Source organism: Myxococcales bacterium, from assembly GCA_016706225.1.
GTDB lineage: Bacteria > Myxococcota_A > Polyangia > Polyangiales > Polyangiaceae > JADJKB01.
The window spans coordinates 1-57,671 of sequence record JADJKB010000006.1 but is presented as its reverse complement, the minus strand read 5'-3'; the positions used below and the strand labels follow the sequence as shown (position 1 = coordinate 57,671).

At 66.5% G+C, this 57,671-nt stretch carries 48 protein-coding genes and 3 pseudogenes (1 of these 51 running past the window's edge); 31 read left to right on the top strand and 20 right to left on the bottom strand.

The window, feature by feature from the left end; all coding sequences use genetic code 11:
• A protein-coding gene (locus IPI67_13570; GenBank protein ID MBK7581229.1) for a DMT family transporter crosses the window boundary here: on the top strand, window positions 1-773 show its 3' portion. 64 nt of this gene lie to the left of the window's left edge; only the last 773 of its 837 coding nucleotides appear in the window; its start codon lies beyond the left edge, outside the window; it ends in the stop codon at window positions 771-773.
• Between the two features lie 144 nt (window positions 774-917).
• Here IPI67_13570 and IPI67_13565 read toward each other — a convergent pair whose 3' ends face one another.
• Together IPI67_13565 and IPI67_13560 are read right to left on the bottom strand one after the other, a co-directional pair.
• Complete coding sequence (locus IPI67_13565) at window positions 918-2,363, bottom strand: hypothetical protein (protein ID MBK7581228.1); 1,446 nt, start codon at window positions 2,361-2,363, stop codon at window positions 918-920.
• Window positions 2,354-2,590, bottom strand: a complete 237-nt coding sequence (locus IPI67_13560; GenBank protein MBK7581227.1) for a hypothetical protein — start codon at window positions 2,588-2,590, stop codon at window positions 2,354-2,356. Before IPI67_13560 ends, IPI67_13565 begins: the two co-directional genes overlap by 10 nt.
• Before the next feature lie 375 nt (window positions 2,591-2,965).
• Here IPI67_13560 and IPI67_13555 point away from each other — a divergent pair, with 375 nt between their 5' ends.
• Together IPI67_13555 and IPI67_13550 are read left to right on the top strand one after the other, a co-directional pair.
• Window positions 2,966-3,478 (top strand): hypothetical protein, encoded by a 513-nt coding sequence (locus tag IPI67_13555; GenBank protein MBK7581226.1) that lies wholly within the window; start codon window positions 2,966-2,968, stop codon window positions 3,476-3,478.
• 107 nt (window positions 3,479-3,585) lie between these two features.
• Window positions 3,586-4,119, top strand: coding sequence for a hypothetical protein (locus IPI67_13550; protein MBK7581225.1), 534 nt, complete (start codon window positions 3,586-3,588; stop codon window positions 4,117-4,119).
• Window positions 4,120-4,134: 15 nt separating this feature from the next.
• Here IPI67_13550 and IPI67_13545 read toward each other — a convergent pair whose 3' ends face one another.
• The 3 genes from IPI67_13545 to IPI67_13535 form a co-directional block, all read right to left on the bottom strand.
• The gene (locus tag IPI67_13545; protein MBK7581224.1) at window positions 4,135-5,811 is read right to left on the bottom strand and encodes a B12-binding domain-containing radical SAM protein; all 1,677 of its coding nucleotides are present in this window, start codon (window positions 5,809-5,811) and stop codon (window positions 4,135-4,137) included.
• Window positions 5,812-5,897: 86 nt separating this feature from the next.
• Complete coding sequence (locus tag IPI67_13540; protein MBK7581223.1) at window positions 5,898-7,736, bottom strand: PQQ-binding-like beta-propeller repeat protein; 1,839 nt, start codon at window positions 7,734-7,736, stop codon at window positions 5,898-5,900.
• Window positions 7,736-8,602 carry a HEAT repeat domain-containing protein gene (locus IPI67_13535; GenBank protein MBK7581222.1) on the bottom strand — a complete coding sequence of 289 codons (867 nt, stop codon included), beginning with the start codon at window positions 8,600-8,602 and terminating at the stop codon, window positions 7,736-7,738. Before IPI67_13535 ends, IPI67_13540 begins: the two co-directional genes overlap by 1 nt.
• A 67-nt stretch (window positions 8,603-8,669) precedes the next feature.
• On the opposite strand from IPI67_13535, the gene IPI67_13530 reads away from it, so the two are divergent.
• Genes IPI67_13530 through IPI67_13520 form a run of 3 tightly spaced genes read left to right on the top strand, consistent with a single transcriptional unit; the run spans window position 8,670 to window position 10,983 of the window.
• Entirely contained in the window at window positions 8,670-9,338 is a 669-nt protein-coding gene (locus IPI67_13530; protein ID MBK7581221.1) for an NUDIX domain-containing protein, read from the top strand.
• A complete protein-coding gene (locus tag IPI67_13525; protein ID MBK7581220.1) occupies window positions 9,335-10,246 on the top strand; it encodes an NAD(+)/NADH kinase in 912 nt (303 codons plus the stop codon). The genes IPI67_13530 and IPI67_13525 overlap by 4 nt, the downstream gene beginning before the upstream one ends.
• Window positions 10,247-10,281: 35 nt before the next feature.
• Complete coding sequence (locus IPI67_13520; protein ID MBK7581219.1) at window positions 10,282-10,983, top strand: hypothetical protein; 702 nt, start codon at window positions 10,282-10,284, stop codon at window positions 10,981-10,983.
• A gap of 27 nt (window positions 10,984-11,010) precedes the next feature.
• Here the strand turns inward: IPI67_13520 and IPI67_13515 are convergent, their stop codons facing one another.
• From IPI67_13515 to IPI67_13500, 4 genes are all read right to left on the bottom strand, one after another.
• A complete protein-coding gene (locus tag IPI67_13515; protein ID MBK7581218.1) occupies window positions 11,011-12,141 on the bottom strand; it encodes an alpha/beta hydrolase in 1,131 nt (376 codons plus the stop codon).
• Between the two features lie 41 nt (window positions 12,142-12,182).
• Complete coding sequence (gene eno / locus IPI67_13510; GenBank protein MBK7581217.1) at window positions 12,183-13,457, bottom strand: phosphopyruvate hydratase; 1,275 nt, start codon at window positions 13,455-13,457, stop codon at window positions 12,183-12,185.
• Between the two features lie 64 nt (window positions 13,458-13,521).
• Complete coding sequence (locus IPI67_13505) at window positions 13,522-14,730, bottom strand: hypothetical protein (protein MBK7581216.1); 1,209 nt, start codon at window positions 14,728-14,730, stop codon at window positions 13,522-13,524.
• A gap of 5 nt (window positions 14,731-14,735) precedes the next feature.
• Entirely contained in the window at window positions 14,736-17,474 is a 2,739-nt protein-coding gene (locus IPI67_13500; GenBank protein ID MBK7581215.1) for a VWA domain-containing protein, read from the bottom strand.
• Window positions 17,475-17,843: 369 nt separating this feature from the next.
• Here IPI67_13500 and IPI67_13495 point away from each other — a divergent pair, with 369 nt between their 5' ends.
• Window positions 17,844-18,434: a Uma2 family endonuclease gene (locus IPI67_13495; protein MBK7581214.1), complete on the top strand. Its 591-nt coding sequence runs from the start codon at window positions 17,844-17,846 to the stop codon at window positions 18,432-18,434.
• Here IPI67_13495 and IPI67_13490 read toward each other — a convergent pair.
• The 3 genes from IPI67_13490 to IPI67_13480 form a co-directional block, all read right to left on the bottom strand.
• Entirely contained in the window at window positions 18,341-18,802 is a 462-nt protein-coding gene (locus IPI67_13490; protein ID MBK7581213.1) for a hypothetical protein, read from the bottom strand. The two genes, IPI67_13495 and IPI67_13490, sit on opposite strands and share 94 nt — an antisense overlap.
• Window positions 18,803-19,197: 395 nt before the next feature.
• Window positions 19,198-21,195 (bottom strand): GAF domain-containing protein, encoded by a 1,998-nt coding sequence (locus IPI67_13485; GenBank protein ID MBK7581212.1) that lies wholly within the window; start codon window positions 21,193-21,195, stop codon window positions 19,198-19,200.
• A 42-nt stretch (window positions 21,196-21,237) separates the two neighbouring features.
• On the bottom strand, window positions 21,238-22,347 hold the full coding sequence (locus tag IPI67_13480) for a PhoH family protein (protein ID MBK7581211.1): 1,110 nt from the start codon (window positions 22,345-22,347) through the stop codon (window positions 21,238-21,240).
• A gap of 71 nt (window positions 22,348-22,418) precedes the next feature.
• Between IPI67_13480 and IPI67_13475 the strand changes: the two genes are divergently transcribed.
• Window positions 22,419-23,312, top strand: coding sequence for a hypothetical protein (locus tag IPI67_13475; protein MBK7581210.1), 894 nt, complete (start codon window positions 22,419-22,421; stop codon window positions 23,310-23,312).
• Window positions 23,313-23,498: 186 nt separating this feature from the next.
• Here IPI67_13475 and IPI67_13470 read toward each other — a convergent pair whose 3' ends face one another.
• Window positions 23,499-24,689, bottom strand: a complete 1,191-nt coding sequence (locus tag IPI67_13470; protein ID MBK7581209.1) for an HNH endonuclease — start codon at window positions 24,687-24,689, stop codon at window positions 23,499-23,501.
• Between the two features lie 987 nt (window positions 24,690-25,676).
• Here IPI67_13470 and IPI67_13465 point away from each other — a divergent pair.
• Together IPI67_13465 and IPI67_13460 are read left to right on the top strand one after the other, a co-directional pair.
• A complete protein-coding gene (locus tag IPI67_13465) occupies window positions 25,677-26,912 on the top strand; it encodes a penicillin-binding protein (protein ID MBK7581208.1) in 1,236 nt (411 codons plus the stop codon).
• Between the two features lie 57 nt (window positions 26,913-26,969).
• On the top strand, window positions 26,970-27,221 hold the full coding sequence (locus IPI67_13460) for a hypothetical protein (protein ID MBK7581207.1): 252 nt from the start codon (window positions 26,970-26,972) through the stop codon (window positions 27,219-27,221).
• A gap of 397 nt (window positions 27,222-27,618) precedes the next feature.
• Here the strand turns inward: IPI67_13460 and IPI67_13455 are convergent, their stop codons facing one another.
• The 4 genes from IPI67_13455 to IPI67_13440 all read right to left on the bottom strand — a co-directional run bounded on the left by IPI67_13455 (window position 27,619) and on the right by IPI67_13440 (window position 33,353).
• Window positions 27,619-28,092, bottom strand: a complete 474-nt coding sequence (locus IPI67_13455) for a hypothetical protein (protein ID MBK7581206.1) — start codon at window positions 28,090-28,092, stop codon at window positions 27,619-27,621.
• A gap of 63 nt (window positions 28,093-28,155) precedes the next feature.
• A complete protein-coding gene (locus tag IPI67_13450; protein ID MBK7581205.1) occupies window positions 28,156-31,113 on the bottom strand; it encodes a PD40 domain-containing protein in 2,958 nt (985 codons plus the stop codon).
• Between the two features lie 28 nt (window positions 31,114-31,141).
• On the bottom strand, window positions 31,142-32,350 hold the full coding sequence (locus IPI67_13445) for a hypothetical protein (protein ID MBK7581204.1): 1,209 nt from the start codon (window positions 32,348-32,350) through the stop codon (window positions 31,142-31,144).
• A gap of 79 nt (window positions 32,351-32,429) precedes the next feature.
• Window positions 32,430-33,353 (bottom strand): hypothetical protein, encoded by a 924-nt coding sequence (locus tag IPI67_13440; protein ID MBK7581203.1) that lies wholly within the window; start codon window positions 33,351-33,353, stop codon window positions 32,430-32,432.
• A 135-nt stretch (window positions 33,354-33,488) separates the two neighbouring features.
• On the opposite strand from IPI67_13440, the gene ftsE reads away from it, so the two are divergent.
• From ftsE to IPI67_13385, 11 genes and pseudogenes are all read left to right on the top strand, one after another.
• Window positions 33,489-34,277: a cell division ATP-binding protein FtsE gene (gene ftsE, locus IPI67_13435; protein MBK7581202.1), complete on the top strand. Its 789-nt coding sequence runs from the start codon at window positions 33,489-33,491 to the stop codon at window positions 34,275-34,277.
• A 4-nt stretch (window positions 34,278-34,281) separates the two neighbouring features.
• Window positions 34,282-35,151 (top strand): ABC transporter permease, encoded by an 870-nt coding sequence (locus tag IPI67_13430; GenBank protein MBK7581201.1) that lies wholly within the window; start codon window positions 34,282-34,284, stop codon window positions 35,149-35,151.
• A gap of 2 nt (window positions 35,152-35,153) precedes the next feature.
• Window positions 35,154-36,149, top strand: coding sequence for a M23 family metallopeptidase (locus IPI67_13425; GenBank protein MBK7581200.1), 996 nt, complete (start codon window positions 35,154-35,156; stop codon window positions 36,147-36,149).
• A 45-nt stretch (window positions 36,150-36,194) separates the two neighbouring features.
• Window positions 36,195-36,923, top strand: a complete 729-nt coding sequence (locus IPI67_13420) for a hypothetical protein (GenBank protein MBK7581199.1) — start codon at window positions 36,195-36,197, stop codon at window positions 36,921-36,923.
• A gap of 72 nt (window positions 36,924-36,995) precedes the next feature.
• Complete coding sequence (locus tag IPI67_13415; GenBank protein MBK7581198.1) at window positions 36,996-37,448, top strand: hypothetical protein; 453 nt, start codon at window positions 36,996-36,998, stop codon at window positions 37,446-37,448.
• A gap of 10 nt (window positions 37,449-37,458) precedes the next feature.
• A complete protein-coding gene (locus IPI67_13410; GenBank protein MBK7581197.1) occupies window positions 37,459-37,812 on the top strand; it encodes a hypothetical protein in 354 nt (117 codons plus the stop codon).
• 106 nt (window positions 37,813-37,918) lie between these two features.
• The gene (locus tag IPI67_13405; GenBank protein MBK7581196.1) at window positions 37,919-40,435 is read left to right on the top strand and encodes a hypothetical protein; all 2,517 of its coding nucleotides are present in this window, start codon (window positions 37,919-37,921) and stop codon (window positions 40,433-40,435) included.
• 86 nt (window positions 40,436-40,521) lie between these two features.
• Entirely contained in the window at window positions 40,522-41,343 is an 822-nt protein-coding gene (locus IPI67_13400) for a hypothetical protein (GenBank protein ID MBK7581195.1), read from the top strand.
• Between the two features lie 49 nt (window positions 41,344-41,392).
• The gene (locus tag IPI67_13395) at window positions 41,393-42,109 is read left to right on the top strand and encodes a hypothetical protein (GenBank protein ID MBK7581194.1); all 717 of its coding nucleotides are present in this window, start codon (window positions 41,393-41,395) and stop codon (window positions 42,107-42,109) included.
• A gap of 88 nt (window positions 42,110-42,197) precedes the next feature.
• Window positions 42,198-43,945: pseudogene (locus tag IPI67_13390) on the top strand (serine/threonine protein kinase).
• A 162-nt stretch (window positions 43,946-44,107) separates the two neighbouring features.
• Window positions 44,108-44,380 (top strand): hypothetical protein, encoded by a 273-nt coding sequence (locus IPI67_13385; protein MBK7581193.1) that lies wholly within the window; start codon window positions 44,108-44,110, stop codon window positions 44,378-44,380.
• 6 nt (window positions 44,381-44,386) lie between these two features.
• On the opposite strand, the gene IPI67_13380 is transcribed toward IPI67_13385, so the two are convergent.
• Entirely contained in the window at window positions 44,387-45,685 is a 1,299-nt protein-coding gene (locus tag IPI67_13380) for a hypothetical protein (protein MBK7581192.1), read from the bottom strand.
• On the bottom strand, window positions 45,686-46,753 hold the full coding sequence (locus IPI67_13375) for a hypothetical protein (GenBank protein ID MBK7581191.1): 1,068 nt from the start codon (window positions 46,751-46,753) through the stop codon (window positions 45,686-45,688).
• Between the two features lie 91 nt (window positions 46,754-46,844).
• Between IPI67_13375 and IPI67_13370 the strand changes: the two genes are divergently transcribed.
• Window positions 46,845-48,284, top strand: coding sequence for a prolipoprotein diacylglyceryl transferase (locus IPI67_13370; GenBank protein MBK7581190.1), 1,440 nt, complete (start codon window positions 46,845-46,847; stop codon window positions 48,282-48,284).
• 59 nt (window positions 48,285-48,343) lie between these two features.
• On the opposite strand, the gene IPI67_13365 is transcribed toward IPI67_13370, so the two are convergent.
• Window positions 48,344-49,147, bottom strand: coding sequence for a metallophosphoesterase (locus tag IPI67_13365; protein MBK7581189.1), 804 nt, complete (start codon window positions 49,145-49,147; stop codon window positions 48,344-48,346).
• On the opposite strand from IPI67_13365, the gene IPI67_13360 reads away from it, so the two are divergent.
• From IPI67_13360 to IPI67_13320, 9 genes and pseudogenes are all read left to right on the top strand, one after another.
• The gene (locus IPI67_13360) at window positions 49,118-50,812 is read left to right on the top strand and encodes a hypothetical protein (protein ID MBK7581188.1); all 1,695 of its coding nucleotides are present in this window, start codon (window positions 49,118-49,120) and stop codon (window positions 50,810-50,812) included. The two genes, IPI67_13365 and IPI67_13360, sit on opposite strands and share 30 nt — an antisense overlap.
• Window positions 50,813-50,933: 121 nt before the next feature.
• The gene (locus IPI67_13355; protein MBK7581187.1) at window positions 50,934-52,097 is read left to right on the top strand and encodes a hypothetical protein; all 1,164 of its coding nucleotides are present in this window, start codon (window positions 50,934-50,936) and stop codon (window positions 52,095-52,097) included.
• Entirely contained in the window at window positions 52,042-52,746 is a 705-nt protein-coding gene (locus IPI67_13350) for a hypothetical protein (protein ID MBK7581186.1), read from the top strand. The genes IPI67_13355 and IPI67_13350 overlap by 56 nt, the downstream gene beginning before the upstream one ends.
• Window positions 52,747-52,901: 155 nt before the next feature.
• Window positions 52,902-53,627: a hypothetical protein gene (locus IPI67_13345; GenBank protein ID MBK7581185.1), complete on the top strand. Its 726-nt coding sequence runs from the start codon at window positions 52,902-52,904 to the stop codon at window positions 53,625-53,627.
• A gap of 257 nt (window positions 53,628-53,884) precedes the next feature.
• A pseudogene (locus IPI67_13340) lies at window positions 53,885-54,937 on the top strand (integron integrase).
• A gap of 283 nt (window positions 54,938-55,220) precedes the next feature.
• Complete coding sequence (locus IPI67_13335) at window positions 55,221-55,559, top strand: phage integrase N-terminal SAM-like domain-containing protein (GenBank protein ID MBK7581184.1); 339 nt, start codon at window positions 55,221-55,223, stop codon at window positions 55,557-55,559.
• On the top strand, window positions 55,495-55,755 hold the full coding sequence (locus tag IPI67_13330; GenBank protein MBK7581183.1) for a tyrosine-type recombinase/integrase: 261 nt from the start codon (window positions 55,495-55,497) through the stop codon (window positions 55,753-55,755). The genes IPI67_13335 and IPI67_13330 overlap by 65 nt, the downstream gene beginning before the upstream one ends.
• Window positions 55,700-55,999, top strand: a pseudogene (locus IPI67_13325) (tyrosine-type recombinase/integrase). The gene IPI67_13330 and the pseudogene IPI67_13325 overlap by 56 nt, the downstream one beginning before the upstream one ends.
• 296 nt (window positions 56,000-56,295) lie before the next feature.
• Complete coding sequence (locus IPI67_13320) at window positions 56,296-56,952, top strand: transposase zinc-binding domain-containing protein (protein MBK7581182.1); 657 nt, start codon at window positions 56,296-56,298, stop codon at window positions 56,950-56,952.
• Window positions 56,953-57,671 lie beyond the last annotated feature (719 nt).

Sequence of the window (57,671 nt, the reverse complement as noted above, 5' to 3'; positions counted from 1 at the left end):
TGGCGATGTTGGTGCTCGCGCGCGGGGTGGTGACCCTCGCCATGAGTGTGGCCTGGCTGTCGGCTCGGCGCATTCGCCCCTGGGGCACCGACAAGCGGGGCTTGGTGCAACGCGCGCTCTTCGGCACCGCCGCGCTCGGCTGTTATTTTTACGCCGTCACCGCCCTGCCGCTCGCCGAGGCAACGGTGCTTCACTACCTGAACCCGATCCTCGTCGCGCTGATCGCGGCGGTGTTCCTGGGCGAGAAGGTCTACGCTCGCCTGGTCGCTGCGATCTCGCTGAGTCTGCTGGGAACAATCCTCGTCGCGCGCCCCGGCTTCCTGTTCGGCGGTGCCACGACGTTGAACCATCTCGGCATCGCCGCCGCCCTCGGTAGCGCGTTCTTCAGCGCGTGTGCGTACGCGACCGTGCGCCGTCTGGCTCGGACCGAACACTCCGACGTGATCGTCTTTTACTTTGCGATGTTCGCGGCGCCCATTGCGCTGCCGTTTGCGATCGCGACCTGGGTCTGGCCGAGCCCGCGCGGTTGGCTCTTGATGCTCGGCCTCGGTGCGGCCACGCAGCTGGGTCAGTCCTTCATGACCCGCGGGCTGGCGCTGGTGCCCGCCGCACGCGGTACCACCATCGGCTACGTGCAGATCGTGTTCGCAGCGACGCTCGGGCTGGTTTTTTTCGGCGAGAAGCTCAGCCCGCTGACGCTGGCCGGCGCCGGTCTGGTGGTGGTCGCGGTGCTGCTCCTGCTCTCGGGGCGGAGTGCGGGGGAACCTCGTTGAGCGGGGGCCGCGGCTGGCCCGCTTGGCAGTCGGGCCGGCTGAGCGCTGTCGGCTCGCTGCGCACTACGCGGACGCGATCGGCGGTGGCGGGGAGAATCTCGAGCTGGGCGACACGTGGACGCTTTGCAACCGTTCGTGCGCTCCTCAGTCCGGTGGAAGCCCTGGTCCGAGGGAGTCCAGGCGGATGCGAACGATGGCGTTGGCTTCGTCGGGGAACTGGACCTTGACGAAGACCTCATCGCAGGTGACCCCGAGGACCGACATGAACTGGACTTCAGTTGCCAGGGGAGGCGCTTGCACCGTCCACGAGGTCCCATCGCTGAGCCTCACGACGAGCAACTGGGTGCTGTCGGTCGTGAACAATTGCCGTGCCGCGTAGCCGCAGCCGATCCCGTACGGGAACACATTGAGCTGCCCGGGGTCCGAGCGCAGTCGCTTTGCGGTCGCCTTCACGACGGCTGGATCGGTGGTGAACGGCGCGGTCATGATCGAGCGCTTCGGGTACTCGGTGTCGTTCGGCGCCTTGCCCTCGCCGTGGGTCCAGACCATGTCGATGCCGTCGGTGTTGAAGTTGCCAGCCCCTTGGGTGTAGTCGCCGAGCCAGCGAATGAGCTCTCGTTGGCCGGTCTTCTCGGTCCACGCGACGACGCCGTGTTTCGTCAGACCCCCCACCTCCCAGAATACGGCGTCACCGCTGCCGCGTACGCTTTGCGGCGGTTCGCCCTCGGGGTCGAGCGCTGCAGACTGAATCGGCACGATCGTGTCCGAGCCCCAGTGCCGCCCGTTGAGTCCCGCTCGCCATCGGATCAGCCAAGTGGAGGAGACGCGCCACGCGGCGAAGCTGTCCCCGACAGGATTCTCGAGCACGGTGTCAGGCGGCTTCCCGAGCTCGCCGGCGATGACCCCTTCGAGCTGAGACGGACTCGGCGGAGCAATCGGACTGACCCGAAAAGCGTACCGACCACCGTTGACTGCTTGGTCCGACATCGTGCAGGTGAACGAGTCCTCGAAGTAAGCATTGAGGATTGGCCCGTCCACATCGGCAACGATTCGATAGCGCCGATTGTTGTCCGTGTTGTCGTCGAGGTAGACCCGGCCGAATTGAAGCACTGCTCGATTCTCCGAAGCGTCAAACCAGAAGCTCGGATAGAACGCCAGCGACAGCGTTGAGGTCTTGGTCCACGGTGTCTTCATTCTCCGGCACGTCGGGTTCATCGGGCCCGGGGATGGGCAGGCCTCCCACTCGACGGGCTCCGGCAGCTTTCCGTTGGCGCCCGGGACGTAGATAGGACAGCCACAGTAGCCAGTGAAACGTTCCCAGTCGGGCGGGGCGTCGACCTGGGGCGCCGGACCTCCGCATCCCGAAGAACCCCCATTGGGATTGCCCCCGCCACCCTTGGCTCCGGCGCCGCTCGACCCATCTCCCCAGAGCCCGCCCGCGGCACCAACGCCTCCGCCGCTCCCCCCCGACCCGGCGCCGCCTCCGGTGCTTGCCGGAGCAGCGTCCGAAGCACAGCCGTGCGACACGGCGACCCCAACCACGAACAACGCCAGCCCCAGTAGCGGCCAGACGGGTCGCCTCACCAGCATTGCCCCACCTGAGACAGCCAACCCACGGGTAGCAAGGGGAGCTCGCTCAGGCGATCGACGTCGAGCTTCCCATTTGCCTTGCTCGAGATGAGCCAGTAGCCCGCCACGTCCACGACCGGCGCCTGCGCGAGCGCGCGCGGCCGGATGCGGAAGCCCTCGAACGCGAGCCTTCCTCCTGGCGCGCGCATTCGCAAGAGCGCGTGGAGTGCGTGCGTGCGTGCGCTCATGGCAATCACCCCTTGCTGTATCGATTCTACAGAAGCCGAGGCTTCGGCGGAACCTGACGGAAAAGAAAAACCGCGCGACGCGCCGAGTCGCAACAGGCGTCGTGTGGGTGCCCTACCCACCTGTTTGGTCCCAATCACCGTTCAAGGATCGGCGACATGCAATGACGGACGCCGCAGTTTTGTAGGGGCGTCCGAGCTCGAAGACCTTCACCGGCAGCGGTCTTCGCCCTCACGTCACCCGACGCTCGTTGCATCGCGCACGATGCGGCCACCCGCGGGGACGCCATCGCGCGGCGGAGGCCGCGCACGGCGCGAGCGCGCGTGGCCGCACGGCCCCGCTTGCGCCTCCCGGGCTGCGTGACCATCCTACGCGCCATGTCGAGCGAGCCGCCCAAGGACGACACTGCCCCCGCCGATGAATCCAGGCCCACGGCCTCCAAAGATCTCACCGACGGCCTTCACTTGATGCTCAGCGCCGCAAAAAAGGCGCTCAAGAACGTCGACCCCAACCGGATCGAAGAGGTCGGACGCCGGGCCATCAAGAACATCGAGAACCTCGACACCAAGAAGGTCGGGGACCTCGGGAAAAAGGCCGCGAAGAACCTCGACCCTCGCAAGATCGAGGAGGTCGCCGAGGACGCGGGGCGTGAGCTTCTGAGTGTCATGGAGCGGGTCGCGGAGCGCATCGAACGCATCGCCACCGGCGCCATCGCCGGCGCCAAGGAAGGCGCGCGCGGCGAATCGAAGAGCAGCCCGCCTCCCGCCGCCGAAACCAAGGCAGACGCTGCGGACACCGAAAAATCCGGCGACGCCGGGGCCACGCCGGACTCGGAAGCAAAAACTCCGGAGTCGGGCGACGACAAACCGCGCGTCCGGGTCGACGGCTGACGGAAACCGGTTTCACACGGGGGCAGAGTTGGCCCCCGCCTCCAGATTGGCTAGCTTCCGGCGCGGTCCGCGTTCGGGCGGACCGCCACATGTTCGGGAGGTCTGCCGTGATTCGATCGCTCTTTGCTCCGGTGTTCGCGCTCACTCTGGTCGGCTGCGTCGTTCACGCTGCCGGCGAAGGACAGATGGAGGCCAAGGGCCAGGGGCAGGCGGCCGCACAGGCGCAGCCCGGCAACCCCGACCCCGCCCAACCGGCCGCCGCGACCCCGGGCGCTGCCCAGCCCGCGGCCGGTGGTGCTGCCGTTGCGGTCACCATCGGTGACGGTTGCCCGGGTGGAAACTGCAAGCTCGCGTGCGCCGCCAACCAGACCTGCAACGCCAGCTGCAGCGGCGGCAACTGTGACCTCGCGTGCGCCGCAGGGTCGACCTGCTCGCTCTCGTGCACCGGTGGCAACTGCAAGGTCAGCTGTGCACCGGGCGCAAACTGCAGCACCGACTGCAGCGGCGGCAACTGCAAGGCCGACTGCGCCGCCGGCGCCAAGTGCGCGGTCGCGTGCACCGGTGGCAACTGCAAGGCCACCTGCGCGAACGTCGCCGACTGCCAGGTTTCCTGCCCCGGCGGTCACTGCAAGGTCAACTGAAAGGTCGGAGTCGGCTCAGTTCGGCGGTGCCGCGACGGCTTGTACGAGCGGCCGACGGGGCGCGAGGTTCTTGGCCAGCCACGCGGCTTCGCCGTTCGACTCCACGTCCGCCTGCTGCTCCGCGAGTTTCTCGTAGCAGTAGGGCAGCATCGACTGAAAGTGCACGTACAGCACGGCCAGCGTGGCCAGGGCCTCGAGCCCTGCGCGGTTCTGCGTCATGACCTTGGTGAACGCCCGCCAGAACGGGCCACGCGTGGCGCGCGACTTCGTCATCACCACGCACAGCCGCGCGAAGGTCCGCACGTTGCGCGCGAAGATGTAGCCGCCCGGCATCAGCGTCGGGATGGTGTTCAAGCGCACCGCGACCTCTGCGCAGCGCTTGAAGTACTGCTCCGGATCGTAGGAGTGGTGCATGACCCGCACGAGATCTTCGAGCACGTCTTTCGCGGGTCGTTCGGGCTTGAACTGGATCCCCGCCGAGATTTGATCCCGCGCGCCCTCCGGCAAGTCGTGGCGCGCCGCTGGGAAGAGACGCCCCTCGCGGTCGAGGCGCTTCGACAGCTGAGTGCCCGGAAGCGGATACACGACTCCGGCCATCACCCAGGGCACACAGGCCTCGTCGATGCAGCGCACGATCTGGTCGGCGATGTCCTTGGCCTCACCGTCCATGCCCAGGAGAAACCCGGAGTGGATGGTGCAGCCCGCGCGGGTGTAGATGGCGTTGGCCGCCTCGGCGATGGAAAACCCGGTGTTCTGCGGCTTCTGAGCGCTCTTCAAGGCCGACTCGTCGGGCGTCTCGATGCCCACGAGCAGGTACTTGAAGCGCGCCTCTCGGAACAGATCGAGCAGCTCTTCGTCCTTGGCGATGTTGAGCGTGACCGAGGTCGAGAGCTGGAACGGGTAGTCGTGCTCCTTCAGCCACGCGATGATGCCGCGCAAGAACGGCTTCACGTCCTTCATGTGCCCGACCAGGTTGTCGTCGAAGAAGTCGAGCTGCCCGCGGTAACCCAGCGAGTAGAGCACGTCGAACTCCTTCAAGATCTGCTCGAGGCTCTTGGTGCGGTACTTGTTCTTGAAGAGATCGATGACGTTGCAGAACTCGCAGTGGTACGGGCAGCCGCGGGAGTACTGCACGCCGACGTACAGATAGTCCTTGTGGTTGATCAGATCGAAGCGCGGGACCGGGCTCTCGGAGAGCTCGGGCAGACGGTCCGAGGTGTATTCGCCATTTTCGGCGCCCTTCTCCAGCTCCGCCAGCCATAGCGGAACGGTCACCTCACCCTCGCCCAGGCAGAGGAAGTTGGCGCCGGCCTCGCGGTAATAGCGCGGGGTCATGGTCGGGTCCGGCCCACCGACCACCACCGGCAGCCCGCGCGAGCGGGCGAGGCGGATCACCTCTAGCGCGCGCTTGCGGTGCACGATCTTGCTGCCGACCAGGACGATGTCGGCCCAGGCGAGGTCGTCGTCTTCGATGGGTCGCACGTTCTCGTCGACCAGGCGGAGCTGCCAGTCTTTCGGAAGCAGTGACGCGACCGTCAAGAGGCCGAGGGGCGGGGTCATGTACTTCACCCCGGCGAGCTCACACACCTTCTCGAAGTTCCAGAACGAGAAGCTGTCGAACTTCGGCCAGACCAAGAGCGCTTTCATGCAGATCTCCTCGATGCCCCCGGCGAGACCGCGAGGGGTGCGCAAGCTATGAGGAAACCCAACCGCCCATCTTGACGGTTGTCATGTCGCGCGCCGGGCAGAAGTGGATCGCCCGGCGCGGATGCGGCGGATCAGCCCTTTTTCTCGGCCTTCGTGGGGGTAGCGCTCTTGTCCGCAGGTGCTGGCGCTTTTTCCGGCGTCACGGGCGTGGGTGAAGCTTTGGCTGGAGTGAGGCTCGCAAGACCCGCCCGCACGTCGGGGTGGGTCAGCGGATCGTTTGCTGCGTCCGCCACCGCGCGTTTGCCGTCCTCACCCCCCACCCGCAAGAGGGCGTTCGCCACCGACAGCACCGCGTTCACGATCGCCTTTTCATCCGCGGTCGCGCGGTAGAGCGCAAAGAAGGTCTTCAGATCACCGAGTTGCTCCGCCGTGGCCAGCTTGCTGAGCGCGCGGGCAGCGCGCTCGATGTCGTTGGGGCTGTTCGCCGCATCGTTCAGGTGACGGGCGAGGGGGCCGGCGGCCTTGCTCTCGTTCATGGCTGCGAGCGCGTCGGCGAGCGGGCCGACCGGGGGCGAACGCAGCACGTCACTCAGGAAGTCGTAGTGCTGCTCGAGTGATGCGAGCATGTACTCCGAGCCGTTGCGGCGTGACGCGAGCAGCAGACGCGCGTCTTCGAGCAACAGCGCGGGTGTGCGGGGGTTGCTCGCGAGGTCGACCAGGACCTTGGTGATCTGCGGCTCTTGCATGGCGCCGAGCTCACGCAGCAGAAAACGCATGGCGGTCGCCATCTCGTTGTCCCGAACCTCGATGGCCTTTGCGAGCTGGTCCGACAAGGGTCCGAGCGGCTTGCCCGCCCGAATGGCGAAGGCGCCAGCCTGAACCACACAACCGCTGACGGGGCCGCCCAGATCTGCCTGCCCTGCGTCACCGCCGTTCGAGTCGACGAGATCGACCTTGCCGCCTGCGTCACAGAACACGAAGCCGCCGGCCGCGGCGTCGCCGCCCAGCACGTCCTGTCCGGTGGTCTTGACCCAGCGCAGGGCGCCGTCGGCCGCGTCGAGGCCCATGACCACGCGGAAGTAGGTGGCGACGTAACGTCCGCCCGCGACCCCGAGCTTGCCATCCACGACGGACGGGTGTGCGAAGAGCCGGATCTTCTCCCGCGCTGCGCCGGTCGCGGGTGTCACCTGCGCGCCGTTGGTGAACCAAACGGGTTTGCCCGGCAGCTCACGCTCCGGCAGCTTGACCGCGTTTGCTGCGTTGGTGCCGGCGGCGCCGATGTTCTCGTCGAAGCGCACGAGGCTGCGCTCGCCGAAGTGCAGCTTGCCGTCGAAGGTCTTGGTCTGGCTGACCTGCTCGCGCAGGAGCAGGCGCCCGATCTCGTCGCCCGAGCTGATGTCGACTGCCGACACGTACTGGCTGGACCACGGCACGAACGCAACGCCGCCTTGAACACCGGGCACACCGATCTCGACGGCCTGTGCCTCGAGCTTGCGTTGCACGTCGCCGTTGCGCCCGACCGCCAGGAGCAGGCTGCCTCCGCCCGAGGGCTGGCCCAGAGAGGCCACCGTGACGGAGCCGTCGTCGCCTGCGCCGCGCAGCACGCGACCCTCTGCCGGGACCGACCAGAGTTGTTTGCCGCTCTTCGCGTCGAGCGCAACCAGCTGCCCGCCGGTGGTGTAGACCACCAGATCACCGGCGATGGCGGGCTGGCTGTCGGGACGCCCGGCCGCCGTCCAGCGGCCGGAGCCGTCCAGGCCCACGCCGACCAGACCACTCTTGGTCACACCGACGGCAACCGCAGCCCCCGCGGGCAGCGCTGCCGACGAGACGCGTGCGTACACCGCTTTGATGGATTTGCCGCCGTCGTTCTGCCAGTTCGGCGAAAACGCCGCCGTGCCGTTGGTGGTTGCCGCGGAGCAACCGAGCGGTGCCAGCAACAAGAACGAGATCCAGGTTCCGGTCTTCATCACTCTTCGCCTCCGCCGCCGCCGGTCGCCTTCACGGCGGCTTCGATGGCCTGCTTCACTCGTTTGCTCCAGCCCTCGGGCCAGCGCCCCTTCACGTCTGCCAGGTACTTGCTCGCCTCTTTGGTGCCGAGCTCGCGCAGCCGCCCGATGACCTTGATCTTCTGGTCCTCGGCGACGTCCTTCTCTGCGCGGAACAAGATCTGATCGAAGCCACTCGACATGATGTCGAACTGATGTTTGCCCGTGAGGTTGGCGAACTTGTCGCAGTCCGACGGCTCACAGAGCTGGCCGATGGCCGCCGCGGCCTCGGGCACACTGTGGGCCAGTGCGCTGAACAGGTCGGTCATGGCGTCCTTTGCGCCGAGCGCGCCGAGCCCGGTCGCGGCGATGCCGCGGACCTGCGCATCGGAGCTGCGGAGCGCCGCCCGAAGCGCCTTGATCGCTTCCGGGCCCTTGCTCTTGATCAGCGCCTTGGCTGCCGCATGTCGGACGCCGGGGACGCGGTGTTTCACGTAGGGCGCAATCGCGCTGCTGGACGAGGTCTGTTTCATCGCCCCTGCCGCATCGAGCGCCTTGAGCATCAGCTCGGAGCTCAGCCCCTTCTTGAGCAGAGCTTCGACGGCCGGTGCGGCCGCCGCCGCGGCCTCGCCGCCCTTGATCAGCTGCTCGAGCGCGGCGGTAATGCGCGCTGCGTCACCGCTCTCGAGCTCGGCTTTGACCTTGTCGGTGTCGACCTTGGTCTTGCCCTTGGCGCCTTTGGTCTCGGTCTTCGTTTTGCCTTTGCCCTGTGCAGCGGCGGGGGCTGCAACGAAGATCAGTGCCATCACCGAAACTACCGCGCCGAACGTTGGTCTATGCGTGCGCATGGGATTCCCTCTCGCCCTTCAGCTCGGCCGATGTAACCTGCTGCGCCAGAGCCTGCAAGAGCCGAAGATGGCCGACATCGACCCGCTACCCGAGATCACGCTCGAGCTTTCGGAGGACCTGTCACCGCCAGATCCTGGGGGATTCCTGCGCCTTGTGCGCCGTCGCTACCGCGCGCGTTACCCGGACGGAACACTCAGTGAACCCTTCGTTTACGACATCGTCGAACGTCGTGCCATCGACGCCGTGGTGATCGTTGCCCACTACGTGGCGCGCGGGGAGCTGTGTGTGTACCTCCGGAGCGCGGTCCGCCCGCCGCTGTTGTCGAGGGATGCGAGTCGCTCGCCGGTGCCGGAGCTCGATCGCGGCCCGGGCTTGTGGGAGCTGCCCGCAGGTCTGGTCGAGGTAGACGAACAGACGCCGGAAGGGGTGCGCCGGTGCGCTTCGCGCGAGCTGGAAGAGGAGCTCGGTTTCGTGCAGCCGCCGGATCTGCTGCGCGAGCTCGGACCCAGCACCTATCCGGCGCCGGGCATCATCGGTGAGCGCCACTTCTATTTCGAGGTCGAGGTCAATCCCAAGATCCGCGCCGCCCCGGCCTGCGACGGCTCGCCGCTGGAGCACGGCGGACTGGTGCGCGGTTTGGGTCTCAGCGATGCGCTCGCGCTGTGTGCCAGTGGGCGCATCGAGGACGCCAAGACCGAGCTCGGCCTGCGGCGTTTGGCGGAGCGCTTTGCATGAACGGAGCGCGGGTCATCGTGGTGGTGAAGCGCTCGAGCTACGCGCGCTTCGTCGAGGACGAGGGTGACCCACGAGCGAAGCTGCTCTTGAAAAAGAAGGACCCGAGCGTCGCGCGCTGGCGAGAGTCCCATCGAGAGCACACGCTCACGGTCGAGGCGGTGCTCGATGCGCTGGCCAAACTCGGCGCGCGTTCCCTGGTCTTGCGCCGGGCACACGCGGCCTTCGACGCCGCCGACGCCGCGCTCGTGGTCGCCATCGGCGGCGACGGCACCCTGCTCGCTGCCTCGCACAATGTAGGCAGCACACCCATCTTGGGCGTGAACAGCGCACCTGGCTTCAGCGTCGGGTTCTTCTGTGGCGCCGAGCGCAAGGATGTTCAGCGGGCGCTCGGCGACGCACTCGACGGACGCATGGAGTCATTGACCCTGACGCGCATGAGCGTGAGCGTGAACGGGCGCGAGCGATCACGTCGTGTGCTGAACGACGCGCTCTATTGCCACACCTCACCCGCCGCGACCTCGCGCTACCTGCTGAGCCACAAAGGGCGGCGCGAAGCCCATAAATCCAGCGGTTTTTGGCTGGGTCCTGCCGCGGGCTCCACCGCCGCGCAGCGCTCCGCCGGCGGCCGTGTGCTCCCCCTCGGGTCGAAGAAACTGCAGGTCGTCGTGCGCGAGCCCTACGCTCCGCCGGGCACGCGTTACCGACTCTTGCGCTTCGAGGTCGGCCCCAACGAGAAGCTCGAGGCGCAGAGCATGATGCAGGAGGCCTGTATGTTTCTAGACGGGCCGTACCGCTGCATCAGTGTGAGCCTGGGTGATGTTGCGACTTTTCGCGTCTCGCCGGAGCCACTCCAGGTGCTCGGCCTCGGACGCCACGTCCACACTCGGCGTCGTCAGCTCGCCCGCTAGTAGTCTCCGACGCCTTCGGGCGGTAGAGTGTCCGCATGCGGCTTGGTCGAACGGCGTTGGTGGTGCTGGTTGCAGGTCTCGTGGGCTGCGCCACCGCCGCGACCGTCGAGGACGATGGGGTCGGCGGCGGGCAGATCGGCGGCGCCACGGGCAGCGGCGGCAAGGCCGACAACCCGAGCGGAGGAGGCACGGGTAACGAGGGCGGCGGCGGCGCCGCGGGTGAGCCGGGCAGTGGCGGCGAAACCGGTGGCGGCGGCGCGGGCGCGGGCGGTGTGGCAAGCGGCGGCGGCTCGGGCGGAACCACGAGCAGCGGTGGTGGCAGCGGCGGCGGCAGCGGAGGGGCTGCGTGTGCGACCGGCAAGAAGCAGTGCGGCGGCGTCTGTGTTGCGCCAAGCCCTGGCATTGGCTGTGTGCTCGCCGACAATCAATGCACGGCGTGTCCGAACCCGCCGGCCAACGGTACGAGCAGCTGCAGCGGCACGCTGTGCGATTTCGTCTGCAATGCAGGCTTCGCGAAACAAGGCAACGCGTGCATCTCCACCGGAGCCGGCGGCGCGCCGAGTGGCGGTGGCGGTGCGCCGAGCGGTGGGGGCGGCAGTGGCGGCGGCACGACCTGCGCAGCTCCTTGCAACCCGTCGGACATCACCAGTCAGTTCTTGTGCACGTTCTTCTGCGCGACGCAGACCGGCAATCCGGGTCTGTGTGCCCCGGTCGTCAACTGCTGCGTGTGTCCTTGATTCGAAGCCAGCGAGAGCGGCTCGTGTCTATTTCGACGCGACGCTGATCAGCCCCGCGTCCACCCAGCCCTGCTTCGCCAGGTTGCCCGTGAGCCAGGCGTCGTACCCCGTGAGACCACGCAGGTGGCGGGCGAAAAAGCTCACCGTGTAAGCGCGCGAGATGCTCAACGCATCCGTCGCTTTCATGGTCGCCGGCTTGCAGAAGTTGCAGGTGATCCCGCAGCTCGCGACGTCGTCGATGAAGCTCATGTGGTTGGCGCCGTTCAGCGTCACCTCGACGCTGGGGGAGCCGGCCTTGGCGTAGAAGGTCTGATAATTGTCGGCGGCCGGCGCGCAGGCCTGGCCACCAACGCCTGCCGTCGAATCCAGCGTCTCACCGAGAAAGATCGTCGGAATGGATAGCGGCAGCAGGTTGGAGGCGTCCGGGCACTTGACCGGATCACAGAGCAGCGCCGAATCCACGGGATCGAGCCCGAGCACGGCCTTGAAGCGCACGTCCTCCTTGGCTGCGATGACACTCACCTTGCCGCCGAGGGAGTGGCCCATGACGCCGATCTGGTTGATGTCGACCTTGCCCTGAAGCGGGCTGCCAGTCGTTGCGGACTGGACGAGCACCCAATCGAGCGCGCCCTGCACGTCCTTGGCGTTCGCGGCGTGGTCGGCCGAAAAGCTGGCCGGGAAATCCACCGTGCAAGCGATGATGCCGTGGGTCGCGAGCCGCTCGGCGTAGCCGTTGTACTGAGCTGCAGGCAGCTGAAAGCCGTGCGCGATCAACACCACCGGCGCGGTCGCCGACGAGGATCCCAGTGGCAGGAAACAGTGCATCGGGACCTTGTGTTGCGTGGCAGCGACGTCGGCGGTGCCGTCGAAGGTCGAGGTGGTGTTCGGACCTGCGGTCGTTGGATCCGCAACGCCGCCGGCGCCACCGGTCGCCGCGCCGGCCGCTCCGCCGCTCGCGGTGCCGGCGCTGCCCCCGCTGCCCGCCGCGCCTCCGAGCGCCGCCCCGGCGGCGCCGCCGGTCGATGCTCCTCCCGCACCGCCGCTGCCGCCCGTCGAGGCCTTCTTGTCGTTGGTCGAGCCCCCGCACGCGAGCGCGACGAAACCAATGACAGCCACCCAGCCGTAGCTCGCGACAGCGCGGCGTTTGGTGCGGTCCACTCCGAGACGAGGTGGCCCCCGTCGTTCGAGAGCCGCGCTCATCAGCCCGCCCGCGTGAACGGCGTGCGTCCCGAGTACACCTGGCCGTCGCCCAGCTCCTCGGAGATGCGCAAGAGCTGGTTGTACTTCGCGATGCGATCGCTGCGGCTGAGGCTGCCGGTCTTGATCTGCCCGGCGTTGGTCGCCACGGCGAGATCGGCGATGAACGCATCCTCCGTCTCACCCGAGCGGTGGGAGATCACCGAGGTGTAACCCGCGGTCGTGGCCAAGCGAATCGTGTCGAGGGTCTCGGTCAGCGAGCCGATCTGGTTCAGCTTGATCAAGATCGAGTTCGCGATCTTCTTCTGGATGCCCTGAGCGAGCCGCACCTTGTTGGTCACGAACAGATCGTCGCCGACGAGCTGCACCTTCTTGCCGAGCTTGTCGCTGAGCAGCTTCCAGCCGTCCCAGTCGTCCTCCGCCAGGCCGTCCTCGATGCTCACGATCGGATATTTCTCGCACAGCTTCTCGTAGACGCCGACGAGCTCGGCGGGCGAGTGGCCCTTCTTGTCCCAGGTGTACTTGCCGTCGGCGAAGAACTCACTGGCGGCCGCGTCGAGGGCGAGGCCGATCTGCTCGCCGGGTTTGTAGCCCGCCGCTTCGATGGCGCTCATGATGCGCTGGAGCGCCGCTTCGTTGCTCTCGAGCCGCGGCGCAAAACCCCCTTCGTCGCCGACCGCAGTCGTCAGCCCGTCCTTCTTCAGGTTGGCCTTGAGGGCGTGGAAGATCTCGGCGCCGGCCCGCAGCGCCTCGGCGAAGCTCGGCAGCCCGAGGGGGACGATCATGAACTCCTGCACCTCGAGGCCGTTGTCGGCGTGGGTGCCGCCGTTCAGGATGTTCATCAGCGGAGTCGGCAACACGCGCGCCTGTACGCCGCCGAGGTAGCGCCAGAGGGGGAGGCCCACGGTGTCGGCGCCGGCGCGCGCCACGGCCATGCTCACGGCGAGGATGGCGTTGGCGCCGAGCTTGCCTTTGTTCGGAGTGCCGTCGAGCTCGAGCATGATCTGATCGATGCCCGGTTGGTCGAAGGCCGACAGGCCCGTCAGCGCCGGACCGAGCACGTCGTTGACATTGTTGACGGCGGTCTGAACGCCCTTGGCGAGATAACGCTTCTTGTCACCGTCGCGCAGCTCGAGGGCCTCGTGCTCACCCGTCGACGCACCGCTCGGGACGGCGCCGCGACCAAAGCCGCTGGAAGTTTCGACCTCGGCTTCGACCGTCGGGTTCCCGCGCGAGTCGAGGATTTCGCGCGCGACGACACTCAGGATTTCCGGCATGGCAAGCGGGATAACATGGACCGCGTGGAGTCGCGAGGGGCCTCGGCGCGCGCCGGGCCAATCCTCAGCTCAACGTGACGTTGAGTTTGTACGAAAAACTTGCAGGTGACGCGCCGGGGGCGGCAGTGACCAGCAGGTAGTACGTACCGACCGCGAGGTTCGTCTTGCTGAGCGCGGAGCACAGGCCTTCGCCGGAGTTGTCGTCATTACCGATCAGCGTGAGGCCGTCGGTATCGAGCAGCTCGAGGTAGCTGTCGATCTTGTCCTGCTCGCAGGCGCTGTCGCCGAAGTCGCCGACCGACGCGCTGAGCGTGCCCCCAGCCTTGGTGACCGTGACCTTGACGACGTCGGTGTCACCCACGGTCCCGATCTTCGCGGCGAACGGGCTCGACCAGGTGTTGGCCTGGGCCGGGGTCTCGTTGGGCTCGGTCTCCTTGTATTCAACGGTGCAGTTGGCGCTGCAGCCGTCACCGCTGGTGGGATTGCCGTCATCGCACTCTTCGGTGCCGTCGGTGTGTTTGTCGCCGCACGCGACGGGGCGACTCTGCACGGTGAGGCCGAAGGGACCGGGGCCGTCGATGATCACCCACAGCTTGGTTCCGGCCGTGACGGGTACCTTCGCCGACTTGCCCTTGGTGCAGGCGAGCTCGCCGCCGTTGCACGACGAGCGAATCGACACGGTGATCGGCGAGAAGCCGCCGGCAATGGCCTCGAAGACACCACTCTTGGTGGCGGTGATCTCGTACGCGAGATCTGGCCCGCTCGGGCTCGGGCTGCACGAGGCGTTGGTGCTGTCCTTGTGGGTCTGGGTGCTGCCCTGAGTGGCGCTCGGGTCAGTGAGCACAATGGGTGCAGCGCACGCGGACGCGCACTCGGAGGCGCACGCCGGGTCGTCGCAGTCGACCTTGCCGTTCAGATCATTGTCGAGGGCGTCGTTGCAGATCTCGGGGCCGGTCGCGCCGCCGCTGCCTCCCGAGCCGCCGCTGCCTCCCGAGCCGCCGCTGCCGCCGCCGCCACCGCTGGTCCCCCCGCCACCGCTGGCTCCGCCACCGCCCGCGACGCCGCCACTGCCCGCGACGCCGCCGCCACCGCTGGCTCCCCCGCCACCGCTGGTTCCGCCGCTACCCCCCTTGCCTCCGCTGCTGGTACCGCCGCTACCACCGGCGCCGCCACTCGCACCCGTTCCGTTGAACGGCTTGCCCTTGCTGTCGCCCCCGCCGCAGGCCGCGAGCGCCAGGCCTGCGGCCACCGTCAACCCGACTCTGATTTGCATTCCGATTACTCCGAGGGCGGGCACGAGTACGTCGCGTTGAAGCTGTTGAGCACCGGCGATCCACCACCGCCCGCCGTGAGGGTGACCTCGAGCTCGAGCCAGGCCCGCTTCTGGTCGGGGTTGCCCAGAGTTGCGAACAGGTCCTTCGGGCAGCTGCCTGCCGGCGGGCTGAGCGCGCAGACCTGGGTGTCGGTCGGCGTCGACTGAGCGGTCGCAATCGGCTTCCACGTTGCCGAAGCCAGACCCGCCTGCGTGTCCGCAGCTCGGACGCGGAAGTCGATCGTAGAGGTGTTCGGCGTGGTGGAGTCGTACGCGAAGAAGTTCCACTGAGGTTTCGTGCCGGCCGGACACTGGGACTGGTAAGGAATGGTCTGGACGGCGCTGCCGGCGCTCTTCGGGCAGCCCAGGATGACGTCGACCTTCGACCCGCTGTCGTTGCCCGCCGTGGTGCAGCTCTTGGCGCAGAGCTTGATCATGGTCGGTGCTGCGTTGTTGTCGAAGTACCAGCCGTCGTTGACGTTGCCGTTGCAGGCCGCGAGGTTGGCGCGCTTGGTCAGCCCAACGGACGCGCCGACACTAGGCGTGTAGGTCATCGTCACGTCGTTCGGGTCGTACAAGTTGATGGCAGGCACCGCGAACTGACAGGACAGCGCGCCCTGTGTGATGGCGTTCAGCGCGGCCTGCATGTCGTTGGACATGTTGCCGGCGGTGGTGTTGATGGCCGAAGTGGTGCCGCCGGCAGCGGCGATGGCGTTCAGGAACCCGAGGCTCGAGCCGGGCAGCGCGATCACGTAGGTCTTGATGCCCTTGGCGCTGTACGCGGCTGCGGCCAGCGCAGCGTTGTTCGCCTGGCTCGTATTGCAGTCGGTGGGATCACCGTCCGTCATCAGGATGACGTCGAAGCGCTCGGTGGGCGTCGTGTTGAGCTTGGCCGTCGCCCACTGCAAGGCGCCGTCGAGCGCGGGATAGATCCGGGTTCCGTAGCCCGAGCCGCCGGCCCCGGCGGGATTGCCGTTGGCCAGGGCGGTGATGAGGGTGGCGGCGAAACCGCCCGCGTTCCCTGGTAGGAGTCCGAGCGGGACCATGGGGTTCGAGCACGGCACTGCGTTGCAGTTGCCGGGGGCACAACCGTCGCCGAACACGCCGCCGTTCGTCACCGCAAAGAACTCGAGCGCGATGCCGACACCCGCGCTGCCCGCCGCGCTGAAGTAGCCAGTCAAACCGGCGACCGCGGGGGCCCAGATGCCGGAGTTCAGCATGGACTGCGTGCGGTCCATCATCACGAGGAAGTTGGGCTTCTTGAACTGCGCGGTCTGGGAGTCCGAGCCGCAGGTGGGGAGGCCACAGCTCCCTCCGGAATAGATGCTCCAGTTGTCCTTGCAGCTGCACTCGTTGACGTAGCCGGCGTAGCCGACAGGCGTCGGCTTGCCAGTCTGCACCTGCGGGTTGATCATGATCTCGCGGTTGCCGACCAGCTTGTCACAGCCCGCGACCCACGCCGAGCCGTCCCAGTACTGCAGCGCGGTCGTGCACTGGCCGGGCGGGATCGGTTGCGTCGTGAAGCACTCGTACATCTGGGGGTGCGTTTGGTCCGGGGTGCAGGTCGGAATACCGCCCGAGTTGGCCGGATAGTGGATCAGACGGATCCCGGCGGGAGCGGCGGCCTGACCGTGGTTGCACACCGGGATGTTGCCCGAGCAGGGCACGTCGACCGCGAGGTCGACTCCGGCGCAGTTTGGATCCGTCTCACCCGGGATCCACTCCTTGCACTTGCCCTCTTCAGGGGGCGGTGAGCCGGTGCCGCAGACGGCGTCACACACGCTGTCGACCTTGTTCACGCACGCCGCGGTCCAAGTGCCCGCCGGACTCAGCGGGCAGCTCATGCCGCACACGCTGCTCACCGCAGCGACACAGGCGGCGGTCCACTTGATGCCGTTGCCCTGGCAGCAGCCGGCGAGACCCGCGGAGTTGCAGATTTGCGTGACGCAGTCCTCGCCCGCCAAGTCACAGCCCTTGGCTAGCTTGGTGCCCGTGCTGCACAAGCTGTGTGAACAACTGCCGCCTGTGGCGACCGTTTCGGGATACGTGCAACAGCTGGGGCTGGTCTTGCAGATCTCCTTGACGCAGGGGTCACAGTCCCAGCCCAGCTTGCCGCCGGTTTCACACTTGCTGTGACTGCACGCGGCGGTCGTGCTCGGGTGCCAGCAGTACATGTTGAACTGGCAATCGAGGCCGCCGCTGCACGGTTGCACGATGCCCTTGTTCACGAGGCCAGGCGGGACACTGCCGATATTGCCTCCCTGCCAGGTGTAGATCGGCTGGCCGCCGCCATCGGCGTTGGCGCCCGCGTCGTTGTTCGAGTTCTGGCAGTACGGGTCACACGGGTTATTGGGGCAGCCGCTGAGGGAGTTCATCGGGCTCGAGGCCGGACCGACGCCGGGCGGCGCGGAGATGCTCTTCATCACCTCGCTACCCTCGCCGCACTCACCCCAGGTGCCCGCCGAGCACGTCTGCGTGCCGACGTAGCAGCTGACGATGTCGCCATGTTTGGCCAGCTCGATGCCGCACTTGCGGGAGTCACCCGTGTCGCACGGTCCGGTGGCCACTCCTCCAAAGCCGCCGCCGCCGCCGCTGCCGCCGTCGAAGGTGGCACCGGGCAGCGAGCCGTCGTCGGAACAACCCACCGGCAGGGCCGCGGCCAAGCTCGCAAAGCCAAGTACGAAACCCGCCTTGACGAGAGACATTCGTTCAGGTCTGCTCCGCATCACGCCTCCAAACACCGATTTGATCGGTGGGCTTCACTAGCTCCCGAGCTTCCCGCAGCGTGCCAGGGCGTAGTCATCCGAGAAGGTACTAGCAGGGTTCGTGCCTTGTCGTGCCAGCTGGCCCGATTGCGGAAGCGCCGCGAATCCAGGGGTTTCGTGAGCAATGGCACGCTAAGCCCTTGCCCTCGCTACGCAAACAGTGCGGAGCGGGCAAATGATTTCCAGGGCTGAGCACCGTGTTCTGCGTGGCGCGCGGGGGCACGCGCCGCATGTGGGACAAGCGGTCCTCCTGCCGGCGTGGGAGGGAGGGTGCGCGCTCAACTTTGCGACCGTCCTCGCTCCCGAACGGTGAGCAAGCGCGATGCTAATCTGCCGGAGGTACCCGAGTTGGAAAACGTCCAAGAAGAGCGCGTGCGACCCCTGCGTCGTGCGGAGTACGAGAAGTTGGTGGAGCTCGGCGCCTTCCACGACGAGAAGCTCGAGCTTCTGTACGGGGCCTTGGTCGAAATGAGCGCGATTGGCCCGCCTCACTCGTCGGCCGTCCAGAAGCTCACGGTGCTCCTGGTACGTGCGCTATCCGAGCGGGCGGCGGTTCGGGTTCAGCTGCCGTTCGCCGCGCTCGATCACTCGGAGCCTCAGCCGGACTTCGCCGTGGTCCCGCAGGCGGACTACGACACCGAGCATCCGGCCACGGCGTGGTGGATCATCGAGGTGGCCGATTCGTCTCTGCCGACCGACCGCGGCATGAAACAACGCCTGTACGCCGAGAGCGGCGTGCCCGAGTATTGGGTAGTGAACCTGGTCGACCGGGTCATCGAGGTGTTCACCGAACCCATCGCGGGTGCCTACACGACCGCAACGTCCCACCAAAAAGGCGAGGCGGTCACGCCGCGGCAGTTCCCGGACGTCCAGCTCCGAGTCGACGACGTGATCGCATAACGCGCGCCGCGGACCTCGCAGGTCACGCAAGTCACGTGCTCCCGCTCGCAGGTCACGTGCTCCCGCCCGCAGGCCACGTGCTCCCGCCCGCAGGCCACGTGCTCCCGCCCGCAGGTCACGTGCTCCCGCCCGCAGGCCACGTGCTCCCGCCCGCAGGTCAGGTGCTCCCGCCCGCAGGCCACGTGCTCCCGCCCGCAGGCCACCTGCTCTCGCTCGCAGGTCACCTGCTCCCGCCCGCAGGCCACGTGCTCCCGCCCACAGGCCACGTGCTCCCGCCCGCAGGCCACGTGCCCCCGCTCGCAGGTCACCTGCTCTCGCTCGCAAGTCACCTGCTTCGGCTTGCAGGTCACCTGCTGATGATTGCACACGGCCGCAGGCCGTCCCGGAACCACACTTTGGGTCTTGGCACGATCAGATCACGGGCTGGAACAGAGAGTGGACTGAGAAAACCGGCCGTGCGCAGGACCAAACAGGTCACCCGCTCCCGCTCGCAAGTCACGTGCTCCCGCTCACAGGTCACCTGCTGATGATTGCACACGGCCGCAGGCCGTCCCGGAACAACACCTTGGGTCTTGGCACGATCAGATCACGCGCTGGAATAGAGAGGCGAGTGCAAGAACCGGCCGGGCCCGGCGCCGGCTGTTTTGACTGAATGGAAAAGTCGCAAAGCGGTTCAGTGGTCGGGGACGAGAAACAAAATTCAGATCTCAACCGGCCGGAAGTGAGGCGAGGCGTGTCCGGTCGTCAAGACGCGAACAAATCTTTAGTACAACGCCCCCATGATCTGCTCCCACACCTTCGCGTCCCGGAAGATCCTCACCAGCTCCGTGTCGATGTGCCCGTCCTTCACCTCGAGCTCCAGGATGTGCAGCGCCTTGTCGACCGGCACCGCGCGTTTGTAGGGGCGGTCGCTCGCGGTGAGGGCGTCGAAGATGTCGCTGATCGTCATCATCTTCGACTGCAGCGGGATCTCCTCGGCGCGCCAGCGATTCGGGTAACCCGTGCCGTTCAGCCGCTCGTGGTGCGCACCAGCAATGATGGCAACCCGCGCAAACGTCTTGCCCCAGGGGATCTTCGACAGGAACCGGTACGTGTGCGTCACGTGGCTACGGATCTCGTCGAACTCCTCCGCCGTCAGCGACCCGCGCATCACACTCAGGCTCTTCACTTCCTCCGGTGAGAGCAGCGGCGCCTGCCCGCCGTCCAGCGTCGCGAAGGTTTGTTTCGCCAGATCCTCGATCTTCTTGAAGTCACCGGCCGCGAGCACCGTCGGCTCGTTGGCGTGGTTCACCGTCGCCCACGAGTCGTCCAGCTCGGCCAGCCGCTGGTTCAGCTCCCGGTCCAGGTCCCCCAGCTCCGCCGCGCTCCCGCCCCGCTCGATCAGCGCGAGCTTCTTCGACAACAGATCGACCTCGATGCTGCGGCGCACGAAATCGAAGCGCTGTTTCAGCAGCACCAGCTCGTGCGGGTAGAGCTTCTTGGCCTTGATCAACACGTGCTCGCGCACGCCGATCTTGCCGAAGTCGTGCAGCAGCGAGGCGTACTCGATCTCGTTGATGTCCTCGCGCTTCCAGCTCACGTCCTTGTAGGGTCCGGCGTCCGTGCGCTCGACGGCGTGGGCCAGCCCCACCGTCAGCTCGGCCACGCGGCGCGAGTGACCACTGGTGGTGGGATCGCGCTGCTCGATGGCGTCCACGCTCGCGCGCACGAAGCCCTCGAAGATGGTGCGGATCTCGTCGTAGAGCATCGCGTTCTCGAGGGCGATGCCCGCCTGCGACGCCAGCGTCTGCATCAGCTGCTCGCTGCGATCGTCGAACGGCACGACCAGGCGGTCGGTGTCCTCGGGTGACAGCAGCTTGGCGCTTGGCTCGCGCTTCTTGTTGATCAGCTGCAGCACCCCGATGACCTGCCCCTCTTTCGTGATGAGAGGCGTGCAGAGCATGCTCTTGGTGCGGTAACCGACCTTCTGATCGAACGAACGGTCGAAGCCGAAGGTGGAGTCCTTCGGCATCTCGTACACGTCGTCGATGCGAATGCTCTTCTTTTCGAGCGCGACCCAGCCCGCCATGCTGCGCGGGCTGATGGGCATGGTGAACTCCCGCGAGTCGAACTTCACCGAGTCGTTCTGGCTGGTCTTGAAGCGCAGCAGGTTCTTGGTGATCTCGTGATCGGTGCCGTCGATCACGTACATGCTGCCGGCGTCGGCGCCGGTCACAAAACGGCTCTTTTCCAGGATCAGCGCCAGCAGCTTGCCGATCTCGCGCTCGGTGGTCAGCGCCCGGGCGATCTCGATCAGCTCCCCCAGCTCGTAGCGATACCGGTTCAGCCACTTGCCGCGGCTCTCGCTGCGGGCCTTCACGTCCATCAGCTCGAAGGCCTGGTGGAGCGCGACCGAGATCTCGGCGACGCTGGGCTCGGGCGCGACGATGGCGGCGAGTCCCAGGTTCAACGCCTGGGCGAGATCTGGATCGGTAGGGCGTCCCAGGAGGATCAGCCGCGTCTCGTAGGCGGCGATGCGGTCCGCGTAGGGCGAGAACAGCTCGCGCCCGTTGTCCCAGGTGGCGCCGGATGAAACGAGCACCGTGTTCGCGCCGCGCCGGACCATCAAGAGCATCGGGTGCGGGCGCGACACCAGCGCGCTGGTCATCAGCGGATCACGCCCGAGGGCTTCACCCAGCGCGGTGAGCGCGTCGACCGTCGCCCGAGCACGCGGCGAGAGCGCCCTGAGCTCGCTGCTTTCTCCGACCGGTTGCTCCGTCATCTGACCCTCGGCGGCGGAGGCTTGCCCGGCCCTCGGCTCCCGTCAACGCGGGGCGTCTTCAGAGGACGAAGACGCATTCGGTGACGCAGCTTCGAGCGCCTCCTGGAGCAGCCGTTTCTCCTCCCGCTTGCGCTCGCGCACCGCGTCGTCGGCTTCGTAAGCGATCACGATTTTCTGCACGATCGGGTGGCGGACCACGTCCACGTCGGTGAAGCTGCAGAAGGCAATGCCCTCCACTGGGGTCAAGAGCTCGCGCGCCTCGCGCAGGCCGCTGCGGGCGCCCCGGGGCAGATCGCTCTGGGTCACGTCGCCGGTGACGATGGCCTTCGAACCAAAGCCGAGGCGCGTGAGGAACATGCGCATTTGTTCGCTGGTCGCGTTCTGGGCTTCATCGAGGATCACGAACGCATCGTTCAGCGTGCGACCGCGCATGAACGCCAGCGGCGCGACCTCGATCTGTCCGCGCGCGCGCAGCTGCTCGACCTTCTCGAACTCCAGCATGTCGTGCAGCGCGTCGTACAGCGGCCGGAGATAGGGGTTCACCTTCTCGGCCAGATCACCCGGCAAGAAACCCAGCTTCTCACCGGCCTCGACCGCGGGTCGTGTCAGGACGATGCGCTTCACGCGCTTGGCCATCAAGGCAGCCGCGGCCATTGCCATCGCGAGGTACGTCTTGCCGGTGCCCGCGGGACCAATGCCAAACGTGAGATCGTGTTTGCGTATTGCCTCGATGTACGCCCGCTGAGCCATGCTCTTGGGCATCACCGCGCGTCGGCGCGGCGTGACCAGGATCGCCTCGTCGAGCAGATCGACCAGCGAGGTCTCGGGATCGATGCGCAGCTCGCGGACCGCGCGCGCCACGTCGGGTCCGGAGAGCTCGTGCCCCCGACTGACCAGCTCCGCCGCGTCCGTGAGGAAGCGCTGCGCAACCAGCACATCGCCTGCTTCGCCCGCGAGGTAGATCACGTTGCCGCGCAGGCTGACCTCGGCGCCGCTCTGCCGCGCGATCTCGGTCAGCAGCACGTTTTGCGGGCCGGACAGCGCCAAGAGCACCGAAGTGCTCTCGACCTCGATGCTCGCGGTGCGCCGCGAAGCCGTGTCGTAGGAGCGCGATTGACTCAAGCTCGGATCCGGACCCTCGCGAGAGAGCATAAACCGGAGTCCTCAGCCGTGCACGGCCGCCTTTTGCCGGACCGCCCCGGTGGTATGCTGTGGAGAAGACCGTGCGGCCCCCCGTCGTAGTGCTTTTGCTCGCTGTCCTCGGCCCTCTGTCGTGCGGCGGGTCGAGCGAGGGGGGCAGCGGCGGCAGTGCTTCGGGCGGAGCCGCCGGGTCGGGGGGGGGAGCTGCGGGCCTGGACGCCGGCGGTAGCGGCGGGACCGGAGGCATCGGGGGCGCCGCGGGTGGCGACGCCGCGCTCGGCGGCTCGACGTCCGGCGGCGGAGGCGGCATCGACTTCGACGGTGCCGTGCTCGAAGGCTCCCTCGAGGCCTCCACGTGTCAGCTGCCAACGGCGGACAGCGACTGCGACACCTTCCCACAGTGCGGCTGCGAGCCCGGGCAGAAGTGCGACGTGATCGATCTCGTCACGGGTCGTGTGACCTGCTCGGTCGCGGGCAGCAGCAAGCCGCATCAAGGCTGTAGCGCCCTCGGTGCTCAGTGCGCCGCGGGTAGCTCGTGCCTGGGGGGCGCCTGCAAGGAGCTGTGTGAGACGACGGCGAACTGCGTTGGTGCGAACCGCGAGTGCCGACAGGTGGAGAGTTTCTCCAGCGGCACCGCGGTGAAAGTCCCGGCCCTCTTTGCTTGCACCAGCGGCTGTGATCCGGTGAACCCGGGACTGGTGTGCGGCACCGGCATCAGCTGTCAGTTCGTCGGCAAGAGCACCGACTGTTACGCCTCGGGCGGCGGCACCGGTCCGGGCGCGTGCACCCAGACCACGGGCCTGGCCTGCGCGCCCGGCTACACCTGCATCAACACCACGCAGCAGACCGGCAAGTACTCGTGCTTGAAGTGGTGTCGGCTCACGGCCAGCGATTGCCCGAGCGGTTTCGTTTGCAAGGACCTGTCCAGCAAACCCAGCCTCGGCACGGTCGAATACGGCGCCTGCTTCGCTAACTGAAGTTTGCTCGATAGGCGCCTCGCCGATGCGCTTCTGCAGCATGCCGATGGGCCTCTGCCGGGTGCGTCCCGTTCGAGTCATGATGCGCTCCGCTCTCCTCGCTCGCATTGGTGCCCACGACGCTGCCGCTGCCGAGACCACGAGCACCTGCCGGCACACCCTTTGTGGGGGTGTGCCCGGACCGTCTCAGGGTGTGAGCACGGCGATCGCGGCGCGAAGCAGGGGTTCGACCCGAGGCTCGACCCCGCGCCCTCGAACCTGGTCGACGGCTTGCCGCGCCTGGGCCCGCTTGAACCCCGAGAGCACCAGCGCCGAGCGCACCTTCTCGAACACGTCGGGGTCGGGCGCGGCCGCGACGGCAGGCGTGCGGTTCGCTTCGCGGCGAGCTCGAGCCCCCGCGATCTCGTTCTGGATGTGCTCGTCGCCGAACACCTGTCGCGCTCGGTATGAGTTGTGAGCCGAGCAGAGCAGGCAGCAGTTGTCCATGGTCGTCGGTCCGCCCTTCGCGAAGGGAACGATGTGCTCGATGGTCAGGAAACGGGTCTCTGAGCATCGACGCCCCTCAGCATCGCGGAAGGTGCACTGATCAGCGTCCCGCTCCCGGACGGCGCGCTGGACATCGACGGGCACGTGCCGTGAGCCCGGCTTCGTCTCGCGACGCTTGCGCGGCTTGCCCGCGCCCGAGCGACGTTGGATCGCGGCCGCGATCAGCAGGTCCAGGCCGAGCTCGAGGAGCGTCGCCAGGTCGCCGCTGGGGATCTCGTGGCTGAGCAGGTTGCGGGCTTGCTCGAGCTTGTCGCGAAACGCGGTCCGAGCGGTGAGCTCCAATCGCACGCTCTCCGGCGAGAGGGGCTCGAGACGAGCGCGAGGCATCGAGGGCCGAGGCGGTGGCGCAGAGTTACCTGCCCCGGACACTGTTGATAACTCCGTCTGCGCGGGCTCGGGCGCCATCGTGGTCAAGGTGGTCGGCACGTCCGGCTGCGGAGACCAGCGGGCGATGAGCTCTTCGAGCCGACGCTTCGACTTCCCTCGTGCCTCGGCGAGGAGCTGCTCGACGTTGTCCTCCGTGAGGTGCCTGGAGAGGAGGAACAGCCCGGTCAGGTGCACCTCACCCGACGCGAGCTCGTCGAGGATCTGAGGAAAGCGCTGTGCCAGGCGGGCAACGCGCACGCGCTTGTTGGCTCCGTCCTCGGAGTACCCCAGGCGCTCCACGCAGTACGCGAAGAGTGAGGAACACGCGTCCTCGAGATAGAGCTTACGGCGGTCGAGCTCCGCCAGGTGAAAGACGACGTCCGTCGATGCAGCGCGCTCGCTGCTGACGGCAGCGGAGAGGCGTTCGCGGAGCTCGATGTCGGAGACCGAAGAGAGGAGAGGCATGCGTTCTCGCATACCACGCGATTTTCCGCCCTCACCGCTGCCACCAGGCGCGACGCTCACGACATGGAACGTTTCGAACGTCACCGCGATGCGCGAAGCGCGCACAGCGCTCATCCTCGTGGCAGCGCGCGAGGGTTTTCTCGTGACTCGTCGGAAGCGCGCGCTGCGCGCCCGGTAACCGGTCAAGAAGAATCGTGCTCGCTTCGCGCTCGACATGCTCTTTTCAAGCACGCGCTTCGGCGCAGCGCAGAGCTCGGAACCACGCCTCTCGCACACCTCGAACAAAGAGGGGTGCACGGATTGCCCTCGGTGGTCTCGGCAGCGGCAGCGTCCTGGAGCTCGCGCGGAGCAGCGAACCGCTTCGGTGCCCGAGGGGGAGCGCGCGGTGCGCGCTGGGCGTGAATCGCTGGCGGTTCCACGCATGCGACGGCAGTGCGCGACGCACACGGTAACGACGCGCGGTCGCGCGCATGCGCTGACGGCACGAGGCGCGCTGGTGGCGCAGCGGACGCGCTGGTGCCGCACCGGACGCGCTCACGCCAGCACCCTGCTCTCCTCGCGGCCCGCGCACCCCGTCCGTGGGCCGCGGGCGACTGGCTTCTCTCTCTCTTCCTTGCGCTCCCTCTCCGCCGCTGCCTTCGCCGACCGCTCGGTCCTCGGCGCTGGCCTTCCAGCTCTCGCTGACGCCTTCCCCCCCGCGGCGACCCGCAGGCCGCGACAGCGGCCGAGGACCGACGCGTGGGGGGGAACGACCGCCACGAGGCCGCGACAGCGGCCGAGGGCCGGGCGAGGCGGGGGCACCTCGGTCGTGCCCAACTCTCGAATTTGCGCTCTCCCCGCTCGCCCTCCCCGGCCACGGCTCAACGGATCGAAAAAGCATCGCTTCTTTGCTGCTGGCCGGCCCGACTACCAATCAGGGCCGGCTCGCGACCCGCGCGGATCGCGCTTTTTTTGGCCCTGGGACCGCTCGCCCGCTAACTCCGAACGATGCGAGCCTGGAGGCGATGGGTCGGGATCGGTGCCGCGACGGGCATCGTGCTGGCGCTCGTCCCGGTGGTGCGTGGAAACGTCGGGATCGGGGCCTTGCGCAAGGCCGAGCCTCGCGCCCCCGGCGTGACCGTGCCGACCGAGCACCTGGCTGGGCTCGATCTGCTGCGCATGGACGTGCGTCCTCGCCGGGTCACCACGCCCCTGCGCGACGGCAAGGTGGCGGAGCTCACCGTCGATCCGGTGTTGCAGCGCGCGGCCATGGCCGAGCTCAAGCGCTACAAGGTCCCCGAGGGCGGCATCGTCCTGATGGAGCCGTCGACCGGAAAGATCCTCACCTGGGCCAGCTACGTCAACGAGGGCGCGAAGTTCGACGTGAACCTCCGCGCCGAGGCGCCCGCGGCCAGTGTCTTCAAGGTCGTGACCAGCGCGGCACTGGTCGAGAAGGGCGGTCTCAATGCCAAGACCGAGCAGTGTTATCACGGTGGCAGGAGCCGGATCCTCCCCGACGAGCTACAGGACGATCCGAAGCGCGACAAGTGGTGCGCGACGCTCAGCATCGCCATGGGACGCAGCCTGAACGTCGTCTTCGCGAAGCTCGCCCAGAAGAACCTGACTCCGGATGACGTGACCGCGATGGCAGGTTCGTTTGGCTTCGGTGCACCGGTGCCATTTCCGGTCCAGAACGAGGCCCCGAAGATCGACATGCCGGTCGACCCACTAGAGTTCGCGCGCGCGTCCGCGGGGTTCTGGCACACGACGCTGTCACCGCTCGCGGCGGTGTTGATCGCACAGACGGTCGCAAACAACGGGGTCACGCTCGAGCCGCGCATCGTGCAGGCGGTCTACAAGGAGAACGACAAGCTCTGGGAGGACACCCGGGGGCCGACGGTGCTGCGTCGGGCGGTCAAGCCCGAGACCGCGGCGGAGATGACCACGATGATGCTCGAGACAGTCCCGAACGGGTCTGCCTACAAGAGCTTCCATGACAAGCGGGGCAAGGCTTACCTCCCGGACATCGCCGTGGCGGGCAAGACCGGCACCCTCATTCGCCAGAAGGACGCGCGCTTCTACACTTGGTTCGTGGGTTTTGCCCCGGCGGACAAGCCGGAAGTCGCGATCGCGACGCTTGTGGTGAACACTCCCACCTGGCGGGTCAAGGGACCGGAGGTGGCTCGGAACGTCCTGCGCGCCTACTTTGCGAAGAAGGGTGCGAAGGGCGTGACCGCGCCCTGAGACCTGGACATCCGGGGGGGTTGGACCGAGCCCCGATACGTTGCTAGAGTGACACTCGTGCAGGTCGTGCTCCGGAAGCTTGGTCGCGGCTCCCGAGCCGTCACGGGTCGGCTGGTTCGGGCTCCACGCAAAGGTTCGGTGGTCGTCATCGAATTCTCCGACGGCATGCACGAGTACGTGACGACGCCCGTGAAGCGGGTGCTGAGGCTCGCGGCGAAGGACGTCTTTTACATCGAGACCGTCAACAGCCGATATCGCCTCGAAGTTCGCGATCGCGAGCGCGCGCTCGAAGACGCGTCGAGCGGCTGAAGAAGCCGCAACCACTCACCTCACCTCCCGCGCGCCGGTCGCGCGGACGGTGCAGGTCCATCTTCCCCGGCAATAGCCGGGATCGCCCCCCGCCGAGGCTATCGTCCGTTTGGGCGGCTGACGAAGGCGAGAAGTCGGACTAGGCCCGCACGCAACCCCGGTGTATGCGGGGCGCGGTCCGAGGGAGCACCCGAGACCATTTCGCACCAGAGAGGACGACAACAAGTGGGACGTTTCGACCGCCGGAAATCGACGAAGATGCAACAGCGCAAGTCTCAAGCGGCCTTGAAGGCCCGCGTGAAGCGCAAGGCGGAGGCCAAGAAGGCCACCAAGAAGACCACGACCGGCACCAAGAAGAAGAAGACCAGCGCGTGAGCGGGGCGCCCGTTCGGGCGCCTCAGCGGATCGTCTTCGTCGCGAACTGCACGTCACGTCGCGTTGTGTCTTCGGGCGGCGGCGTCAGCTCTCCAAACAAGCCGAGGTCGCCGGCCATGCGCATTTCGCGCATCAGATGCCAGCCCCCGTCGTCGCGCCAGATCTGGCCGATGCGGGTCGTACGCAGCGTGTCGTCGTTGATGCGAACCCACGACACGTCCACCTGAATCGTGGCGTTCATCTCGTCTTTCATCGCGAGGCCCGCGAGCTCGACGTCGACGATGCGGATGTTCTTGCCCCACTCCGCGCGGCGCTCGAGAAAATTCTGCTGCGCCCCCTTGGCGGCGTGACCGAGCGCCACGTCCATGCGCCCGAAGCGCGTGGCGAGGTTCAGCTCCCGCGCAGAGTCGGTGACGCGTTGGGATTGGGTCGGTGGCGCGAGGTAACCGCCGAGCAGAGCGAGACCGGCGACGAGCAGCAGGGCTTTTCTAGCCATCCGGGCGGTCCTAGCAGGCGGCCAAGTGGAGGGCCAAAATCCGGGCGGTGTTCGTGCGGGGGGTCAGAAGGCCGAGGCCACCACCGCGTAGGTCTGGCCCCCGCTGATGGACTTTTCGCCAAACCCCTTGGCGTACCCCAGGCGAACCGTCCCGCGTGCGTGGTAGCCGAGCACCAGATCGAGCCAGAGCTCCGCGCCCACTCCGAGGTGATACATGCCGAGCGGGTCCTCGAGGTCCATTTCGTCGTAAGCGCCGCCGTAATCGGCGAAGACCGCGCCCGAGATGGTGCGCAGGAAGATCGGCAGGGTGGCGAGCCCTCGGTCGGCGTACACGATCGGGAAGCGGTACTCGGCGTTGGCCAGGTTGTACTGCGACCCGATGAACGCGACGGGTTCGTAGCCGCGCAGCACGAAACCACCCTGGCGCACTCCGTCGGTATAGGAGTCGAGCAGCGGACGATCGGTCACGAATCCGCCGGTGTAGAACAGGCCGCGCCGCGGGTAGGTGCCGACGGCCGCAGCGCCGGAGGCGGCCAGCGCCAGGGTGTGGTGGTTGGCCCAGGGCATCGGCACGTAGCCGGTGATGCGGCCGAACACGCTGGTCACGGTCTCGTCGCTGCCGGTCTCCTTCGACGCGAGATCGAGGTTGGCTCCGATGCTGAAACCCCGCTCCGTGCTCACGGCGTAGAGCGAGGAGTCCACGTTCGAGTAACCCCAGCCCAGGCTCAGCATGCCGAGGAATCCGCGGTGCGGATCTCGTGTCACCGTGGCGTACGGATCTGCCGCAGTGCCGACCGGCAGCTTCGAGTCGAACTCGCCGAGGGTGTAGTAGAGCGAGACGTACTGCCCGTCCGCCTCGCCTGGCTCCGAGTACGAGATGCCGGTGCTGACGCCCGTGAACGTCTCGGTGACGATGGGCTGGCGATCTCCGTAGGTGTAACCGCGTCGTGGTGCTGCCGAGCGAAATCCCGACAGCACGAAGTCCATGGGCAGGCGGCGGTAAGCGTAGACGATGGAGCCACTTGGCTCGCCGCTCTCGTAGGGCGTGAGCAGTGTTGCGCTGAAGGCGTGGTGGCCAACGACGTCCGCGCCCGTCGTCGTGAGCCGGAGGGTGTTGCCGAAGGCGCCCGGCCCGTGCTCAATCTCGTAAGCGTGCGGGCGCAGCGTCGGCAGCGGGTTGTAGGCCTCGACCTTCCAGCGCTTGTTCGCTGGATCGGGGTGAGGGCTCGCGCGCGGGCCGGGTGGGTCCACGGGTTCGAGGAACCGGCTCGTGTCGAGGGGCAGGGTGTAGAGATCAAAACCGTCGGCGCTGTACCCGATGTACGCCAGCGTTTTCCCGTCGGGTGAGGCCTCGGGCATGTACGCGCCGCTCACCACGTTGGTCACCTGGCGCAGGGTCGCCGTCGCCATGTCGTAGGCGTAGACGTTGGCGATGCCGGTGCGGTCCGAGGTGAAATAGAGGTAGCGGTCGTCCTCGGACCAGCTGGGTTGTTGATCGAGCGCCACGTCGCGCGTGACCTGCCAGAACTTGCCGGTCTTGACGTCCACGACCCGGATGTCGCGATAACCTCCGCGAGTCCAGACGCTGTAAGCGAGGCGCTTTCCGTCGTGGGAGAAGCGCGGGCCGAAGGCCTGCTCGTAGCGCGCGCTGGGGACCAGGATTCGTTCGTGCTCGAGGTTGCCCTCCGGGGTGAGGTCCGCGATGCGCAGCGTGGTCGTGCCGGCGCGTTGTGTGACGTACACGACACTGCGCCCGTCGGGGCTCACGTCGGGCTCGCGAGCGCGGCGCCCCGTGGTGAGGCGCTCCCGGGAGCCGCGCAGGCCGCGCTCGGAGCGTGTGCCCTTCGGCTGCCGGAACAGGTCGTTGAAATAATATCGGCGGGCGCTCGGGGCCTCGGTGTCGAACACGAAACCACAGCTCGGTTCGTAGCTGAGGTTGTGCCCGCTCGATTTGGCGACCAGCTCCGCGTCGTCTTCGTCGGCCTGATCGCGCGCCGTGAGCGGAACACGCCAGAACCCAACCGGGGTGTGGCCGTCGTCGACGTAGTAGATCAGCTCCTCGCGCTGGCCACTCCGGGCGCAGGCTGGAACCCAGCGTGGCGCGGCGGCGACTCGCCCGCGGTGCGTGATGCGAGTGCCTTCGCGCAGCCCGCGGCGTTTCACCTCGGCGACCTGCGCGGCGTATTTCTTTTCGAGGTGGGTCTGCCAACCGGCGAAGAGCTCGGTGTACGTGCGGCCGGTGGCGCGGCGAATCGAGCGATTGATGCCCCAGGGGATCGGGTTCTTTCCGTAGTCGGTGGCCACCGAGCCGTACGTGTCCGGGCCGTAGACGTCGGCGATCCAGGCGATGAACGCGCCGCCGTACAGGTACCAGAGGTTGCCGGTGGGCCAGCGCCGCGCCGGGTTGCTGATCTGATCGAGGCGCGCGAGGCGCCCTTCGAGCACGTCGGCGCGCAAGATCATGTCGAAGTGTGACGAGCGCAGGCGACCGCCGCCGGTGTGTTCGGTCTCGAGGGCGACGGCGAGTCCCTCGAGCACCCAGCGCGGTTGAACCTGGTTGGGTGCGCTGGTCTTGCCGAGCACCGCATTCATGAGCGCGGGGATGCCGGAGATGTTGTCGACGTGGAGGATGTGGGTGTACTCGTGCGTCGTCAGCTCGGCGATCCAGTCGTCGTACTCACCGAGGGGTGACATGTCGTCGGGGGCCGAGGCGAACAGCCGCACGGCGTTGTACGGCAGAGCGGTCGCCGAGCCGTTGGCGCTGTCCGTCACGTCGGAGATCACCACCTCCGTGATCTCGCTCGGCTGCCAGCCCAGCTGGGGCGTGAGCCGCTTGTGAATTGCCTCGAGCAGCGTGGCGGTGCGCTGCGCGGATTCGTCGAGGCCGCTGTGATACGAGACGCGAAAGTGAGGCGTGGTGATGGTGAACCAGTCCAGGTAGGGATCACCGGCCCGCGCGGCCTGGGTCGCGAGCGTGAGCATCGAAGCCAGCGCGCAGGCGAAGCCTTGGCGAGCCTTCATGGCGCGGACCGCTCGGTGAGAGCGGAGGTCACAGGTCGTCGTGGAACAGCGGCTCGCGATTGCGCACGTAGCGATAAACGAGCTGACGACCCTCGGGCGTGATCTGGGTGAATTTTGCGCCGAAGCCCGGAGGCGCTTCCACGCCGGCCGTTGAATTCGGTGCTTCACGTACCCACTCGACGACGCCCAGCGCCTCGAACTCGTAACCGCCGGGCAACGCGACCTTGATCACGACCTGGGAGCCCATCTTCGGGATCTTGTAGGTGGCGACGAAGATGCCACCGGACTCGATCACGTCGTTGCCGCTCAGGCCCTTGTAGAAATTCGAGGCGCTGTGGGCGCCGAGATCGGCCTCCGCGCGCGGCACGCCGGGGGGCGCTTGTACGCTCGAGACCTGCGCGCCCGCCGCGACCGGCGAGGAACCGAGCGGCTGCGCCGGCGCTGGAGCTTGTGCTGCGGGCTGCTGCCAGCCGGGGTTTTGCTGGGCCTGCGGCTGAGCTTGAGGTTGTTGACCCCAGGGCGCGCCCTGGGCGGCGGGGGGTGGAGCGCCGTAACCGCCGGCCTGCGGGTAGCCCTGCTGCGGGGCGGCCTGCGGATACGCTTGCTGGGGCGCGGCGGGTTGCGGAGCGGGTTGTTGATACGCCTGCTGCGGAGCGGGTTGTTGATACGCCTGCTGCGGAGCGGCCTGCTGCGGAGCGGGTTGTTGATACGCCTGCTGTGGCGCCGGTTGCTGATAAGCCTGCTGCGGAGCGGCCTGCGGATACGCTTGCTGGGGCGCGGCGGGTTGCGGAGCGGGTTGTTGATAGGGCTGCTGCGGCGGAGCGGGCTGCGGATATGCCTGCTGCGGCGCTCCCTGGTTCGGCTGCAGCGCCACGGTTCCGCCGAAGCCTTGAGGTGTCGCGGGCACGGTGGGCTGTGGCACGTAGGCCTGCGGCTGCGGCTGCGGCGCAACCGGTGCCGGTGCGGGCGCGGGTGGCCGCATCTGCGTGAGCGAGTGCACGACACCGAGTGAGCTCGCGACAGCCTCCATCGCCTGGTCGACGGCCGGGTGCTGACCCGACGCAACCTGCAACATGGAAAGTCCACGACGCACGGCGTCGAGAGCGAGCGGGGCTTGCTCTCCGAGTGCGGCGCCCTGGGTCGATTCGATTCGGTGCAGCGCACCCATCGCCTGAGCGATTGGCTCCGCCACATCCATGATGGAGGGCGGGATGCCAGGGCTCTGCAATGCGGACAAGCCTCTTGCCAGGCTCTCCCGTGCTGTTCTCGCTGCACTCGCGGGGTCGGTCATTCAGTTCCTCCGAGCGGCGGCCAGTCTACACCGCACGCGTACGGGAAGCGACGAGTTGCGCCAGGCCAGCCACGGGCAGCGGTGCTCCCTCCGGAAAGCGACCGCTTCGGCCTGCAACCGCGGCAATCATGCGGATTGCGCCGTCCCCGGTGCGGATCACGACGTCGGTCGGGGGCTCACCCAGGGCGGCCGCCTCACCCGGGGCGAGCGCCAGCGGGAACTCCCGCGCCGGCTCGGCGCGAGTGACGAACAGCGCCTGCTCGCACAGCTCGAGGGCCAGCCCCGGCACGGGCGAGAGCGCGCGCACGCGCCGAAGCACGCGGTCCGTGGACCACGCAAAGTCCACGGCCAAGAGCGCGCCGTGCGGCTCCGGTGCCCAGGTCGCCGAGGACTCCGTTTGGGGTTCGGCGTGGGGTGGCTGGCCGCGTGCGAACGCCGCCACCACCTCGCGCAACGCGCGCAGGCTCGGTCGATCGAGGGCGCGAGCGAGCTGCCACGCGTTCCGGTCACCGATCGGGAGCCGGAGCTGCGCGAGCACGTCACCCGTGTCGTACTCCTCACTCAGGGAGTGCACGGTCACCCCGGTCTCGGCATCCCCGGAGTCGATGGCCCAGAAGAAGGGATCCGGTCCGCGGTGACGGGGCAAGAGCGAAGGGTGTGCGCCGATGGCACCGAGTCGCCCGCGCCGGAGCCAGCGCGGCGGCAGCTTGCGCGTCCAGAACCAGCTCACGATCAGGTCGGGTTCGAGTGCCTGGAGGCGGGCATCGACCTCGTCGTCCAGGGTGTCGCCGAGCTCGGCGGCAGAAATGACCGCCTGTTCGCCCAGGCGTCGGGTCAGCCGTCGCCGCCCGGCCGCCTCGATGGGGGAGAGCACCGCGAGCTCGATCGGGTGCCCGTCGCCCTCGAGCAGCAGCGCAGCCAGGGGCAACCCGAAGAAAACCAAGCGCATCGGGTCATCATCTCAGATAACCCGGGCGGAGCGCGGCAAACGCGCCGCTTTGCCGCGTCCGCCTGCGCGGCCCAGACGCGCGAGATTCCGCCGAAAAGTTGTTACTGAAATCGCTGCCCTGGTAACCGGCATGACATGGATAGTGGGGCCAAGACCCGCGCCTTCAAGCCGGCCCTGCGTGGCTCGACGCGCTTCGACCCGGCGGCCGCCCGCCGGCCCATTCTGGTATTCGAGGACGTTCACAAGGCGTATCGCGCGGACGCGCCGGTGCTGCGTGGGCTCTCGCTCGACATTCAGCGCGGAGAGTTCGTGTTCATCACGGGCCCCTCCGGCGCCGGCAAGAGCACCCTCTTGCGGATGCTGCATGCGGCCGAACAGGTCGATTCAGGGCGCATTCTGTTCCTGGGTCGCGACGTGAGCCGACTCTCCGGTGACTCGGTGCCGTTCCTGCGTCGGAACATCGGGGTCGTGTTCCAGGACTTCAAGCTGGTCCCGAACTGGTCGGTCCTGGAGAACGTCGCCATCCCGCTCGAGGTGCTCGGTGTTGCGCCGCGCATGATCAAACAGCGCGTCGGTGAGGTGCTCGAGCGAGTGGGGCTCGGCGGTCGCGGGCCGGATCGCGCGGGAATTCTCTCGGGCGGCGAGCAGCAGCGGGTCGCCGTGGCACGCGCCATCGTGGGTGAGCCCGCCCTCGTGCTCGCGGACGAGCCGACCGGAAACCTCGACCCTCAGCTCGCCATCGACATCCTGGGTCTGTTCGAGGACATCAACGAGACCGGGGTCACCGTGCTCTTTGCGACGCACGACCGCACGTTGCTCGACGTGAGGCCGCGCCGCGTGGTGGTGCTCGACGAGGGCAAAGCCACCGACGTGCCGCATGGTCTGGACGATGCCGCGGACGACTTTGCACGAAAGGTGGCGTGACGGGATGACTCCGATCGAACGAGCTTGGCGCGGCAGCCGCAACGACTGGCGGCTGCACCTGCTCAGCATCTTCAGCGTCGCGGTGGCATTCGTGTGTCTGGCCTCGGCGGTGCTCGTGGTGGTCAACGTGCACAGCATCCGCACACGCTGGGCCGAAACCGGCCGCGCCAGCGTGTTCTTGAAGCCCGATGCCACGCCGGATCAGATCGACGGCATCCAGAAGGCGCTGCGCGCGACCGCTGGTGTCACCGACGTGCGTCTGGTCACCAGCGAGGATGCACGCCGCGAGGTCATCGCGGCCAAGAGTGACGAGGTCCTCGGGGCGCTGCCGGCCGAGGCGTTTCCGGCCTCGCTGGAGGTGCACGTCGCCGACGAAGCTGCCGCAGAGCGTGTGGGCAAGCTCGCCTCACAGTTGCAAGCGTTGCCCGCGGTCGAGTCGGTCGAGACCTATCAGTCCTGGAGCGAGCGGTTGGGCGCGCTGCTTCGGGGCGGCGTGACAGCGAGCATCGTGCTCGCGCTCGTGGTGCTCGGCGCCGTGGTGAGTGTCGTCTCGTCGACCATCCGCCTCGCGCTCCAGCGCCGGCGCATCGAGGTCGAGATCTTGAAGCTCGTCGGCGCGACGGACTCGTACGTGCGCCGGCCGTTCGTGCTCGAAGGTGCGGCGCAGGGAGGAATCGGCGCGCTGCTCGCGCTCGTGCTCTTGGGCGTGCTCTACGCCATCGTGCGCGGCAACTTCGACAGCGAGCTCGGCATTCTGCTCGGCATGGCGCCGACCTTCTTGCCGTGGTTCGTGTGTACGGGGATGGTCGCCCTGGGTGCGCTCCTGGGCGCGGTTGCAGCCTACGGAAGCCTTCGTCGGCTGCTCCTGGTGTGAAGATGAAGGTCCGAGCCGTCCTCGCGCTGGTCTGCCTGGTCTCCGCCGCGGCGGCCGTGCCTGGCGTGGCTGCGGGTGTGCCGGACGACGGCGACGACGTGGCGCAGGTGCCCATGGCCGCGGCTCTTCCCGCGCCCGTCAGCGAGGTCGATCGCGCGCTCGATCAGATCGATCGCCAGGAGCGTGACCTGAGGAAAGAGCTGCTCGGTCTCGGCAAGGAGTCCGAAGGAGCTCACGTGCGTACGATTGCTCGCGGGCGCGCCTACGTGCGCCTGGCGCGAGCGGGGCTGCTGCCGGTCGGCGGCGGGTTCGAAGCGCTGGTGACTCACGCGGCCAAGGTCGAGCGGGTGCGACGCGCGCTCGGTCGCGACATGGACAGCGAACGCCACATCGCAGAGCGTCGAGTGGACATCGGCAGACAACTCGAGAAACTCAAGCTGCGCCGCGGTCCCCTCGAGATGCAGCAGCGGGCGCTGGCGTCGGCACGCGACGCGCTCTTGCAGACGCAAGATCGGGAGCTTGCGTTCCAGCGTGCGTTCGAGTCGAGCGGCCCCGGCTCCCACACGGCCGTCTACGGCGCGGGGGTGGGGCCGTCCGACCCATCGGATCTCGCGCGGGGTTTTGCTGCCATGAAGGGCCGGTTGCCGTTCCCGATCCCCGGCCGTGCGGAGCTCAAGAGCGCGCGGCGTCCGGGCACCGATGGTTTTGGCATCGAGATGCGAGCGCCTCGCGGCACGCCGGCGCGCGCGGTGTACCAGGGTCGAGTCGCGTTTGCGGACGAGTACGCGGGCTACGGCAAGACCGTGATCGTGGATCACGGCGAGAGTTTTTACACCGTGAGCGCGAACCTCTCGGAGTTCGCGGTGCGGGCCGGCGACGACGTGGCGACCGGCGCCCGGCTCGGCTCGGTCGGCGACATGGGGCAGGGGCCGATGCTCTACTTCGAGATCCGCAAAGGGACCGACAGCGTCGATCCCGCGGAGTGGTTCGGGATCTGAGCGCGGGACTGCGCGGTCGCCCGTGATCGCGCTATCGTGATGGACATGCGCTGCACGATCGCGTGGGCCGCGGCTCTGGTGCCCGTGTTGGCTGTCGGTTCTGTTCGCGCCGAGGGCGCCGCGCCACCGCCGGCTCCGCCGGCAACTCCGCCGGCTGCGACCCCGGCCTCGCCCGCGGCACCCGCGCCCGGCACACCCCCGGCGGCGCCACCCGGCGCGCAACCGTACCCGTACCCACAACCGTACCCGTACCCTCAGCCGTACCCGTACGCCCAACCGTACCCGTACGCCCAACCGTACCCGTACGTGCTCAAGCCGCTCCCGGCGGAGATGCCCTACGACCCCGAGAAGCCGATCCCACCCGGCTACAAGATCGAAGAGCGAGTGCGCAAGGGTGCGGTCATCTCTGGCGCCATCGTCGCGGGTGTGCCCTACGCCATCGGCTTGCAGGCCGCAGCGGCGACCGGCTTTTCGAACAAGAGTTACTGGTTGGTGGTCCCGGGCATTGGTCCCTTCCTCACGCTCTCGACCCGGGACAAACACTGCAACAACGACAGCAACAGCTCGAACGACAACGTCGGCGACTGCCTGGGCGACGTCTTCCTGGGCATGCTGCTGGTCCTCGATGGTCTGATGCAGACGGCGGGTGGGGTGGTGCTGACCATCGGGCTCACCGCGAAGAAACAGGTCCTCGTGCGCGAGCAGACCAGCCTGCGGTTCGGCCCCCAGCGGGTGGGTCGAGGTCAGGGTCTGGGCATCAGCGGCACATTCTGAAAAAAAACCGCAACCGACCCGGAAGCTCCTCCGAAGCGTGCCCCAAGACCCGCACACAAGGAGTACATTTTCATGAGCACTCGTGTTGAATCAGGTGGCCCTGCCACTGGCGTCTCATCCGGCCCGACCGCCTCCCGTGTCACCCCCGCTCCCGCGCGCCCCTTCAAACAAGTGATGGAAGCCGGGGCCAGCGCGGTCGTCGGCGGCGCCGAGGCTGCCGTCCGACGCCTCCCGGGTGGACCGATTCTGGCGGCCGCTTTTCGCCCCGGCCCCGGCGCAAGCGCCGGCTCGGGTCTCGCACGCCCGGAGGGCTCCGCGGGGACCGCGGGTGGTGCCGGCGGGGGAGTCGAGGGCGCAGGTTCCGGGGGCATGGATGAAATGCTCGCGCGAAATGCCGACATGAACCTGTATTATCTGGAGCTGCAGGAACGCATCAGCGCGGAGAGCCGGGCTTACACTACGCTCTCGAACGTGCTGAAGACTCGTCACGACACGGTCAAGAACGCGATCGGCAACATTCGCTGAGCAGGCTGATATGGGCATCGACGGCATTGGCAAACCTCCCGCGCCCGGCGGTCCTCTTGGACCGGATGGAACGGCGCGCCCGGGAGCAGCCGCACCCACCGAGAAGACCTTCAAGGTCGAGCGCGCGGAGAGTCCCGAGCGGGTCAGTGGCGCAGACCCGCTCGCGCGGCTCGAACGCGGCGAAATCAACGTCGATCAATATTTTGACGCGCGAGTATCACACGCGGTCACCCACCTCGAAGGCAAGCTCAGCTCGGAGCAGATCGACTTCGTCAAGAGCTCCTTGCGCGAGCAGCTCAGCACCGATCCGGTGCTGCTCGAGCTCGTGCGGCGCAGCACGGGCTCGCTGCCGACTGCCGATTGAGCTATTGCCGACGGGGCCATGAGTCGCCCCGGTCGCCTCTACACACTGCTCGACGCCGCCGTCGCAGGGGGTCGAGTCGAAGATTTCCGGGGCGCTGGGCCTGGGGTTGATCGACGCTCAGCGCCGCGGGCTTCCGGTCGCGGAGAGCTGGCTCATTCCGGCCGGTGTCTTTCGGGATGCCGTGCTCGCGGGCCTGCCGCCCGGTCACGATCCCGCTTCGCTGCTGCGCGCGATCCACAAACCCAGCGGGCTCGAGCGGGCGGCGCGCGCCCGGGAGCGCCTGCTCGAATTCGAGCTCCCCGAGGAGCTCTCCGCCGAGCTCGGGGTGCTGTGTGAACGAAACGCCGATGCAGCCTTCGGTCTCAGCATCCGAAGCAGCGCCACGCTCGCCGAAGCCCGCAGCGCCTCCCTGGCGGGGCTCGCGCGCGTCAGCTACGGCGTCCGCGACCTCGCCAGTCTGAGCCGCGAAATCCGCGCGATGTGGTCGCTCGCCGTCGAGGAGCAAGTGCTCCAGTACCTGCGCGAGCAGCGCTTGCGCGACGCGGCCATGGCGGTGGTGATCCAGCGCTCGGACGCGGTTCTCTCCAGCGCCGTGCTCTTCAGTCGCGAGGTGCGTGGCGCCGCCGGCGAAGGCTCCTTCTCGATGACCGCGAGCGTGGGGCTCGGCGCACCGGTCGTGGACGGCACGTGCGCCATCGATCAGGTGCGCGTTGGGGTGGACGGCAGCGCGCTGGCCCGTCGGGTCGCTCACAAGTCGCACGCCTTCATCGTTGCAGACTCCGGACCTCGGGTGGTCGAGCTCGACGCCGAGCGCGCGACCGCCCCCGCGCTCAGTGACGCGGAGCTGCGGCGCAGCAGCGACCTGTGCAAGAAGCTCGATCGCTCGCGGGACGACGAGTACGAGATCGCGTTCGGCACCGATCACGTACCCAGCATCGTCGGCGTGCGCAGCGCCGGCGGGGGATTCCCCCGCGGTGGCGGGCCGGACACGGTCTGGTCTCGGACGGGGCTCGCGGACTTGTTGCCGGGTGTGCCGACGCCATTGTCCGCGTCGTTGGTCGAGGACTTCGTCGAGTCGAGCTTGCGCAAGACGCTGGCCGATCTCGGCGCGGAAATCGAGCGCGACCAGGCGCTGGTCTCCACCGTCCACGGTCGTTATTACCTGAACGTATCAGCGATGGTCCCGGCCCTGTCCGGGGTTCCGGGCATCGAACCGAGCGTGGTGGTCGAGCTCTTGCGCGGGGGGAACAACCGCGAGGTCGCGCGCAAGCTGGAGCTCGGTTCGCGCCGCGGTTCGCTCGCGGGGCTCTCGATCGCGGCAGCTCGCTTGCTGTTGCAGGAGCGACGCCTGAACGACGAACACCTGCGTTTCGAGCGCGAGGCCGAACAGCATCGGCGTTGGCTCGCCGAGATGGACTTGGCCATCTTGCCCGACGATTCGCTGGTCACGACACTGAAAGAGACGCGCGGTTTTCTGGAGTCCACCGCGCGGATGTTGCTGTCGTGCTCGGTCGTCGCGCTCGCGTCGCACCTCGCGCTGCAAGCCGCGGTCGCGCGGGTGGTGCCCGACGGCGCCGCCCGACTGGCGTATGCACTCTCGAGTGGCGTCGCGGAGCTGGAGAGTGCGCGGCCTTCGCTGGCGCTCGCACACGTTGCGGAGCTGATGCGCGCGGACGTCGAGGGAGCGGAAGGGCTGCGGCGGTCGCTGGTGCTCGCGGACCTGCCGGCGGGGCCGGGCAAACGCGCGCTCCAGAGCTGGCTCGAGGGTTTCGGCGAGCGCGGTCTCTCGGAGCTAGAAGCCATGCACCCCCGCTTCCACGAGGAACCGACGCCGGTACTCGAGATGCTGCGCGCCGGGCTGGGCGCGCGTCCCGGGGATCCCGAGGCCATCGTGTCGCGGGTGCGCGCCGCGGCGGACGCCGAGCTCGCGGGCCTCGAAGCACAGGCGGGCAAGCTGGAGATGGCGTTGATCCGCACGCTGCTCGGTCGCACCCGCGCACTCTCGCGCCTGCGCGAGCGCATGCGGGTCTGGATGGCGCGCACGGTTGCCATGACCCGCACGGTTGCCCTCGACGTCGACCGCCGGCTGTGTCGCCTCGATTCGTCGCTCCCGAGCGGCAGCGCCTTCTTCTTGCGCCACAGCGAGCTCGTCAGCGCGAGCGGGCGCACACGGGCGGATCTCGGTGCGCTCGTGCGCATGCGCCGCGCGGCTCACCGGCGCTGGCTCGAGCTGCCCGATCCGCCGGATACCTTCATTGGTGCGCCACCGCGCTCGGCAGCCTTGCCCTTCGACACACGCCACGCTTCGGGCGGTGGCGCGTGCGGCGGCTCGGTGACTGGCCGCGCTCGTCTGATTGGCTCGGATGGCCGCGGAGCCGAGCGCATCGAGCCGGGCGACGTGATCATCGTTCGCACCCCCGACGTGGCGCTGGCCCCGTTGTTCTTCTGGGGCGCAGCGCTGGTCGCCGAGGCAGGCAGCGCGCTGTCCCATGCTGCGGTCGTTGCCCGCGAGGTCGGCATGCCGGCGGTGTTCGGCGTGGCCGGCGCCAGCTCGACCTACCGCGATGGGGAGCGGCTGCTGGTCGACGGCGATCGCGGGACGGTGGAGCGCCTCGACACATGAGCTCGCGCGGCGTCCCACCGCACGCTGTGCGGGTGTGGCACGTTCATGAGCAGGGGCCGCGCCAACTGCATGCGGTGCTCGAAGCCATGGGCGTCGAGCCGAGCGCGGCGGTCGCCGAAGGGAGAGTGTGGATCGGCAAGCTGCGCGCGACGCAGGCGACGCTCGAGCTTGCGGTGGGCGCACAGGTCGAGGTTCACGCCGCTCGGTTGTTTGTCGATGAACCTTACGTGCTCGAGCGCGTGGACGGTTTCGTGGCGGCGTTCAAGCCCGCGGCCTGGGCGACCGAGCCGGAGCGCGCGGGTCTCGCGAGCCTGACCGAGAAGCTCGAGGCAGCGCTCGGCACGCCGCTGCACGCTGTGTCGCGTCTCGATGTCGGCGTGAGCGGCGTGGTGCTCCTGTCCGAAGGTCGCGCGGCCCACCAGCGCGCAGTGGAGCTGAAGAGCGCGCACGCCATCCGTCGGCGGTACCTTGCCGTTGCGGAGCGCGCCCCGGAGACCGAGCGAGGTGTGTGGAGGACGCCGCTGTCGAACAAGCCGGCATCGACGCAGTTCAGCCTGGTCGCTCTGGCCTCGGAACACTTGCTTCCGGACGGGCGCCGCACGCGGCCCGCTTTGCTCACCCTCGAGCCGGTGACTGGACGCAAACACCAGCTGCGCTTGCACAGCGCCGAGCACGGTCTGCCGCTGCTGGGTGATCGCGCCCACGGCGGGGTGCGGCGGCTCACCTCCGAGACGGGAGCCGTGCGCGAGATCCCGCGCATCTTGCTGCACTCCGCGCGGCTCGAGCTGGAAGCGCGGACCGGTGAGGCTTGGATCGTGGTTGCGCCGCCACCCTCGGACTTCGTCGACACGTGGTGCAGCCTGGGGGGAAGAGCCGAAGACCTCACGCGCGCGGTCGACGCCGCCTGAGCAGGATTGCCCTCCACAACGCCCGCCGATGCGCTATGGCTGCGGCGCGATGAAGCGGCTCCGAGTTTTCAGCGCGACCGGCCTCGCCGTGATCGCCGCGTGCACTGGGGCGCGCTTCGAAGGCACCGCGCAGGGGCCCGCCGTCTCCATGCCCGCCCACATCGGCGAGGGCAGTGACCAGGACGCGGGGGTCGTCGCGGACGCGGCGTCGGACGCACGACAGCTGATCGGTGCGGCCGAGCGCAAGCCCGGGCCTGGCTCGCAGCCCGATCCCGAGGGCATCGCAGAGAAGCGCCACTACGAATACGAGGTGGTCTACGCCAAGGGCAAGGTCCAGGTGGTGAGCGTGCGAGCCGTGCGCTTCACGCATGCCGTGCCCAGCGTGCGCAAGATGGGTCGCTTTGCCATCGAGCTGTGGCTCGGGCGGGAGCTGATCGAACGCGTGCGCTTCGACATTCCCCTGGTTGCCGCCGAGGACCCGCGTCGCAAACGGGCACACCCGCTGCACGAACCCCCGAGCTTTGCGGCCGGCGTCGAGGCGACCCTGAAGATCATGGTGCCCGCCAGCGCCCGCGCGACGCGAGCCGTGTTGCTCGACCGCGCCACCGGCGACAAGCAGGACCTGCCGTGGCCGCCCGACGCCCCCCTCGGCCCGATCAACAGGAAGCTCCCGGTGGACGCGGGCATGGGTGCAGATGCGAGCAGCGGCACCGCGGCGGGCGACGCAACGACCCCGGAGCTGGACGCCGGATCGAGCGGCGATTGACCCTGAATCACGCGCGCTTCCTCTCCCACCGGGTCACCACCCTCGGAGTGGCGCTTTGGGGGCTCTTCGTGCGACGCTAGCGCCCGCCATGAATTGTGAGTCCTGCGCCCACCCCAACATCGATGGCGCGCGGTTTTGTGCCAAGTGCGGCGGCTTGCTCCCGACCCAGGACGAAGCGGGCGAGGACAAGCTCATCGGTCAGATCATCGGTGGTCGGTATCGCGTCACCGGTGTGCTGGGCGAGGGTGGGATGGGGATCGTCTACATCGGCGAGCAGCAGATGGGCTCGACCATCCGCCAGGTCGCCATCAAGACCCTGCATCAGCACCTGTCGAAGGATCCGTCCGTGCTCGCGCGCTTCCACCGCGAGTGCGGCACGGTGGCGCAGCTCGAGCACCCCAACACCATCAAATTCTTCGACTTCGGCTCGACCGCGGACGGAACCCTCTACATTGCGATGGAGTTCGTGAAGGGCCACCCCCTGAACGAGATCATCGAGCAGGGTGGACCGTTGATCCCCGAGCGTGTGCTGAAGATCATGAAGCAGATCTGCGGCGCGCTCGACGAGGCCCACAAGCAGGGCATCATCCACCGCGATCTGAAGCCGAGAACGTCATCCTCACCGATCGGGCCGGCGAGACCGACTTCGTCAAGGTCCTCGATTTCGGCATCGCGGCACGCAGTGAGTCCGCCGACGCGGCGAAGGAGCAGAAGCTCACTCAGCAGGGCATGGTGCTCGGAACCCCGCCCTACATGAGCCCGGAGCAGTTCACCGGCAAAGCGCTCGATTCTCGCAGCGACATCTACTCGCTGGGCGTGATGACCTACGAAATGCTCACCGGGAAGCTGCCCTTCGAGGCCGACACCCCCTGGCAGTGGGCGACGCAGCACATGACGGCGCAGCCGCTGCCCTTCGAGGTCACGGCGCCGGAGAGCAGCGGCTCCGATCACATGCGCAAGGCCATCCTGCGCGCCCTCTCGAAGAACCGCGAAGATCGCCAGGCGACCGCCAAGGACTTCTACGCCGAGATCTCCCACGGCGGCGGGATCACCGTCGTCGAGGAGCCTTCCCGCGAGAAATTGCAAGTGCAGGGTACCGCTGCCATGGCTGCGGCCCCGGACTTTGGGGCGTTCGCTGCGGGTGCGCCGCCGGCCGCGCCCGCTCCGCAAATGGCGCCCATGCCCGCGCCGATGGCGGCACCCATGGCCGCCCCCGCCATGATGGCGCACGTTCCACCCCCGCCCGTGGCAGCCCGGGGTGGGGGCGGTGGCGGCGGCAAGGGACTCGTCATCGCGCTGGTCGGCGTGGGCGCCGTCTTGCTCCTCGGGATCGCCGTCGTGGCGATCAAGAGCATGAAAAAAGAAGAGGGCATCGATCAGCCGCTGACGAGCCCGTTCGGGTCCACCACCGCGACCGGCCCGACCGAGATCGCCCCGGTCGACACCGGCACGGCGGCTCCAACGGATACCGCGCCGGTAGGCAGCGGCACCGGCCCCGAGCCGACCTCGGTCCCAACGACCAAACCGACGACCAATCCAACGACCGGCCCGACCGCAACGAGCAAAAAACAGGACCCCGCCGCCTGCGACGCCTGCATCAGCGCCGCCAATAGCGGCAACGTCGGCGGGGCGGCAGCGGCCTACAACCGCTGCCCGGACGCCGGCAAGAAGGCCCAATGCTCGGGCATGGTGAAGATGAAGGCGCCTTCCGCAGCGAAATCTCTGGCGCTGAACGGCAATTGTGCGGCGGCGAAGGGCACCATCGCGGCCGCCAAGGGCATGGGAGCCGGCAGCCCCCCGCTGGACAACGCCCTCAACGGCACGAGCTGCAAGTAGCGAATTTGCCACGAATTGCGACCAGTCAGCGGGCGCGCGTATCTTTTTTGCCACACCCCTTCTCTTGACGTCCTCGGGAGACCGGGTCTAGATCTCATTCATCGCTTCTGACTCGAGCTGGGGGCTCTTCAGAATCCCACATCAAGCAAAGCAATCAGTGCGATGTCGACCAGAATGACCTGGCCCGAGCTCTGTCACTCAGAGCAGTTCAAGGGCTTTTGGGTAGCGTTGGATAACTGCCGCTACGATCAGGCCACGCTCCAGCCCGTCGAGGGCGACGTGGTGGACTCCGACGAGGAGTTGGCGGAATTGTGCGGTCGTTTGCAGGAAGCCGGGCGTAGCGCCTGTGCAATCCTGTTCTGTGAGGACGACGTGCTCGTCGAGGCCCGCCGCCCGTCGGTTCCGCCCTCCGAGCGCGTGCGCCTGGCCCGCTGACCGCCCTCACTTCACGACGGGTTTCACGACGGCCTTGCCGTCCTTGATCACCACGTCGAAGTCGATCTTGCGGTTTCCGTGCTGTTTGCGCAGGTTGCTCTCGGCCGCACGCAGCTGTTTGCTGAGCCCATCCAGGGAAACTGACTTGCCGTCGTTGGTTTGACGCTTCGCGTCGACCAGGCGCGAGTGGATTTCCTTCAGGCGATTGTCGCTGATACTCGCGCTGCTCGCCGCGGGCGCGGCGGTTGCCGGGCGCGCTGCGGGGCCCGGGGCGCGGGTCGGCGGGGCGGCCGGGCGCGTGGGTGGCCCCGGCCGATTCGCCGGCGCCCCCGCCGGCCCTGCAGGCGCGCGAGTCGCCGGCGCTGGGGGCGCGCCCGCCCCGGGAGGTGGCGCGGCTTGGGTGGTCGGGCGACCCGGGGGAAGCGATGGCTTGCTGCGGGTCGGGATCGGCGGCGGTTTGGGCTTCCCTCCGCCGTCGCCGCTCGCCGGCGGCCGGATTGCAGCGTGGGCGGGCGGCGCTTCGGTAGGCGGCGCCACTCCCTTCGGCATGCGAGGGCGCGCTCCAGCCATGGGACCCACCGACGGCGGCGGCGCGTGAACCCCGCTCGGGGTCGACGCGGGCGGAACATCGACGGACGCGGACGCGGGACGAGCTCGCACGGGACCCGCGGCTGCTGGCGGGCGCTTCGAGATCGGCGCGGCACCGCCATCGAGCAGATCATCGAGCTTGAGATCGAGTCGCTCGAGCTGGAACTTCGAACGCGGCTGCGTCGTAGGTCGCTCCGGAGCGTTGGTTGGCACACCCGGCGCGGTCGTGGGCGCCCCGGGCACTCGCGTGGGTGAGCCCGGCGCGCGCGACTTCAACCCCAACATCGCGTCGAGGCTGTCGGCAGCGGGCTCGACCACGGGTTCGATGGCGGGCTCGGCCTCCTCCTCGTCCTTTTTCGTGTAGGCGCCTCGGCGGCGCTTGGCCGCGATCGTGAGCGCCTCGCCCTGACTCTTTTCGGCGCGCAGCATGTGGCGTTTGTAGGTGCCGTTGTCGATCTCTCGGCAAATGCGCGCCCAGTACTGCTGAAACGAATGGAAGCGCTGCGTGAGCACGTTGAACTTGAAGCGCTTGGCCGTGTTGCGGAACTTGGTGCGACGCAGCACCCAGATCCGTCGCTCGACGTCCTTGCGCGGCACATTCGGCTCGAGCTTTTCGATGCCGAGGAAGTACTGCTCGTAGAGCGCGCGGAGGCGCTCGAGCCTGATCTCCAGCTCGTTGAGCTCCTCGTCTAGATCGAGCTCGACTTCGTCTGCCACCTACCCTCCGGAGAGCGCAAAAATCTGGAGGTTGTCGAAGCAGACCTGGACGTCCCAGTCGTTGAAGCCGAGGTGCTGATGGTCCTCGCCCTTCAGCGGGTTGGGGTCGGTGAACGCAATGATCTCGATGTCGTCCACGAACCAGCGCACGGTCTTGCCGTCGCTGCGTTCGAGCTTGAAGTGATAGACCGTGTTGGGCACGACGGGGCGGGTCTTGTAGTCACCGCCGGCGCTGACCTTCACCTCCGGCCGACCCTGGGCGTGTTCGTCCAGCCGCGCCAGCACGTGGAACTGATTCTTCCAGCCGCCCCAGATCGCCAGGTAGCTGGTGGCGTCGTTGTACGAATTGCCTTTGGCGAAGCTCTTGCCGTCGCCCCAGACCTCGACCTTGAGATCACCGTCGGGCGAGATCGACACGGCGTCGAACTCGATGCGTGCGTTCACGGGTAGCTTGCGACGCAACCACACCGGGTGGTTCTTTGCGCCCATGCCGCAGAGTCGTCCGGCGGCGATGCGCCAGCCCGGATTGGTTGCGTTCCACTCTGGCCCGAGCTCGGCGCGATCGAAGGTGTCGGCGTAGGAAGCGGTGATCGGGCTGTCCGGGGGACCGCTGGGTGCGACGGCCTTGTCCGCCGCTTTCTCGGCGGCGCCGGGGTTCGCCGCGACCTTGGCCACCTCGGGTGGCGGTGCAGGCAGCGCGGGCGGCTGGTCCTGGGGTGCCTCGGGCGGCTGCGGCGGATTCTTCACTCCCACGCGCAGGTCTTCCTTGAAGGCGGGGGCCGCCAGCCGGCGCTGCTCACCGAGCGAGACTCTGGGGATTCGCGACGGAGCCCCGTCGGCCCGGGCCACGGCCGCGTCGCTGAGGGCGAACGGATTCGCCGACGGCATCGGGCGATTCGGATTGAGACGGGACCCGGAGTGGGCGGCTGGCGTCGGGGGAGGCGGAGGGGGAGGCGGCGGCGTTGGCTGGGCCCCGGTTTGGGCCGGGGCGCTGGACGACGAATCCTCGCTCGGCACACACGCGACAGCCAGCAGCGCGAGCAGAAAATGCGATGCAAAGCGTGACACGACGCGCATGTTAGCACGAGCACGCGGCAGTTCGTCCGGGCTTCGCGCGGGCTTTGTGGCGCGGCGTTTTGCAGGGTATGGGAGGCGCGCGATGCATCCCGTCTTGTTCCGGTTGCCGCTGCCGGCGTGGACCGTCCCGCTGTTCCCAGCGCTATTAGTGCTTGCTGCGCTCGGCGCCGTTCTCGCCGTGTTCGGTTATCGCAAGAAGGCAGGCGATCTCCTGGTGCTCGGCGGCGTGCTCGCCGCGGCGGCAGGGCTCAGCGCGTTCAGTTACCGGGGCCAGGTCTACACCCTGTCGCCGCTGCCCATCTACAGCTACGGCGCGATGCTCTGCCTGTCCATCGTCGTCGGTTGGTACCTGACCCTCGGCCTCGCCGAGAAGGACGGTCTGCCTCGGGACAAGATGGCCAACTGTTACTTCGTCACCGCGCTGGCCGCGCTCGTTGGCGCGCGCTTGCTCTACGTCGCGACGAACCCGCAAGAGTTCAGCGAGTTTCGCGACCTGTTTGCGCTCCGGCGCGGCGGCCTCGTGGCCTACGGCGGCTTCCTCGGCGGCTTCGTGGGTTCCTTCATCTATCTCCGCTCCCAGCGCATCCGGCTCTTGCCGTGGGCGGACGTCGCAGTGCCCAGCCTGGCGGCGGGGCTCGTGATCACTCGCATCGGTTGCTACCTGTTCGGCTGCGACTTCGGAACGCCGCTGCCTGCCGGCGCGCCGAAGTGGCTCACGAGCCTGGGTACGTTTCCGCGCTGGGCGGAGGGCACGCTGCTCGAGGGCGCGGGCTCACCCGCGTGGATTCAACACGTGAACCACCGCGGCCTGTCGCCGGACGCCGACTTCTCGCTGCCGGTGCACCCGACCCAGCTCTACGAAATGCTGGCTGGCGCGGTGCTGCTCGTCGTGGCGTTCGTCGTGCGGAAACACCAGCGCTTCCGCGGCCAGGTCTTCCTCGCGTTCACCCTCGGCTACGGTTTTCTGCGTTTCATCGTGGAGGTCATGCGGGACGATCTCGAGCGCGGAGAGTTCGGACCGTTCATTCCGGTGCACGTCTTCCTGCCCGCGTCGCTGCTGATTTTTGCCGCCGCCTACATTTCGGGCCCGGCCAGGAGCTGGCACAACCTCAAGCTGCGCCGGGCCACCGAGCTGCTCGCCATCGCGCCGGCGGTCGCGCTCTACTTCGTGCTTCGACCGGCCAGCTTCGCGCAGTCGTCGTCGATGCAGCTGTCGACCTCGCAGTGGATCGGACTCCTGACCGGAGTAGCCGCGGCCGTGGGCTGGTACGCGCTCGAAGAGGCAGCAAAACAACACCCTGAAGCGGCCATGAGCCTCGGCCCGGGCGCCGTCGTGGAAGAAGACGATGCGGACGACGACGCGGACGCGGACGCTGCGCCCACCAAGTCGAAAGCAGCCGACCCGGACGAAGCAGCGGTGGATGAACCCGCCGCCGAGAAGGCCGCCAAGAAGAAGCGCAAGAAGCGCAAGCAGGCCGCGCCCGCTCCCGAAGAGACCCCGAGCGACGACGACGACGCGTGACAATGCCACGTCGGAGCGCCAACCCCCGCTGAGCCGCCCCCCGCGCGCGACGGTCGTGGTCAGCCGAGCTCGAACTGATAGTGCAGCGCTTCGGCGCCGCCGAGGTTCACGCTCAGGCGATGCGGTTCGAGGTCACACACTGCGAAGGCCGCAGCGGGCCTGCCGGGCGCATCGTCGTCGAGGTTCTCGGTCAGGCTCTGCAGCGTGACGTACGGGATGCCGCGAATGACGTCGAGGTGGTTCCAGTGTGCGTGCCCGTTGAAGACCGCAACGACCTTCCCGCTCGCCTCGATGATGCGCCTGAGCTCCCGCCGCTCCGCCACCCGGCAGATGTGCGGCGCCCGCTCGAACCAGCGATTTCCGGTGAGATCTTGCTCGCTCGCCGGGTGGTGCATCAACACGACCGCGGGCCCCTTCACCGTCGCGAGATCGCGCTCGAGCCACTCGAGCTGGGACTCGGGGAGCCGCACACACACGTCCTTCTGCTCCAGCGTGTTCAGCACCGCGAAGTGCACCCCCGAAAAATCGCGGCTGTAGTGCAGCGCGCCGTCGTGGTTCCACATCCGCGCGAGGTCGTCCTCGGTCATGCAGATCAGATCGTGATTGCCCGCGACGTGGATCACCGGCGCATCGAGCGCCGACAAGATGCCGAGGAACTCCTGGTATCGCTCCATGTCCAGTGAGCGACTCTCGTCCTCGACCACGTCCCCCAGGTTCACCACCAGCTCGGGTCGGTCGACGCGGTTCATGCGTTCGACGAAGGCGCGGGTCAGCGCACCGGCCTCGTGGCTCAGCTTGCGCAGCTTGCCGGCGAAGTGAGCCCTGGGCCCGAAGTGCTGGTCGGTGATGAGAGCGAAGCGCACGCTGCAACGCTAGCGGGGGGGGGGGAAAAAAAAAAAAAAAAAAAAAAAAAAAAAAAAAAAAAAAAAAAAAAAAAAAAAAAAAAAAAAAAAAAAAAAAAAAAAAAAAAAAAAAAAAAAAAAAAAAAAAAAAAAAAAAAAAAAAAAAAAAAAAAAAAAAAAAAAAAAAAAAAAAAAAAAAAAAAAAAAAAAAAAAAAAAAAAAAAAAAAAAAAAAAAAAAAAAAAAAAAAAAAAAAAAAAAAAAAAAAAAAAAAAAAAAAAAAAAAAAAAAAAAAAAAAAAAAAAAAAAAAAAAAAAAAAAAAAAAAAAAAAAAAAAAAAAAAAAAAAAAAAAAAAAAAAAAAAAAAAAAAAAAAAAAAAAAAAAAAAAAAAAAAAAAAAAAAAAAAAAAAAAAAAAAAAAAAAAAAAAAAAAAAAAAAAAAAAAAAAAAAAAAAAAAAAAAAAAAAAAAAAAAAAAAAAAAAAAAAAAAAAAAAAAAAAAAAAAAAAAAAAAAAAAAAAAAAAAAAAAAAAAAAAAAAAAAAAAAAAAAAAAAAAAAAAAAAAAAAAAAAAAAAAAAAAAAAAAAAAAAAAAAAAAAAAAAAAAAAAAAAAAAAAAAAAAAAAAAAAAAAAAAAAAAAAAAAAAAAAAAAAAAAAAAAAAAAAAAAAAAAAAAAAAAAAAAAAAAAAAAAAAAAAAAAAAAAAAAAAAAAAAAAAAAAAAAAAAAAAAAAAAAAAAAAAAAAAAAAAAAAAAAAAAAAAAAAAAAAAAAAAAAAAAAAAAAAAAAAAAAAAAAAAAAAAAAAAAAAAAAAAAAAAAAAAAAAAAAAAAAAAAAAAAAAAAAAAAAAAAAAAAAAAAAAAAAAAAAAAAAAAAAAAAAAAAAAAAAAAAAAAAAAAAAAAAAAAAAAAAAAAAAAAAAAAAAAAAAAAAAAAAAAAAAAAAAAAAAAAAAAAAAAAAAAAAAAAAAAAAAAAAAAAAAAAAAAAAAAAAAAAAAAAAAAAAAAAAAAAAAAAAAAAAAAAAAAAAAAAAAAAAAAAAAAAAAAAAAAAAAAAAAAAAAAAAAAAAAAAAAAAAAAAAAAAAAAAAAAAAAAAAAAAAAAAAAAAAAAAAAAAAAAAAAAAAAAAAAAAAAAAAAAAAAAAAAAAAAAAAAAAAAAAAAAAAAAAAAAAAAAAAAAAAAAAAAAAAAAAAAAAAAAAAAAAAAAAAAAAAAAAAAAAAAAAAAAAAAAAAAAAAAAAAAAAAAAAAAAAAAAAAAAAAAAAAAAAAAAAAAAAAAAAAAAAAAAAAAAAAAAAAAAAAAGCGCATTTGTCCTCTGCCGCAGCGACGCTCCGCCCCCAAGCTGGGGAGCGGTAGACGCCCTCCGGTTCCACGCTAAGCTCCCGCGGGTGAGGCGCTCGGGGTCGATGCTCGTCGGGGTGGGCTTGCTGCGCGTGAGCGTGGTGCTGGGCCTGGTGTTTGCGGCGTGCGGGGGTGACGACGGCGGCAAGAGCGCCAAGGTCGACGCCGGAACGGGCGGCGCTGCGGGCAGCGGGACCGGCGGCATGGCCGGCTCCCAATCGGATGCCGGTGACGCCGCCGCTCCTCTCGCGCCGGTGTGTGTGAAATCGCCGCCACCGCCAACGTGGCCCGGGGACGCGACCTGCCCGGTGCCCAAACCCGGCGTCGCGGACTCCTCGACGAGGCGCTGACCCAGGCTGGCGTCGATCGCTGCAGCTTCGGTTTCTCGGACGCAACGATGGCGATCTGAGGCCGATCTTCGCCGACGACAAGTACCAGCTGCCGATCTTCCGCCCGCTGCACCTCGGACTCTTGCGCGCGCCCGGCTTCGTCAAGGCAACGGAGACCGAGCTCGACGCTGTGCTCGATGGTGAACAGGCAGTGTCGAGTGTGATCCTCGCTGCCGCGACCAAGAAGGGCCAGGCCTTGGATGCGTGCGCCAAGCTCGAAGGCTTCGCCGCCGCCGCCGCCGATGATTCTCCGCTCGCCGCCGCCATTGCCGCGCTGACGAGCGCCCACGGCGGCAACATCACCACCGCCGAGCTCGCTGCGAAGACGGCTGGCGTCCCGCTCGAGCTACAGAAGGCCCTCGTGCCCGTGATCGCCGCGCTGAGCTACGCGGCCAGCGAAATGATCGCCGCGGTCGGCACCACCCAGAGCGACGAGCTCGATTGGCTGGAGCTGGCGCACGGATTCGTGATCGTGCCGACCTCGGCCTGGATCGTCGACAAGACCCAGGTCGCGCTGCTCGGCAAGCTCGATCAGCCGCGCATCTCCGCCGCGGCGGCCCTCGTCGCGCGCGCGGTCGAGCAAGCCAAGCTCGAGGCTTTCGCCGGAAAACCGCTGCCCGCTGTCGCCATCGACACACCCATTGGTGCCATCGTGCTCGGTGGGCCTGGCGCCGACCAGTACGTCTCCGGTGAGCTCGCCGAACGGAGCGCGCTCCTGCTCGACGTCGGTGGCGACGACACCTACGAGGTGCCCGTCGGCGCGGGTCGGCGTGACGTCCCGGTCTCCCTCGCGATCGATCTCGGCGGTAACGACAAGTACGGCTACGAGATCGTCGCGGATGGAAACGACGCACCGACCCGACCCCCGTCCGACGCCGCGGGGCGCGCCGTTCAGTTCGGCGTCCAGGGTCAGACCCTGTCACGGGTCGGTCGCCAGGGCAGCGGCGTGCTCGGCATCGGCCTGCTCTGGGACCGCGGCGCGGGCAACGACACATACGCTTCCTCGCCTCTCGCAGGGCGCGGGCTCCGTTGGTGTTGGCGTGCTGTTCGACGACGGCGGCGACGACAAGTACGTCGCCGAGAGCACCAGTCAGGCTCGGCCCTGTGGGCGTTGGTGCCTCGTCGATCGCAGCGGCAAGGACGAATACCGCACGTTCTTCGCGTCCCAGGGCTTCGGTTACGTGCAGGGTGTGGGTGTCTTGGCGGAGGGCGGCGGCGACGACGTGTACTTCGCGGATCCCGGTGATCCCAAGGTCGGCGGCGACCCGCTGTACGCCTCCGCGCAGCTGCCCGGCGAAGGCAACACCAGCATGAGCCAGGGCTCCGGCTTCGGTCGGCGCGACGACACCAAAGGCATCAACATGGGTGGCGGGCACGGTGTGCTCTACGACCGCGCGGGCACCGACAAGTACACGGCGAGTGTGTTCGCGCAGGGCGCGGGTTACTGGCTGGGGTTCGGACTCCTGCTCGACAAGGCGGGCAACGACACCTACGAAGGGCTCTGGTACGTGCAGGGCGCGAGTGCACACTTCGCCCTCGGCTTTCACTTCGATCACGCCGGCGACGACCTGTACAACAAAGGGTTTCCGATCCGCGCGACCAGCATCGGAGTCGGGCACGACTTCTCGGGCTCGTTGCAGATCGACGAAGGCGGCAACGACGAGTACACGGCACCGGGCCTCTCGCTCGGTTGTGGCAACTCACAAGGTGTCGGCGCGCTGATCAACCTGGGAGGCGTGGACAAGTACACGCCTGCGGGCAACAACACCTACGGCTGCGCGTCCTCGGCCATGGCGCACCCTTCACCGCGCGGGATTCGCGGCCAGCGCCAGGGCCCCAAAACCGAGCACAGCGGGGCGGTCGATCGCGGGTCCGGAGCCGTCACCTTCCCCTAGTTTCCCGGCACTTTCCGGCACTTTCCGCTAAATTTCACCGGGATCCGCCGGTTGCGTGACGAGCTTTACCCCGCCGCCCGTCTAATTGTAGCCTTCCGCGGCCCGAGTCGCCGCGCGTGCGAAATCAGCGTACGAGGCCCGAGCTAGGAGTTGTCATGCGAAACGCGATTATCTTTGGTGTTGTTGGCGCAGTCGTGGTGGCGGGCGTCGTGGGTTGCAAGAAGAAGGACGAGGACGCGCAGACCGCTGGTTACCAGCAAGGCGGACAGCCTTACGGTCAGCAGCCGGGTTACGGCCAGCAGCCGCAGCCAGGCCAGCCGGGTTACGGCCAGCAGCCGGCGCCCTACGGACAGCCGCAGCCCGGTCCCGCGCCCGGTCCAGCTCCGGGTCCGGCGCCCGGTCCCGCACCCGGCCCCGCGCCGGCGGCAGGCGGCGCAGCGACGCCGATGGATCCCACGCTCGCGGGTGCCGCGACGCAGGTGTTGAACCAGATGGCGACGCAGCAAGCGGTTGCCGGCAGCAAGCCGGTGGGTTCGGCGCTCGCGGGTCAGTTCCAGCAAGGCCAGACGCTCGAGTCGCAGATCCAGCTGCAGCCGGGCAAGTGTTACACCGTGGTCGCGTCCGGTCTTCCGCCGGTCAGCGAGGTCAACGTGAAGTTCGTCGCGGTCACGCCCATTCCGGGCTCCGCGATGGTGCTCGCGACGGATCAAGACACTGGCACGCAGGCGGTGCTCGGCAAGAAGCCGAACTGCTACAAGAACGCCTTCCCGATGGCAGTGCCCGTCAAGCGTGATCCTCGAGGTCGCAGGCGGCTCCGGCATCGCGGCAGCGCAGCTCTACCGAAAAGTGATGCCACCCTCGCCGGTGCTCGCCGCGCCTGAGCGCGGCTGCGCGCCGTCGGTCCCCCTGATTCGCGCTGACGCGCGAATGGGGGACAGGTTTTTTTTGTGCCCGTGAGAACGCGAAAACAGGCTCTCTGCGGTTCCGCGGACGGGTCGAGGCACGCTGCTCGTCGAGCACCGACCACACGGCGGCCCGCGTCGGCGGCGCGTTCTTCGGCGGCCGCGCTTCGCCGGTGGGAGCCGGGCGGCGGATCCGCTGATTTTCGACCCGCCGCGCAGCGGCTGCTCCCCTGCACATTCGCCGGCGTGGTCCCCGCCAAGCCGAAGCTACTCGAGCGCGTTCCGCGAGACGCTCCGTTCAGGAGTGTTACAGCCCACGCACGGCGAAGGCCTACGCGGCTGGACTCGCCGCCATTCTGCATCACCAGCGGCAGCACCCCGAGCTCCTCGACGCGACGCACGTGTCCGCGTTCCTGACGCACCTCGCGACACAACGCGGCGTCAGTGCGTCGACGCAGAACCAGGCGGCGGCCGCGCTGCTCTTCCTCTACGCCGAGGTGCTCGGCCGGCCGCTCGCGGCGTTCGACGAGGTCGTACGTGCGAAACGCCCGGCGCGGCTCCCGGTGGTGCTCTCTCACGCGGAGGTCGCTGCGGTGCTCGCGCGGCTCCGAGGGGCGGCCATGGCTGATGGCCTGCTGCTGTACGGTGCCGGGCTGCGTCTATCCGAGTGTGTCAGTCTACGGATCAAGGACGTCGATCGATCCGACATGAATCGTGGTGCGACGCGGGACGGGAAAGAAGGACCGCGTCACGACCCTCCCTGCCACGCTGGTCGAGCCGCTGATACATCACCTCACGGCGATGAGAGCGCAGCACGAGGCCGATTTGCGCGACGGCCTCGGCACGGTCGAGCTGCCCGACGCGCTTCGCCAGAAGTACCCGAATGCCAATCGTGAGTGGGGCTGGCAGTGGCTTTTCCCCGCGGAACGTCGCTACACGGACGGCGACACGGCAGAGCGTCGGCGCCATCACACGCACCAGACGGTGTTACAGCGCGCGGTGCGTCGCGCGGGCCTTGCAGCCCGTCTTTCCAAGTCCGTGAGCTGCCACACGCTCCGCCATTCGTTCGCGACGCACCTGCTCGAGGCGGGCTACGACATCCGGACCATCCAGGAGCTACTCGGCCACCACGACGTAGTACGACGATGATCCACACGCACGTCTTGAACCGCGGCGGCCGCGGCGTCACCAGCCCCCTCGACCAGCTCTCGGTTACCGGACGCCCAGCCGGCCCCACCCCCCTCGCCCCTACCCCAGCACCAATTATCCCGCTACCCCGCGACGCATAACAACGGCCCCCCACGCGGCCCAAGGGGACCAAGAGGGGGAGGTGGTCCAACAAGCGGAGGTGCTATCCCGCCCAAGTCGCAGTAGAATATTAGTTGGACGAAGCCGCTGGCGCGGCAGGAGTAGCGCCACGTGACGGGCAGCGTCTGAGGCGGCTGCCCGCGGCGACGTCGCATCGCGGCTTGATTCCTGCTGGCTCGAGCATGAGCGGCGCCACGCTGTGTTCGTCGGCGATCCTGGGATCGCGCGCCCGATGGCCGGGTGCGCCAACACCGGAGTTGAAGCATGGGACAGCTGCGAAACAAAATGGCCGAGGACATCAGGCTGCGCGGTCTTTGCGCCAACACGCTCAAGACCTATCTGCGTTGCGCCGAAGTTTTCGTGAGGCACCACGGCAAGTCACCGACGCTGATGGGCAAGGCCGAAATTCGAGACTTCTTGCTGCACCTGGTCGAGGACCCAGCGCTCGCCATCGACGTACAACGTCTGCGCCGCGGCGCTGAAGTTTCTCTATGCGCACACCCTGGAGCGACCGGAAGAGGTTGCTTGGATCCAGCAGATGCGCGTGCCGCATCGACTGCCGGCCATCCTGAGCGGCGACGGGATCGAGCAACTGCTCGGTGAGCTGGGGTCGCTCAGAATGCAGGCGATCGTGATGACCGCGTATGGGGCCGGCCTGCGGATCAACGAGGTGCTCAACTTGCGAGTTGCGGACATCGACAGCCGTCGCATGGTGATTCACATCAGGCAAGGCAAAGGTCAGCGTGACCGCTACACGATGTTGCCTAAGCTCGTGCTGCAAACGCTCCGTGCGTACTGAGGCAAGAGCAACCGCCGGGTCCGAGCTGTTTCCTGGGAAGACACCGGGCCGCGTCCAATGCCGGGACACCGTGGGCAAGGCGTTGGCGCGGGCGGCGGTCCGCGCAGGGCTCGAAAAGCACGTGCACCCTCATGTCCTGCGCCATGCCTTCGCCACGCATCTGCTCGAGACCGGGACCGATCTGCGCACGTTGCAGGTCCTGCTCGGTCACGCCTCCATCAGCACGACCGCTCGCTACGCGCAGGGTCAGCCCGGTAATGATTCGGAGGACCAGAGCCCAGCGGACCGGCTGCGCAAGACGGCCTCGCCGGTGCCCAGAAAGAAGCGGTCTCGGAAGTCGGCGCGCCGGGTAGCCGGGCATGCGCCAGCATGGCCCTTTGTGCTCGCTCGCCGGAGCCAGCACAGGAAGGCAGGCCGAATCGCTGAGCTCGCGGATGTCGTTCGCGCGTTCCGGCCGGTCCACGAGCAACAACATGCACTGACCCTCGCCGAGCGCGCTGTCCTCGACGCCGTAGCACGTTGCCGAACGGCCGCCCCTCGGTGGGCTCAACGTGTCCCGACTGTGGCTTCGTCAGCGATCCTTCGTACGACTCATGTCACAACCGGCACTGCCCGAAGTGCCCGGCGGTGGCGCAGGCGAAGTGGATCGCCGGGCGGTTGGAGCGCGCATCCCCGATCCCACTATTCCACGTCGTCTTCTTACGTCCGCTCAGTTGCGCGGTCTGGCCGCCAATCCGAGAATCGTCTACGACCTGCCTTCCGTTGTGCATCCGCCACGCTGCTCCAGCTCGGCGTGGATCCCAAGCGTCGCGGCGGCGAGCTCGGCGTGACGGCGGTGTTGCACACACGTGGACGCATAAGCTCGAATACCATCCGCACCTGCACTGTATCGTGACCGAGGTGCGCTCAGCCCGGACGGCCTGCCGGATCTCGCCCGCCGCGACTTCCTCTTCCCGTCCACGTCATCGGTCGGCTGTTCCGCGGAAAGATGCTCGACGCCCTCACGCGGGCCGCCTGCCCGGCACGTTGCGCATCGGCGACCCCAAATGTTTCGCCGCGCCTGTTGCGGGCCTTCATCGCAAGAGCTGGAACGTTTACTGTAAACGCCCCTTCGGCGGCGCCGCCCAGGTGATCACCTACCCTCGGCCAGTAGCACTCACCGCGTCGCCATCTCCAACCACCGACTTCTCGCGATGACCAGCGCGGCGTCACTTTCCGCACCAAGAGTGGCGAGCACATCACGCTCGGACGGCGTCGCATTCCCCGGCGCTGGCTTCGCCACATCCTGCCGCCCGGCTTCCCCTGGATCCGGACACTACGGGCTGGTGTCGGCGAGCCACGCCACCGGCCGACTCGGAAACCGCGCGACAGCTACTACCGGCCAAATCCGCCCGAACCCCACCGCTTCGCCCAGCTCCTCCAACCTCTGCGCGCCGGCGGCGCGAAGTGATCCGCATCCTGACCGGCATCGAAATCGACTGTTGCCGAGCTGTTGTGGCCGTCGTCGTGCGCTCGAGGCCGGCCGTTGCCTCTCTCGGCTTTCGACGCCCGAGCCCCTCTTTGAGTGGCATGACCCACTTCCAGCCAAGCACCGCAGTCATCACCCATTGGCCGCTCGCCGGAGTGGTCAGTGCCCACGTCCATCCTATGAGCGGACTCACCGCGCGGTGTTCCCTCCGCTCGACCTTCGACCACCGATGCCGCCTCATCGTAACCGACCCGGCCCCGCTGAGCCTTCGACGTCGAGCCGGGCGGGCAATTTTCCATACAGTGACTCAGTGTCTCATCCCGGCGCTGCAATTGCGGCCCCGTCCAACTCGACGATTGCGGCACCGGGCGCCACCTTGTTGGCCTCGTAATTTCACACGCGCCGGCTGAACCGTGGGCCGCTCCCGCAATCGCGCTATTCTTTATGC

Coding starts and splice junctions, on each gene's coding strand:
- IPI67_13565 (MBK7581228.1), bottom strand. CDS start 2,363: ATGCTGGTGAGGCGACCCGTCTGGCCGCTACTGGGGCTGGCGTTGTTC.
- IPI67_13560 (MBK7581227.1), bottom strand. CDS start 2,590: ATGAGCGCACGCACGCACGCACTCCACGCGCTCTTGCGAATGCGCGCG.
- IPI67_13555 (MBK7581226.1), top strand. CDS start 2,966: ATGTCGAGCGAGCCGCCCAAGGACGACACTGCCCCCGCCGATGAATCC.
- IPI67_13540 (MBK7581223.1), bottom strand. CDS start 7,736: ATGAAGACCGGAACCTGGATCTCGTTCTTGTTGCTGGCACCGCTCGGT.
- IPI67_13535 (MBK7581222.1), bottom strand. CDS start 8,602: ATGCGCACGCATAGACCAACGTTCGGCGCGGTAGTTTCGGTGATGGCA.
- IPI67_13530 (MBK7581221.1), top strand. CDS start 8,670: ATGGCCGACATCGACCCGCTACCCGAGATCACGCTCGAGCTTTCGGAG.
- IPI67_13525 (MBK7581220.1), top strand. CDS start 9,335: ATGAACGGAGCGCGGGTCATCGTGGTGGTGAAGCGCTCGAGCTACGCG.
- IPI67_13520 (MBK7581219.1), top strand. CDS start 10,282: ATGCGGCTTGGTCGAACGGCGTTGGTGGTGCTGGTTGCAGGTCTCGTG.
- eno (MBK7581217.1), bottom strand. CDS start 13,457: ATGCCGGAAATCCTGAGTGTCGTCGCGCGCGAAATCCTCGACTCGCGC.
- IPI67_13505 (MBK7581216.1), bottom strand. CDS start 14,730: ATGCAAATCAGAGTCGGGTTGACGGTGGCCGCAGGCCTGGCGCTCGCG.
- IPI67_13500 (MBK7581215.1), bottom strand. CDS start 17,474: ATGTCTCTCGTCAAGGCGGGTTTCGTACTTGGCTTTGCGAGCTTGGCC.
- IPI67_13485 (MBK7581212.1), bottom strand. CDS start 21,195: ATGACGGAGCAACCGGTCGGAGAAAGCAGCGAGCTCAGGGCGCTCTCG.
- IPI67_13480 (MBK7581211.1), bottom strand. CDS start 22,347: ATGCTCTCTCGCGAGGGTCCGGATCCGAGCTTGAGTCAATCGCGCTCC.
- IPI67_13470 (MBK7581209.1), bottom strand. CDS start 24,689: ATGCCTCTCCTCTCTTCGGTCTCCGACATCGAGCTCCGCGAACGCCTC.
- IPI67_13465 (MBK7581208.1), top strand. CDS start 25,677: ATGCGAGCCTGGAGGCGATGGGTCGGGATCGGTGCCGCGACGGGCATC.
- IPI67_13455 (MBK7581206.1), bottom strand. CDS start 28,092: ATGGCTAGAAAAGCCCTGCTGCTCGTCGCCGGTCTCGCTCTGCTCGGC.
- IPI67_13450 (MBK7581205.1), bottom strand. CDS start 31,113: ATGAAGGCTCGCCAAGGCTTCGCCTGCGCGCTGGCTTCGATGCTCACG.
- IPI67_13440 (MBK7581203.1), bottom strand. CDS start 33,353: ATGCGCTTGGTTTTCTTCGGGTTGCCCCTGGCTGCGCTGCTGCTCGAG.
- ftsE (MBK7581202.1), top strand. CDS start 33,489: ATGGATAGTGGGGCCAAGACCCGCGCCTTCAAGCCGGCCCTGCGTGGC.
- IPI67_13430 (MBK7581201.1), top strand. CDS start 34,282: ATGACTCCGATCGAACGAGCTTGGCGCGGCAGCCGCAACGACTGGCGG.
- IPI67_13425 (MBK7581200.1), top strand. CDS start 35,154: ATGAAGGTCCGAGCCGTCCTCGCGCTGGTCTGCCTGGTCTCCGCCGCG.
- IPI67_13420 (MBK7581199.1), top strand. CDS start 36,195: ATGCGCTGCACGATCGCGTGGGCCGCGGCTCTGGTGCCCGTGTTGGCT.
- IPI67_13415 (MBK7581198.1), top strand. CDS start 36,996: ATGAGCACTCGTGTTGAATCAGGTGGCCCTGCCACTGGCGTCTCATCC.
- IPI67_13410 (MBK7581197.1), top strand. CDS start 37,459: ATGGGCATCGACGGCATTGGCAAACCTCCCGCGCCCGGCGGTCCTCTT.
- IPI67_13400 (MBK7581195.1), top strand. CDS start 40,522: ATGGGCGTCGAGCCGAGCGCGGCGGTCGCCGAAGGGAGAGTGTGGATC.
- IPI67_13395 (MBK7581194.1), top strand. CDS start 41,393: ATGAAGCGGCTCCGAGTTTTCAGCGCGACCGGCCTCGCCGTGATCGCC.
- IPI67_13385 (MBK7581193.1), top strand. CDS start 44,108: ATGTCGACCAGAATGACCTGGCCCGAGCTCTGTCACTCAGAGCAGTTC.
- IPI67_13370 (MBK7581190.1), top strand. CDS start 46,845: ATGCATCCCGTCTTGTTCCGGTTGCCGCTGCCGGCGTGGACCGTCCCG.
- IPI67_13345 (MBK7581185.1), top strand. CDS start 52,902: ATGCGAAACGCGATTATCTTTGGTGTTGTTGGCGCAGTCGTGGTGGCG.
- IPI67_13335 (MBK7581184.1), top strand. CDS start 55,221: ATGGGACAGCTGCGAAACAAAATGGCCGAGGACATCAGGCTGCGCGGT.
- IPI67_13330 (MBK7581183.1), top strand. CDS start 55,495: ATGCGCGTGCCGCATCGACTGCCGGCCATCCTGAGCGGCGACGGGATC.